Origin of the sequence: Aquirufa antheringensis, assembly GCF_004307425.1 — a bacterium.
Classification (GTDB): domain Bacteria; phylum Bacteroidota; class Bacteroidia; order Cytophagales; family Spirosomataceae; genus Aquirufa; species Aquirufa antheringensis.
The window spans coordinates 59333-117003 of sequence record NZ_SEWZ01000001.1; the positions used below are offsets into that span (position 1 = coordinate 59333).

55 protein-coding genes and 1 riboswitch (2 of these 56 running past the window's edge) are annotated in these 57671 nt (G+C 42.9%); of the genes, 24 read left to right on the forward strand and 31 right to left on the reverse strand.

What is annotated here, in order from left to right; genetic code table 11:
* On the reverse strand, nt 1-832 hold the 5' end (the start) of the coding sequence (fusA, locus tag EWU21_RS00320; RefSeq protein ID WP_130894799.1) for an elongation factor G. Its footprint begins 1262 nt before the window's first position; only the first 832 of its 2094 coding nucleotides appear in the window; it begins with the start codon at nt 830-832; its stop codon lies off the left edge, out of view.
* 147 nt (nt 833-979) lie between these two features.
* On the opposite strand from fusA, the gene EWU21_RS00325 reads away from it, so the two are divergent.
* A complete protein-coding gene (locus tag EWU21_RS00325) occupies nt 980-1648 on the forward strand; it encodes a ComF family protein (protein ID WP_130894800.1) in 669 nt (222 codons plus the stop codon).
* A 9-nt stretch (nt 1649-1657) separates the two neighbouring features.
* Here EWU21_RS00325 and gldJ read toward each other — a convergent pair whose 3' ends face one another.
* Both gldJ and mfd read right to left on the reverse strand, forming a co-directional pair.
* The gene (gldJ, locus tag EWU21_RS00330; protein WP_130894801.1) at nt 1658-2857 is read right to left on the reverse strand and encodes a gliding motility lipoprotein GldJ; all 1200 of its coding nucleotides are present in this window, start codon (nt 2855-2857) and stop codon (nt 1658-1660) included.
* Nucleotides 2858-2898: 41 nt separating this feature from the next.
* Nucleotides 2899-6243, reverse strand: coding sequence for a transcription-repair coupling factor (mfd, locus tag EWU21_RS00335; RefSeq protein WP_130894802.1), 3345 nt, complete (start codon nt 6241-6243; stop codon nt 2899-2901).
* A gap of 67 nt (nt 6244-6310) precedes the next feature.
* Nucleotides 6311-6405, forward strand: a riboswitch (TPP riboswitch).
* Between the two features lie 95 nt (nt 6406-6500).
* Between mfd and EWU21_RS00340 the strand changes: the two genes are divergently transcribed.
* A complete protein-coding gene (locus EWU21_RS00340) occupies nt 6501-8870 on the forward strand; it encodes a TonB-dependent receptor (RefSeq protein ID WP_130894803.1) in 2370 nt (789 codons plus the stop codon).
* Nucleotides 8871-8915: 45 nt separating this feature from the next.
* On the opposite strand, the gene EWU21_RS00345 is transcribed toward EWU21_RS00340, so the two are convergent.
* Nucleotides 8916-9653: a glycosyltransferase family 2 protein gene (locus EWU21_RS00345; RefSeq protein ID WP_130894804.1), complete on the reverse strand. Its 738-nt coding sequence runs from the start codon at nt 9651-9653 to the stop codon at nt 8916-8918.
* Nucleotides 9654-9705: 52 nt separating this feature from the next.
* Between EWU21_RS00345 and EWU21_RS00350 the strand changes: the two genes are divergently transcribed.
* Nucleotides 9706-10761 carry a TerC/Alx family metal homeostasis membrane protein gene (locus tag EWU21_RS00350; RefSeq protein ID WP_130894805.1) on the forward strand — a complete coding sequence of 352 codons (1056 nt, stop codon included), beginning with the start codon at nt 9706-9708 and terminating at the stop codon, nt 10759-10761.
* Here EWU21_RS00350 and EWU21_RS00355 read toward each other — a convergent pair.
* Nucleotides 10758-11627, reverse strand: coding sequence for an AraC family transcriptional regulator (locus tag EWU21_RS00355; protein ID WP_130894806.1), 870 nt, complete (start codon nt 11625-11627; stop codon nt 10758-10760). The genes EWU21_RS00350 and EWU21_RS00355 overlap by 4 nt on opposite strands.
* A 114-nt stretch (nt 11628-11741) precedes the next feature.
* On the opposite strand from EWU21_RS00355, the gene EWU21_RS00360 reads away from it, so the two are divergent.
* Nucleotides 11742-12536: a phytanoyl-CoA dioxygenase family protein gene (locus tag EWU21_RS00360; protein WP_130894807.1), complete on the forward strand. Its 795-nt coding sequence runs from the start codon at nt 11742-11744 to the stop codon at nt 12534-12536.
* A 123-nt stretch (nt 12537-12659) separates the two neighbouring features.
* On the opposite strand, the gene EWU21_RS00365 is transcribed toward EWU21_RS00360, so the two are convergent.
* Nucleotides 12660-13496 carry a dienelactone hydrolase family protein gene (locus tag EWU21_RS00365; protein ID WP_130894808.1) on the reverse strand — a complete coding sequence of 279 codons (837 nt, stop codon included), beginning with the start codon at nt 13494-13496 and terminating at the stop codon, nt 12660-12662.
* Between the two features lie 85 nt (nt 13497-13581).
* On the opposite strand from EWU21_RS00365, the gene EWU21_RS00370 reads away from it, so the two are divergent.
* Nucleotides 13582-16950, forward strand: coding sequence for a ThuA domain-containing protein (locus EWU21_RS00370; protein ID WP_130894809.1), 3369 nt, complete (start codon nt 13582-13584; stop codon nt 16948-16950).
* Between the two features lie 88 nt (nt 16951-17038).
* Here the strand turns inward: EWU21_RS00370 and EWU21_RS00375 are convergent, their stop codons facing one another.
* From EWU21_RS00375 to glyA, 6 genes are all read right to left on the reverse strand, one after another.
* Complete coding sequence (locus EWU21_RS00375; RefSeq protein ID WP_130894810.1) at nt 17039-17578, reverse strand: DUF4199 family protein; 540 nt, start codon at nt 17576-17578, stop codon at nt 17039-17041.
* 1377 nt (nt 17579-18955) lie between these two features.
* Nucleotides 18956-19603 carry an ATP-binding cassette domain-containing protein gene (locus EWU21_RS00380; RefSeq protein ID WP_130894811.1) on the reverse strand — a complete coding sequence of 216 codons (648 nt, stop codon included), beginning with the start codon at nt 19601-19603 and terminating at the stop codon, nt 18956-18958.
* Nucleotide 19604: 1 nt separating this feature from the next.
* Entirely contained in the window at nt 19605-19838 is a 234-nt protein-coding gene (locus EWU21_RS00385) for a hypothetical protein (protein WP_130894812.1), read from the reverse strand.
* A 376-nt stretch (nt 19839-20214) separates the two neighbouring features.
* Nucleotides 20215-22080 carry an ABC-F family ATP-binding cassette domain-containing protein gene (locus EWU21_RS00390; protein WP_130894813.1) on the reverse strand — a complete coding sequence of 622 codons (1866 nt, stop codon included), beginning with the start codon at nt 22078-22080 and terminating at the stop codon, nt 20215-20217.
* A 22-nt stretch (nt 22081-22102) separates the two neighbouring features.
* Complete coding sequence (gene tatC, locus EWU21_RS00395) at nt 22103-22969, reverse strand: twin-arginine translocase subunit TatC (protein ID WP_130894814.1); 867 nt, start codon at nt 22967-22969, stop codon at nt 22103-22105.
* A 6-nt stretch (nt 22970-22975) separates the two neighbouring features.
* The gene (glyA, locus tag EWU21_RS00400; RefSeq protein WP_130894815.1) at nt 22976-24265 is read right to left on the reverse strand and encodes a serine hydroxymethyltransferase; all 1290 of its coding nucleotides are present in this window, start codon (nt 24263-24265) and stop codon (nt 22976-22978) included.
* A gap of 150 nt (nt 24266-24415) precedes the next feature.
* Between glyA and EWU21_RS00405 the strand changes: the two genes are divergently transcribed.
* The gene (locus tag EWU21_RS00405; protein WP_130894816.1) at nt 24416-26413 is read left to right on the forward strand and encodes a protein-disulfide reductase DsbD family protein; all 1998 of its coding nucleotides are present in this window, start codon (nt 24416-24418) and stop codon (nt 26411-26413) included.
* Nucleotides 26413-26859 (forward strand): hypothetical protein, encoded by a 447-nt coding sequence (locus tag EWU21_RS00410; RefSeq protein WP_130894817.1) that lies wholly within the window; start codon nt 26413-26415, stop codon nt 26857-26859. The genes EWU21_RS00405 and EWU21_RS00410 overlap by 1 nt, the downstream gene beginning before the upstream one ends.
* Before the next feature lie 73 nt (nt 26860-26932).
* Here the strand turns inward: EWU21_RS00410 and EWU21_RS00415 are convergent, their stop codons facing one another.
* Genes EWU21_RS00415 through EWU21_RS00435 form a run of 5 tightly spaced genes read right to left on the reverse strand, consistent with a single transcriptional unit; the run spans nt 26933 to nt 32211 of the window.
* The gene (locus tag EWU21_RS00415; protein WP_130894818.1) at nt 26933-27181 is read right to left on the reverse strand and encodes a hypothetical protein; all 249 of its coding nucleotides are present in this window, start codon (nt 27179-27181) and stop codon (nt 26933-26935) included.
* 51 nt (nt 27182-27232) lie between these two features.
* Nucleotides 27233-28936: a M3 family oligoendopeptidase gene (locus EWU21_RS00420; protein ID WP_130894819.1), complete on the reverse strand. Its 1704-nt coding sequence runs from the start codon at nt 28934-28936 to the stop codon at nt 27233-27235.
* A gap of 1 nt (nt 28937) precedes the next feature.
* Nucleotides 28938-30038 (reverse strand): ferredoxin--NADP reductase, encoded by a 1101-nt coding sequence (locus EWU21_RS00425; protein ID WP_236633154.1) that lies wholly within the window; start codon nt 30036-30038, stop codon nt 28938-28940.
* Nucleotides 29986-31479, reverse strand: a complete 1494-nt coding sequence (locus EWU21_RS00430; RefSeq protein WP_130894820.1) for a glycoside hydrolase family 10 protein — start codon at nt 31477-31479, stop codon at nt 29986-29988. Before EWU21_RS00430 ends, EWU21_RS00425 begins: the two co-directional genes overlap by 53 nt.
* A 30-nt stretch (nt 31480-31509) precedes the next feature.
* Nucleotides 31510-32211 carry a response regulator transcription factor gene (locus EWU21_RS00435; RefSeq protein WP_130894821.1) on the reverse strand — a complete coding sequence of 234 codons (702 nt, stop codon included), beginning with the start codon at nt 32209-32211 and terminating at the stop codon, nt 31510-31512.
* Nucleotides 32212-32278: 67 nt separating this feature from the next.
* On the opposite strand from EWU21_RS00435, the gene EWU21_RS00440 reads away from it, so the two are divergent.
* A complete protein-coding gene (locus EWU21_RS00440) occupies nt 32279-33361 on the forward strand; it encodes an AI-2E family transporter (RefSeq protein WP_130894822.1) in 1083 nt (360 codons plus the stop codon).
* Here the strand turns inward: EWU21_RS00440 and EWU21_RS00445 are convergent.
* The 3 genes from EWU21_RS00445 to EWU21_RS00455 are packed head-to-tail and all read right to left on the reverse strand — an operon-like array spanning nt 33339 to nt 35786.
* Nucleotides 33339-34076 (reverse strand): LytR/AlgR family response regulator transcription factor, encoded by a 738-nt coding sequence (locus EWU21_RS00445; protein WP_130894823.1) that lies wholly within the window; start codon nt 34074-34076, stop codon nt 33339-33341. The genes EWU21_RS00440 and EWU21_RS00445 overlap by 23 nt on opposite strands.
* Before the next feature lie 7 nt (nt 34077-34083).
* A complete protein-coding gene (locus tag EWU21_RS00450; protein ID WP_130894824.1) occupies nt 34084-35133 on the reverse strand; it encodes a sensor histidine kinase in 1050 nt (349 codons plus the stop codon).
* Nucleotides 35133-35786 (reverse strand): histidine phosphatase family protein, encoded by a 654-nt coding sequence (locus EWU21_RS00455; RefSeq protein WP_130894825.1) that lies wholly within the window; start codon nt 35784-35786, stop codon nt 35133-35135. Before EWU21_RS00455 ends, EWU21_RS00450 begins: the two co-directional genes overlap by 1 nt.
* Nucleotides 35787-35831: 45 nt before the next feature.
* Here EWU21_RS00455 and EWU21_RS00460 point away from each other — a divergent pair, with 45 nt between their 5' ends.
* Nucleotides 35832-36251, forward strand: a complete 420-nt coding sequence (locus EWU21_RS00460; RefSeq protein WP_130894826.1) for a hotdog fold thioesterase — start codon at nt 35832-35834, stop codon at nt 36249-36251.
* A complete protein-coding gene (locus tag EWU21_RS00465) occupies nt 36251-37339 on the forward strand; it encodes a chorismate-binding protein (protein ID WP_130894827.1) in 1089 nt (362 codons plus the stop codon). Before EWU21_RS00460 ends, EWU21_RS00465 begins: the two co-directional genes overlap by 1 nt.
* On the opposite strand, the gene EWU21_RS00470 is transcribed toward EWU21_RS00465, so the two are convergent.
* The 7 genes from EWU21_RS00470 to EWU21_RS00500 are packed head-to-tail and all read right to left on the reverse strand — an operon-like array spanning nt 37328 to nt 43369.
* A complete protein-coding gene (locus tag EWU21_RS00470; RefSeq protein WP_130894828.1) occupies nt 37328-38647 on the reverse strand; it encodes a hemolysin family protein in 1320 nt (439 codons plus the stop codon). The genes EWU21_RS00465 and EWU21_RS00470 overlap by 12 nt on opposite strands.
* Nucleotides 38634-38852 carry a hypothetical protein gene (locus EWU21_RS00475; RefSeq protein ID WP_130894829.1) on the reverse strand — a complete coding sequence of 73 codons (219 nt, stop codon included), beginning with the start codon at nt 38850-38852 and terminating at the stop codon, nt 38634-38636. Before EWU21_RS00475 ends, EWU21_RS00470 begins: the two co-directional genes overlap by 14 nt.
* 1 nt (nt 38853) lies before the next feature.
* Nucleotides 38854-41403, reverse strand: coding sequence for a cytochrome c biogenesis protein CcsA (gene ccsA / locus EWU21_RS00480; RefSeq protein WP_130894830.1), 2550 nt, complete (start codon nt 41401-41403; stop codon nt 38854-38856).
* Nucleotide 41404: 1 nt separating this feature from the next.
* Nucleotides 41405-41848 carry a cytochrome c maturation protein CcmE domain-containing protein gene (locus EWU21_RS00485; RefSeq protein WP_130894831.1) on the reverse strand — a complete coding sequence of 148 codons (444 nt, stop codon included), beginning with the start codon at nt 41846-41848 and terminating at the stop codon, nt 41405-41407.
* Nucleotides 41845-42045: a CcmD family protein gene (locus EWU21_RS00490; RefSeq protein WP_130894832.1), complete on the reverse strand. Its 201-nt coding sequence runs from the start codon at nt 42043-42045 to the stop codon at nt 41845-41847. Before EWU21_RS00490 ends, EWU21_RS00485 begins: the two co-directional genes overlap by 4 nt.
* Nucleotides 42045-42713, reverse strand: coding sequence for a cytochrome c biogenesis protein (ccsA, locus tag EWU21_RS00495; RefSeq protein ID WP_130894833.1), 669 nt, complete (start codon nt 42711-42713; stop codon nt 42045-42047). The genes EWU21_RS00490 and ccsA (EWU21_RS00495) overlap by 1 nt, the downstream gene beginning before the upstream one ends.
* Nucleotides 42701-43369, reverse strand: a complete 669-nt coding sequence (locus EWU21_RS00500; protein ID WP_130894834.1) for a heme exporter protein CcmB — start codon at nt 43367-43369, stop codon at nt 42701-42703. The genes ccsA (EWU21_RS00495) and EWU21_RS00500 overlap by 13 nt, the downstream gene beginning before the upstream one ends.
* 101 nt (nt 43370-43470) lie before the next feature.
* On the opposite strand from EWU21_RS00500, the gene EWU21_RS00505 reads away from it, so the two are divergent.
* Nucleotides 43471-43698: a FeoA family protein gene (locus tag EWU21_RS00505; protein WP_130894835.1), complete on the forward strand. Its 228-nt coding sequence runs from the start codon at nt 43471-43473 to the stop codon at nt 43696-43698.
* 3 nt (nt 43699-43701) lie between these two features.
* Nucleotides 43702-45828 carry a ferrous iron transport protein B gene (gene feoB, locus EWU21_RS00510; RefSeq protein ID WP_130894836.1) on the forward strand — a complete coding sequence of 709 codons (2127 nt, stop codon included), beginning with the start codon at nt 43702-43704 and terminating at the stop codon, nt 45826-45828.
* Here the strand turns inward: feoB and EWU21_RS00515 are convergent.
* Nucleotides 45825-46274 carry a PaaI family thioesterase gene (locus tag EWU21_RS00515; protein ID WP_130894837.1) on the reverse strand — a complete coding sequence of 150 codons (450 nt, stop codon included), beginning with the start codon at nt 46272-46274 and terminating at the stop codon, nt 45825-45827. The genes feoB and EWU21_RS00515 overlap by 4 nt on opposite strands.
* Nucleotides 46275-46293: 19 nt before the next feature.
* Nucleotides 46294-46713 (reverse strand): DUF2147 domain-containing protein, encoded by a 420-nt coding sequence (locus tag EWU21_RS00520; RefSeq protein WP_130894838.1) that lies wholly within the window; start codon nt 46711-46713, stop codon nt 46294-46296.
* A gap of 180 nt (nt 46714-46893) precedes the next feature.
* Between EWU21_RS00520 and EWU21_RS00525 the strand changes: the two genes are divergently transcribed.
* Genes EWU21_RS00525 through EWU21_RS00535 form a run of 3 tightly spaced genes read left to right on the forward strand, consistent with a single transcriptional unit; the run spans nt 46894 to nt 49050 of the window.
* Nucleotides 46894-47655, forward strand: a complete 762-nt coding sequence (locus EWU21_RS00525; protein ID WP_130894839.1) for a phosphosulfolactate synthase — start codon at nt 46894-46896, stop codon at nt 47653-47655.
* A gap of 5 nt (nt 47656-47660) precedes the next feature.
* The gene (locus tag EWU21_RS00530) at nt 47661-48290 is read left to right on the forward strand and encodes a VTT domain-containing protein (protein ID WP_130894840.1); all 630 of its coding nucleotides are present in this window, start codon (nt 47661-47663) and stop codon (nt 48288-48290) included.
* A 1-nt stretch (nt 48291) separates the two neighbouring features.
* Nucleotides 48292-49050 (forward strand): shikimate dehydrogenase family protein, encoded by a 759-nt coding sequence (locus EWU21_RS00535; protein WP_130894841.1) that lies wholly within the window; start codon nt 48292-48294, stop codon nt 49048-49050.
* On the opposite strand, the gene EWU21_RS00540 is transcribed toward EWU21_RS00535, so the two are convergent.
* Nucleotides 49047-49550, reverse strand: a complete 504-nt coding sequence (locus tag EWU21_RS00540; RefSeq protein ID WP_130894842.1) for a phosphoribosyltransferase family protein — start codon at nt 49548-49550, stop codon at nt 49047-49049. The two genes, EWU21_RS00535 and EWU21_RS00540, sit on opposite strands and share 4 nt — an antisense overlap.
* A 97-nt stretch (nt 49551-49647) precedes the next feature.
* Between EWU21_RS00540 and EWU21_RS00545 the strand changes: the two genes are divergently transcribed.
* On the forward strand, nt 49648-50196 hold the full coding sequence (locus tag EWU21_RS00545) for a YcxB family protein (protein ID WP_236633155.1): 549 nt from the start codon (nt 49648-49650) through the stop codon (nt 50194-50196).
* 1 nt (nt 50197) lies between these two features.
* Entirely contained in the window at nt 50198-50611 is a 414-nt protein-coding gene (gene ruvX / locus EWU21_RS00550; RefSeq protein WP_130894843.1) for a Holliday junction resolvase RuvX, read from the forward strand.
* A gap of 33 nt (nt 50612-50644) precedes the next feature.
* On the opposite strand, the gene EWU21_RS00555 is transcribed toward ruvX, so the two are convergent.
* Nucleotides 50645-51472, reverse strand: coding sequence for a phytanoyl-CoA dioxygenase family protein (locus tag EWU21_RS00555; protein WP_130894844.1), 828 nt, complete (start codon nt 51470-51472; stop codon nt 50645-50647).
* A gap of 151 nt (nt 51473-51623) precedes the next feature.
* Here EWU21_RS00555 and EWU21_RS00560 point away from each other — a divergent pair, with 151 nt between their 5' ends.
* The 7 genes from EWU21_RS00560 to EWU21_RS00590 form a co-directional block, all read left to right on the forward strand.
* The gene (locus EWU21_RS00560; RefSeq protein WP_130894845.1) at nt 51624-52469 is read left to right on the forward strand and encodes a hypothetical protein; all 846 of its coding nucleotides are present in this window, start codon (nt 51624-51626) and stop codon (nt 52467-52469) included.
* Between the two features lie 36 nt (nt 52470-52505).
* Entirely contained in the window at nt 52506-53252 is a 747-nt protein-coding gene (locus EWU21_RS00565; protein ID WP_130894846.1) for a transporter, read from the forward strand.
* A gap of 36 nt (nt 53253-53288) precedes the next feature.
* Entirely contained in the window at nt 53289-54662 is a 1374-nt protein-coding gene (locus EWU21_RS00570) for a BatD family protein (protein WP_130894847.1), read from the forward strand.
* A gap of 4 nt (nt 54663-54666) precedes the next feature.
* On the forward strand, nt 54667-55758 hold the full coding sequence (aroC, locus tag EWU21_RS00575) for a chorismate synthase (RefSeq protein ID WP_130894848.1): 1092 nt from the start codon (nt 54667-54669) through the stop codon (nt 55756-55758).
* Nucleotides 55755-56195 (forward strand): nucleoside deaminase, encoded by a 441-nt coding sequence (locus EWU21_RS00580; RefSeq protein WP_130894849.1) that lies wholly within the window; start codon nt 55755-55757, stop codon nt 56193-56195. Before aroC ends, EWU21_RS00580 begins: the two co-directional genes overlap by 4 nt.
* A 349-nt stretch (nt 56196-56544) precedes the next feature.
* The gene (locus EWU21_RS00585; protein WP_130894850.1) at nt 56545-56775 is read left to right on the forward strand and encodes a helix-turn-helix transcriptional regulator; all 231 of its coding nucleotides are present in this window, start codon (nt 56545-56547) and stop codon (nt 56773-56775) included.
* 418 nt (nt 56776-57193) lie between these two features.
* On the forward strand, nt 57194-57671 hold the 5' portion of the coding sequence (locus tag EWU21_RS00590) for a GLPGLI family protein (RefSeq protein ID WP_130894851.1). 254 nt of this gene lie beyond the right edge of the window; the window shows 478 of its 732 coding nt (coding positions 1-478); its start codon is at nt 57194-57196; its stop codon lies off the right edge, out of view.

Sequence of the window (57671 nt, forward strand, 5' to 3'; positions counted from 1 at the left end):
CATAATCCAACATTGTTTGAACACCTTTGTTTTTGAAAGATGAACCACAAAGCATTGGAACGATTTTCATAGAGATCGTAGCTGCGCGTAAAGCGGCTAAAATTTCATCTTCTGAGATAGATGCTGGATCTTCGAAGTATTTCTCCATCAAAGATTCATCAAATTCAGCTACTGCTTCTAATAATTTCTCACGGTATTCAGTCGCCTCTTCTAACATATCATCTGGGATAGGTACCTCAGTGAATGTCATTCCTTTATCTGCCTCGTTCCATTTGATACCACGGAAGTTAACTAAGTCAACTACCCCTTCGAATCCTTCTTCAGCTCCGATAGGCAATTGCAAAGGCACTGCGTAGCTACCTAACATTTCTTTCACTTGCTTACACACGTTTAAGAAATCAGCACCTGAACGGTCCATTTTGTTAACGAAACCGATACGTGCTACGTTGTAGTTATTCGCTAAACGCCAGTTAGTCTCTGATTGAGGCTCAACACCGTCTACCGCAGAGAATAAAAATACTAGACCATCTAATACACGTAATGAACGGTTTACCTCTACTGTAAAGTCAACGTGACCTGGAGTATCGATAATGTTGATGTGGTAATCTTGATCGCGGTATTTCCAACCTACTGTTGTTGCAGCCGAAGTGATCGTGATACCACGCTCTTGCTCTTGCTCCATCCAGTCCATTGTTGCCGCACCATCGTGTACCTCACCAATTTTGTGGGAAACCCCTGCATAATACAGGATACGTTCCGTAGTGGTGGTTTTACCCGCATCAATGTGCGCAGCAATACCGATGTTTCTAGTGAATTTTAAATCGCGTGCCATTTTAAAAGGTTAATTATGAAATGATTTTTTTAATCCGTTTTTGAATCGTTTGCTAATTATCAAGTACTTGGACAACATTCTCGTTCGAGTACTTGTTTAGGGGTGCAAAATTACTGAAACTTAGTTAAATACAAAAGTTTTTTCCAAATGATTAATGCCTTTTTACAATTACTTTATCCCAAATGTTGTTTTGCTTGCGATCAGGTGCTTATTCGATCTGAAAATTGGATCTGTACCCGCTGTCGATTCGAACTACCTAGCCCCGGATTATTCCTAGAACAGCCTAATTGGATCTCTCACAAGCTCGACGGGTTGATTGAGTATGATCGCGTGCACGCCTATTATGTGTTTTCGGAGGGCGGGAAGGTGCAACATTTGTTACACCAGATAAAGTACAAAGGGCAGGAAAGATTAGGCGAATATTTGGGGAGTTGTGTGGGGCGGTCCTTTTCGGTTAAAGAGTATGATTTGCTCATCCCAATGCCACTACATCCTTCTCGGCTAAAAGAACGAGGTTATAATCAAGCTGCTTGTGTGGCAAAGGGGATTGCGCGGGCATCTGGCATTCCCATGTCTGAAACGCATTTACTAAGGACGAAACAGGTTTCTTCCTTGATCGGGTTGAATCGCGCGGAACGCTATAAAACCTTAGAGGAAGTATTTGAAGTGCTGCGACCGGGCGAACTGGACGGACTGAGAATTTTGCTAGTGGATGATACGCTGACGACGGGCGCGACTTTTTTAGCGGCAGGGGCTAAAATAAAAGCAGCCAGCACGGGGAAATTGTCTTTCCTGGCGCTGGCTGCTTTAAAGTGAGTTGTTAACCTATCGCTTCGTTGGTTTTCCGGGAGCGAACATCGCGCAACGGAAACCGATCGTAGACGAAGAGGCGTCCTTATCTAAATAACGACGCGTACCTGGAGACAACCAATAAGGTCCATCTGCCCAAGAGCCGCCTTTGTAGACTTTGGCATTATCATTAATCAAGGAATTACCCTTGTCATATAATTTCGCTGGATCTTGTGCTTCACTACGACGCGCTGGATTCAAATCATTTACATCGTCTAGCGTTAAGGGGCGGTAGGTGTCCATCGTCCACTCGTTCACGTTTCCGGCCATGTTATAAAGTCCAAAATCATTCGCCGGGTAAGAGTAAACTTCGGCTGTAATCATGGCACCGTCATTTGAACGACCTGCAAGACCTGAATAATCACCCCGTCCACGTTTGTAATTGGCTAACATTTGGCCTCGTGTTCTGCCAAAAGGCTGTCGCATCGAAGGTCCATCCCAAGGGTAAATACGTTGATTTTCTTGATTTTCATCCTCTTGCTGTGTCCCGATCATCGCTTTCGCCGCATATTCCCATTCTGCTTCAGTAGGTAGACGGTATTCTGGCAAGATTAACCCAGACTCCATGTTCGCAATCGGATTCTTCCGGTTTCTAGGTTTTCCCTTAGGGAAAGCCACATTTTTATTAACGACGGCAGTTCTCCATGCGGCATAGTCATTCGATTGCTTCCACGTTACACCTACTACCGGGTACATACGGAAACCTGGGTGACGAAGATAATGCGTTACATAGGGATCGTTGAAGGCTAATTCATCTAACCAAACCGTCGTATCCGGCAAGGCTGCGGTGTACGCATTTAGGGTTGAATCACGCTTGATTGCGTCTAAATACTCTAAATAGTGTAGGTTCGAGATCTCCGTTTCATCCATGTAGAAGGATTGAATCGTGACTGTGCGCTGGCGGTTGTCATTGCGCTTCATCACGTCTTCCTCGCCACCACCTAGGGTAACGCGACCTCCTTCGATGAAGACCAAATTAGGCCCTACAATAGGTCCTTTATAGGATTTGTTGACTTGGAATCCGCCTTTTTTGTTGTTGTAGGCCAAACCCGTTACAGTGGATTTCTTACCCACCTTCAGGCTGTTCGGATTACCGTTCTTTAGTCCGCTAGGGCAAGAAGTGAGTAAAAACACACAGCTAAGCACTCCTAGGATCAATCTTAATTTCGTACTCATTTATATTCCTTTAATATAGAATCAATTAACAAAGGTATTAATTACCCTAAAATATCCACTAAAATAGTATTTAATTCTTGAATACTACTCACCTTGTCGATTTGGAGAATCATTTTTCCTGCTTTTTCTCTTAATTGACATTGCCCCTTTTTGTTATTGACAAACGAAATAACCTTTACAATGAGGCTTTGGTCGAGCGGTCGAGCGGACTCTGATGAAACGAAATGGAACTTTAGGTTATTGTTTTTTAAGAGGATTTTTTCAATTCCCAAAACCTGAGCCTTCCAACGACACTTCACCAGTTCAATCATATCCTGAACTTCGTTTGGTAAATCACCAAAACGGTCTTTGATTTCCTTAATAAAGGCGGCGAGCGTTTCTTCGTCTTCGATTTCGTCTAGACGTGTGTAGAGGGCGAGGCGTTCGGAGATGCTTTGGACATATTCTTCTGGAATCAATACGCGCAAATCCGTTTCGATCGTGCAATCCACTTTGAGCATTTCTGCCACCTGTTCTAAATCGACTTCGAACAGTTTTCTGAACTCATTTTCCTTTAACTCTTGCACCGCCTCATCCAGGATTTTGTGGTACATGTCGTATCCCAAATCATTGATAAAGCCACTCTGTTCTGCGCCTAGTAGGTTTCCCGCACCGCGAATATCCAAGTCGCGCATGGCCACTTTGATGCCATCGCCCAGATCCGAGAATTCCTCTAAGGCACTCAAACGCTTACGCGCATCGCTGGTTAAATTCGCTAAGGATGGCGTGGCTAAATAACAATAGGCCTTTTTGTTGGATCTGCCTACGCGACCCCGCATTTGGTGCAGGTCTGAAAGCCCAAAGTTATTGGCATTTAAAATGAAGATCGTATTCGCATTCGGAATGTCAAGTCCGGATTCGATGATGTTTGTCGCAACAAGTACGTCGTAGTGGCCCTCGATGAAGCCCATCATGATTTTTTCGAGCTGGTCGCCCTCCATTTGGCCGTGTGCGACGGCGATTTTAGCATCTGGAACTAAACGCAAAATGCGGTTCGCAATGCTTTCCAATTCTCCAATTCGGTTGTAGACCACGAAGACTTGACCTCCACGACTAATTTCTTCTCTTACCCCATCGCGTAAAATTTCATCAGACAAGACAACTAATTTCGTTTCAACCGGCTGGCGGTTGGGCGGAGGCGTGGCAATAATACTCAAATCACGCGCTCCCATTAGAGAGAAATGGAGCGTTCTAGGAATAGGAGTGGCTGTCAACGTCAACACATCCACATCTACCCGCATTTCTTTCAAACGGTCTTTTACTTTCACCCCGAACTTCTGTTCCTCATCGATAATCATCAAGCCCAATTGCTTGAAATGCACGTCCTTGTTTACGAGACGGTGTGTTCCGATCAAAATATCGGTTTCGCCACTCGCCACGCGGGCTAGGGTTTCGTTGATTTGTTTGGTTGATTTGAATCGGTTTACGTATTCCACTTTGCAGGGGAACGCGGCTAAACGGTCGTGGAAGGTGCGGTAATGTTGCATCGCTAATACCGTTGTGGGCACGAGGACGGCCACTTGTTTCGAATCTGCTACGGCCTTGAAGGCGGCGCGAATCGCAATTTCCGTTTTTCCAAATCCCACATCTCCACACACCAACCGATCCATCGGATGCGGTTTCTCCATATCCGCTTTCACGTCAATGGTCGCTTTCGCTTGATCCGGCGTATCCTCATATAAGAACGAGGATTCTAGCTCGGCTTGTAAATACGTGTCTGGGGAGAAGGCAAAGCCTGGCGCGTTTTTGCGTTTGGCATAAAGGGAAATGAGCTCTTTGGCAATATCCTTTACCTGCTTCTTCACCCGAGATTTTTTGTTATCCCAATCCGGTGAACCTAGTTTCGACATCGAAGGAGGCGCTCCTTCTTTGCCGGAATATTTCGAAATTTTATGCAGGGAATGAATCGAAACGGATAAAACGTCGTCATCGCGGTAAATCAAGCGAATCACTTCCTGCTCTCCGTTCGCAGTTTCGACTAGATTCAACCCGGCAAATCGACCAATTCCGTAATCGATGTGCGTGACAAAATCACCCACTTGTAAAGACCTCAGTTCCTTTAGGGTTAAGGCCTTGTTCTTCGAGAACTTATTCTTTTCCTTATAGCGGTGGTAGCGCTCAAACAGCTGGTGGTCCGGGTAAAAGGCCACTTTGGTTTGCTCGTCCACAAAACCTTCGCGAAGCGAAATCTGCAAGGGCTTGAACTGAATACTCGTGTTGATTTCGTTAAAAATCACCTCGAGGCGTTCTAATTGCCGCGGGGATTCTGAACTGATGATATTGTGAAAACCGTGGGTTTGGTTGTCTAATAAAGTCGTAGCAAGTCGCTCAAAATCCTTTTGAAAGGCCCCAGGATTCTTCGAAGGAAAGAGTATTGTTTCTGAATTTTTCAGATGAGAACGTTTGCCAAATTCGATGCAAGCAAACCCCTGAAGCGATTTTTTAATCGTCTTTGCGGTCTCCCAACGTTCCTCTGGTTTGTTTAATAGATTGATGTCAGACGAGGAATTAACCTCGTAGACCATTGTCCCTTTTTCAAAATTCTCTGTCAATACATCGCTCAATATGCTCAGGTCTTTGATCCAGATTTTTGTGTTTTCTGGTAAGAACGTGAAGAAGGATTCCCTCGTCTCCTGGATCAGTTTAGTTTGCACATCCGGGATGAGGTGCATCGCAGAAACGGATTGAATGGAAAGCTGGGTTTCTGGGTGGAACGTACGAATACTGTCTACTTCATCTCCGAAGAAATCGAGGCGGTAAGGATATTCCGCCGCGTACGAGAAGACGTCTAAAATACCTCCGCGAACGGAATATTGTCCCGCTTCGTAGACGAAATCCGTTCGTTCGAAATCATATTCGTTCAGCGTTTCGGCTACGAAATTGCGATCTATTTTATCTCCTACCCGGATGGATAAGGTGTTTTTGACCAAAGACTTTCGGTTAATCACCTTCTCAGTCATCGCCGCCGGATAGGAAACGATGGCGAGACTTTGGCCCGAATAATTACTTAAAATATTGAGTACTTCTGCCCGTAATAACACATTCGCATTGTCCACTTCCTCCCATTCGTAGGGTTTCTTGTGGGACATCGGAAACAAGATGACAGCCGTGTCGCCTATGAGGGCCTGCAGGTCATTGTAGACGTATTGTGCCTCTTCCTTTTCTTCACAGATGATGAGGAAAGGTTGCTTCTCTTTTAGAAAGGCAGACATCAAAACGGTGTCGAGGGAGCCGCAAAGGCCTTTTAGGTGGATGGATTCGCCCGGTTTGGACGTAGTTATCTTGTCAGAAATGCTTTGGACAATTCCGTCGCTCTGGTAGATACTGAGAAATTCTTTGACGATCATACGTGCAAAAATTCCCTACAAATTTTACGTAGGGCTTGCAAAGGTAGGAAATTTTGTATCTTTGTGCATCTACAAAAAGGGGTGCCCGTAAAAAAGGCTGAGATTATACCCATTGAACCTGATGCGGGTAGTGCCGTCGAAGGGATTTTGTCGAGTTTTTAGCGCTGAAAACTCAGAAAAAATCGTCAATGTAAGGGTTAAAAAGTTAAATCATAACAGGATTTGGCTCCTTTACCTGTTGCTAAAATTCAAAAAAAATGAAAAAGGCAACAACGCTTATTATTACGCTTATTTTGTGTGTGCAAAGTGTATTTGCACAAAAAGTACAGGGAACCGTTTTTGATCAGGATACCAAAGCTCCTTTATGGGGTGCTTCTGTGACTTTGAAAGGAAGTCAGAAAGGAAACGTGACGGATGCGAAAGGGCATTTTAATTTAACCGTCTCTTCCCAGGCCGTTTTAGTCGTGCGTTTTGTGGGCTATGATCCACTAGAAATCGCTGCCGATAAAGCCAGCCAAATCGCGCTGAAAAAATCCAATTTCTTACAAGATGAAGTCGTGGTTCGAGCGACTCGGGCGGATGAAAATTCAGCGATGGCCTATTCGAATTTCTCGGCTTCAGAATTAGGCAAAAGTAATCTAGGGCAAGACATGCCTCAATTACTCAATTTCACGCCGTCGGTTGTTACCACGTCAGATGCAGGAGCTAGTGTGGGTTACACGGGAATCCGTATTCGTGGTTCCGATGCGACAAGGGTGAACGTGACGGTGAATGGAATTCCAATCAACGATTCGGAATCTCAAGGGACCTTCTGGGTGAATATGCCGGATTTTGCTAGTTCGGTGAATTCAGTCCAAATCCAGCGCGGCGTGGGAACTTCTACTAATGGGGCTGGGGCCTTTGGGGGTTCGGTGAATATGCAGACAAATACGTTTGAGCCTAAGGCTTATGGCGAAGTGAATGCGTCTGGCGGATCTTTTGGAACACTGAAAACGACACTCAAAGCCGGTTCTGGTCTATTAGGAGGAAAATTCACCATCGATGGCCGTTTGTCTCGTATTGTTTCGGATGGTTTTATCGACAGGTCTTCCTCTAATTTATTGTCGGCTTATTTTTCTGCGGGCTATTTCGGTGCTAAAAGTTTCATTCGATTGAACTACTTCACCGGGAAAGAAAAGACCTACCAATCTTGGTATGGGACTCCAGAAAGTAGGATTAATGGATCTGTTTCTGAGATGCAGGCCTACATCGATCGAAATTATCTAACTGCTGCGGAGGCTGATAATTTAGTGAATAGTGGCCGTACCTATAATTATTATACCTATGACAATCAGACGGATAATTATGCGCAGGATCACTACCAATTGATCACGAATCACCGGTTGTCGGAGGTTTGGAACATAGACCTTAATGGACATTATACCTATGGAAGAGGGTATTATGAGGAGTTTAAGCCCGATGCGGCAATGTTGAATTATGGAGTGACTTCTATTGTAGCAGCAGATGTTATTCGCCGCAAATGGCTAGACAATGACTTTTATGGTTCGACTTTTGCCTTACATTATACGGGTTCTCAAAAGTTCAAGTTTACTTTTGGTGGAGCATGGAATCGCTATGTTGGGCGTCATTTTGGAGTGTTAGTTGATCCATTGCCAGGAGTAGAGTGGTACAGAAGTCGCTCGCAAAAAACGGATATAAACCTGTATGCAAAGACGAATGTGGTTTTATCAGATCACTGGAATGCCTACTTAGATTTGCAATACCGCACGGTGGGTTACCGGATGAAGGGAACGGCTGATAAGTTTTTGGCCCTAGATGCGGACAATACCTATGACTTTTTTAATCCCAAATTTGGCCTAACACATCAAATTTCAGAACAAGCTAAAGTGTATGCCTCTGTTTCTGCTGGAAGTAAAGAGCCGAGTCGTCAGGATTTTGTGGACAACCCTTTAACAGCACCTCGTCCAGAATACGTGCAGGATTATGAACTAGGTTACCAGCGTAGCGGTGCGAAATACGGTTTTCAATTGAATGGCTATTTCATGGATTACCAAGATCAACTCGTTTTAACGGGCGCGGTAAATGCGGTGGGTGAGGCGATTCGCACAAATGCGGCGTCGAGTTACCGTTTGGGTGTCGAGGCGGTGTTGAATTACCAGCTTTCGAAGCGCTTATTTTGGAATGGCAATTTGATGTTAAGCCAAAACCGTATCCGCAATTTCCAAGAGAAAATGACTGACTACGATACCTATGATCAGGTGGTGATTAATCACGGAAATACCGATATCGCCTATTCTCCGTCCGTTATCGCAGGAAATACGCTGACCTATTCCGTGGGTGCTTTCGAAACGAGTTTGTTGAGCAAGTATGTGGGGAAACAGTATTTGGACAACACCTCTGACGAGGCACGTTCGATCAAGGCCTATGCGACCCAAGATATTCGCTTGAAATACACGATGAAGAAAGGTCCTGCCTTTACATTATTGCTGAATAATGTGTTGAACGAACTGTATTCGTCGAATGGCTATACCTATTCGTACCGATACGGGGGCGCGACGACTACGGAGAACTTCTATTATCCGCAAGCTGGATTTAATTTCTTGCTGGGAGCTAGTATTCGATTTTAGTACCTACAAAAAAGCCTCAGACCGTAAAATCTGAGGCTTTTTTATTTAGTTCATTAAATCCCATTTCCATCCCCATTTCGCGAGGCGGTATCGGACAGAGTACCAAAGTACGCCCAATCCATAGATGGAACTCCGTTTGAAATTAATCGAAGAGGCTTCGTCAAAATACTTCGTAGGGCAAGTCACTTCACCCACCTCGAAACCTTTCCAGAAAAGTTGCAAGACCATTTGGTTATCGAAAATGAAATCATCGTCACATTTAGTAAATTTCACGGCTTCCAAGGCTTCTTTCGAAAATGCGCGGTATCCCGTGTGGTATTCGGAAAGCTTTTGGTCTATCATGATGTTTTGAAACAAGGTCAGCAAGCGATTCGCGATGTATTTGTACATCGGCATGCCGCCCTTTAAGGCCCCTTTTCCTAGGATGCGCGAAGCGAAAACCACCGGATATAAGCCATTTCCAATGATCGAAATCATCGCTTTTAATAGCATGGGAGTGTATTGGTAATCCGGGTGCAGCATGATAACGATGTCACCACCTAACTCGAGAGCCTTCGTGTAACAAGTCTTTTGATTCCCTCCATAACCCAAGTTTTTATCGTGTCGAATCACGTGCTTAATGCCTACCGCTTTCGCCACTTCTACCGTATTATCAGGGCTATGGTCATCGACTAAAATCACCTCGTCCACCCAATCGTGCGGGATTTCATGGTATGTTTTTTCCAGGGTTAGCGCTGCCTTGTAAGCGGGCATAACGACAATGACCTTTTTACCTTCGTACATATTTTTTCTAAGCTATTTTTGCGACCTTTGTGCGGCCAAAGTGTAAAATTAAATATTTATGAGCGAAACGCTATTTTTTCTTCTTTTTTCAGTGGGTGTGATGGCCGTGATGTTGATTGACTTAGGAGTATTCAAAAAGGATACAGCGGAGGAAGTGACTTTTAAGGAGGCGGGTTTTTGGACCGGCATGTGGGTTTTATTAGCGATTATCTTTTACTTTTTCTTAGGGTATAACGGGGCGATGGTTCACGGGATTACCGATATGGCCAGTTTGAAAGCCGTGCAGCAGGCTTACGCTAGTCACATTCATTTAGGGACGGGTTCGTACGCGGAGGCTTTAACGATTTTTCAGGATAACTTGTCGTTGGAATTTATTACGGGGTATTTAGTCGAATACTCTTTATCTGCTGACAATGTGTTCGTGTTCATTTTGATCTTTAATTCCTTTGGGGTTCAAAAGCGGTATTACAAGAAAATCCTGGTGTGGGGTATTTTGGGAGCTATTATTTTGCGCTTGATTTTTATCTTCTTGGGCGCGGCTTTATTGCAGAAATTCGATTGGATTATTTACGTTTTTGGGGCGTTTTTAGTGTATACAGGGGTGAAAATTCTTTTCTCTTCTGGAGAGGAAGAGCACATCGAACCGGGTGAACATCCGGTTGTAAAGATCTTGTCGAAGTATTTTAATGTGTATAAGCGTAATGTGATTGGGCGATTCTTTGTGCGCATGAAGACAGGGAAATTATTTATGACTCCCATTTTTGTGATCGTGGTTGTCATTGCCTTTACCGATATTTTATTCGCAGTGGATTCTATTCCAGCGATTTTCTCGATCTCGAAAGATCCCTATATCGTCTTCTTTTCTAACGTTTTTGCCGTGATGGGACTTCGTTCCCTTTTCTTTTTCCTCTCTAGTTTGATGGGCTTGTTCCGTTTCTTGCCTATGGGTTTGGGCGTTTTATTGAGCTTCGTGGGAGGCAAAATGTTAGCGCATTCGAAGCTGGAAGAATGGGGTTTTGGGACACTATCTTCCTTAGGGGTGATCATCGGAATCTTGACGATCAGTATCCTGTTGAGCGTTTTATTTCCTGCGAAAAAGGAGGCTTAATGCCATTCGTTCACCATTTTACGGTATTGCAGTGGAGGCGTATTCATCCATGCTTTGAACTGCTTATTAAAATGGGAAATGTTGCCAAAACCGCTCTCAAAGCACACCTCAATCATGGGTTTATTCGTTGTGCGCAATAGGGTGCAAGCGTGTTTCACCCGAAATTCCGTCACTAATTCAACAAAGGTTTTGTTCGTCACTTTTTTGAAATAACGGCAAAAAGCCGTTTCCGTCATGTTCGCTAAATGGGCCACTTCGTCTAAATGCACTTCTTGGGTATAATTTGCGATGACATACGCATAAACTCGATTGATCCGCTCAAGATCCCCTTCCGCGATGGCATAATTTCCTTCTGTTGTATCGATGGCCTGCACATCCGCGGTGGAAATTCCGATGGTATGAAGGATTTGTAAGAAGGCCAAAAGTCGTGGAAACGGCGCCATCTCTGCTAGAGCCAGCATGTTTCGCGCAATCTTATCTTGCGTAGGTCCCACGATGGAGAATCCCGTTTTCGCTTTTTCGAACAAATTTTTCAAGCCGGCACAGGCTTCATGGCTGAGAAATTCCTCTCCCAGAAAATCTTTCCTAAAGTGGATAACCAAAGCCTGCGCCTCTTCCGGATCGGGATCTGCTAAAAGCCAATCTTTCTGGTGGTTCTGCCAGCAATGGGGTAGGTTTTCGCCTAGTAAAACGAGATCGCCCGGTCTAAAATCCGTAATCTGGTTTCCAATGAAACGCTTGCCTTCGCCTGCGATAATGAGTGTTAATTCTAATTCAGGGTGGAAATGGTAGGGTGCGTCAAAACGGGCCTGTTTCACATGTTTGATTTGAAATCCAGAGGTGAGGTGTTCGCGCTGTGCTTTCATTTAATTTTAGCCTTTCGGAGTGTGGGGATTCGTAAAAAGGTAAAATTGCATCTTTTTTGGCCAAAATAAAGGTAGCCCGCTAAAATATTTTCTGAAATCTTTGCCAGAAAAAAGATGCTAAACCAACCCTTTCCCGTTTCGACAGAGCAAAAAGCCTATTTTGCCACAAATGGACACGCCTACATTCCTGGATTAATCTCTGCCGCTGAATTACAGCCCTATCGTCAGGCGATTTTGGACTGGGCAGCTGATTTTAGGGCGCAGCAAAAACCGATGGAGGAGCGAGATACCTATGGCAAGGCGTTTCTGCAGATGATGAATTTGTGGGAGAGTTCTGAAACAGTGAAGGAGTTCACGCTGGCAAAACGTTTCGCCTCGGCGGCTGCCCAATTATTAGGGGTTCAACAGGTTCGCTTGTACCACGATCAAGCCTTGTTCAAAGAACCTGGCGGAGGTCATACCCCTTGGCACCAGGATCAATATTATTGGCCACTGGATACGCCTAAAACAGTGACGATGTGGATGCCTTTGGTGGATATCGAAGAAGGAATGGGTATGCTTACATTTGCCTCGAAATCCTCCGATGCAGATTTACCTAAGCTGGAGATTTCCGATGCATCTGAAGCTTTAATCGGGGATTACGTGGCTAAACAGGGCTATGAAATTGTGGCCCAAAAATCCATGAAAGCGGGTGATGCCACCTTTCATTTAGGCTGGACATTGCACAATGCGCCCGGAAATCAATCGAGTAAAATGCGAGAAGTGATGACCATTATCTATATGGATGCGGAGGCTCGGGTAATGGAGCCACAAAATCCGAACCAAGAGGCAGATCGCCAGCGCTGGTTGCAAGGTTTAGCCCCCGGATCGCCCGCAGCTTCTGCCCTAAATCCCCTTATCGGAGATTAGGACAGTCGCAGGCATTTTTCTTAAATAAGGACCATTTTTTCTTGTAAGGCTTCGCTTGGTAGCGATGGCTCGCACACGAGCTAGCTAACATGGAAACACACAAAAGAAGAAGTATATAGCGCATTATTTTAATCGAGCTTTGAAGTAATTGATCGCCATTCCCCAAGCCTCTTCAGTAGCGGCTTTATCAAATGCCGGGTTAGAAGGATTTGCAAAGGCGTGTTGGGCGTCGAAGATTTTCGTTTGAATGCCTTTGCCAGCCGTCTTCATATTGGCCTCAAATTCCTTCACTACCGTCGGGTTAATGAATTGTTCCTTACCCGCAAAAAGACCTAAGACGTCTGTTTGTAATAATTTTAACTGCTCTACTTCCTTCACTGGCATACCGTAGTACATTACGCAAGCAGCTGCTTGTTTGCCCGCTAAGATGGAAGCTTTCAACGATAAAGATCCGCCAAAACACCAGCCCACCGTCGCAATCTTCGCTTTCGGTCCAGCGAAAGCAATGGCACCTTTGATGATGGCTTCCAGACGAGCTGGATTCGCACCGCCCATATATTTAGCGGCATCTTCCCGAGTGGTTGCGACTTTTCCGTCATACATATCCACCGCTAAGACATTTACGTTGCCTAAAGTGCTGTAGAAATGCTCGGCTTCTCTTTTAATGTGGTCGTTTAGGCCCCACCATTCTTGGAAAACAAGGAGTGTATATTCGGTCGGTTTGTCAGCGGGAATGTAGAAACCTTTGGCCATCTGATCATCCGGCGTCTTGAATTCGACCATCACGCCACCTGCTTTACTCACGTGGTGATATGGCTTAGGTAGTGCGTGAGATTTAATAAAGGTCTTATTAGAGGCCAAAAGCTGCATCCCATCCTTCTTTACGAAGCAGCAAGAGACCTGAGAATAGGCGAAAAACGAGGCGAAAACGAGCGCCAAGGTTGCGATATATTTTTTCATTGCTTGATTTGATAAATTTTTTCTTAAATGTAGCCGAAAATTTCTGTTTTGCCCTAACTTTGTCCCAAACCTATTTATTTTAAACATGAAAAATTCCTCGTTCGGGATCCTCCGAATCACTCTCATTTTTGCCTTATTGGTTTCTACGCTTTCTGTATTTGCACAGGCGGCTAATCCGTTAGCAGGCAAGAAAATCTTAGTTTTTTCTTCTACGAAAGGCTTCCGCCACTCCTCTATTAAACCAGGTCAAGTTGCCTTGTTTAAGATGGCCAAAGAAAAAGGCTTTTCAGTTGATACAACAGAAAATGCAGCGAACTTCACAGAGAAAAATTTGAAACAATACCGCGTGGTGGTGTTCTTAAACACGACCTCTAACGTATTAAACGATGTGCAGCAAATCGCTTTTGAGCGCTACATTCAAGCAGGTGGAGCCTATTTAGGTATTCACGCGGCAACAGATACGGAATACGATTGGGCTTGGTATACAAAATTAGCCGGTGGCCAATTTGCTTCACACCCAGGTCGTCCGAATGTACAAAAAGGAAAATTTACCGCAGTAGATCGCACACACATTTCGACGGCGCACATGCCTGAAACGTTTGATCGTACGGATGAATTTTATGACACAAAGAACTTTAACAAAGACGTTAAAGTGTTAATTACCTTAGATGAGAAATCATATACTGATGGTAAAATGGGTGATTTCCACCCAATGGCTTGGTACCACGAATTCGACGGTGGCCGTGCGTTCTATACGAACTGGGGACACACACACGAGTCATTTGAAGAGCCCATTGTAGTACAACATTTGTGGGGTGCTTTGCAATGGTTAGCCTCAGGTCCAGCTCAGGATTATACGAAGAAACTACGTTCAGAATTGCCTCCAGAGGAGAATCGTTTCACGAAAGTGGTTTTAGATCGCAATTTGGACGAGCCTACTGAATTAGCCGTAACTGACGGAGGAAAAATCTTTTTCGGAGAGCGCAAGGGTAAATTAAAGATGTATGACCCTAAAAAGGGAAAGACGAAAGTCGTAGCTGATTTGGACGTATTCTCTAAATTTGAGTACGGTTTAATGGGGGTGAATATCGACCCTGATTACAACAAGAATCACTGGTTGTATTTGTTCTATTCTCCTCAAACAGGCAAAGCAGATACGGCACAACACTTGTCTCGTTTTACCTATGATGACGTAAAAGACACCTTGATTATGAGTTCTGAAAAAGTACTTTTAAAGGTGCCTGTTAAACGTGACGGATGTTGCCATACAGGCGGTTCGATCGCTTGGGACAAATCAGGTAATTTATTCCTTTCTACAGGAGATGACACAAATCCATTTGATTCAAATGGGTTTGGACCCATGGATAACCGTCCAGGTCGTGCGGGCTGGGATGCACGTGCTACTTCTTCTAACACGAATGATTTAAGAGGAAAGATTTTACGTATTAAACCCACTCCAGAAGGAGGTTATACGATTCCAGAGGGTAATTTATTCCCGTCGGGTATTTACCATGCAAAACCAGAAATCTATGTAATGGGTAACCGTAATCCTTACCGTATTTCGGTGGATAAGCGTACCGGTTTCTTGTATTGGGGTGAAGTAGGTCCGGATGCGGGTGAAGATTCGAAGAAATATGGTCCACGTGGACACGATGAAGTGAATCAAGCACGTCAGGCGGGCTATTTCGGTTGGCCATTATTTGTAGCGGATAACCGTCCTTACAACCAGCGTGATTTTGCGAAGGATAGCACTTGGGCTACGTATAATCCCAAAGCGCCTATTAACAACTCTCCTCACAACACAGGATTCTCACACTTGCCAGCGGCTCAAAAAGCGTTCATCTACTACCCTTATGTAGATTCACCAGAATTTGGCCCGGTTATTTCCAAAGGTTCTCGTAACGCGATGGCTGGTCCAATCTATTACCGTGAAGATTTCCCATCCACATCGAAGACGAAATTCCCGGCTTATTATGACGGTAAATTCTTCGCCTACGATTGGTCACGTGATATGATCTATACGGTTTCGATGAATGCGAAAGGTGATTTCGTTCAAATGGAACGCTTCTTGCCTAACACGACTTTCTCTCATCCAATGGATTTAGAGTTTGACAAAAACGGTACGATGTACGGTTTAGAGTATGGACCTAACTGGTTTGCGGCTAGCGAAGAGGCAGCTCTTTACAAGATAGAATACAACGCAGGAAACAGAACGCCTAAAGTGAAGGTGGCTGTGGACAAAGCGGTAGGTGCTTTACCTTTGAAAGCGAAGTTCTCTTCAGCAGGAACGGTAGATTTTGATGGTGATGCCATTAAATATGCTTGGAATTTTGGTGATGGTGGTACGAGTACAGCGGCGAATCCACTACACGTTTTCGCGAAAGCAGGTGTATACAATGTGAAATTAACCGTCAAAGATGCAGCAGGCAATTCAAATTCTGAGGTGATTAAAATTACAGCGGGTAATGAAGTGCCAGCGGTAGACGTAGCGATTGAAGGTAACAAATCATTCTATTGGAATGACAAGCCGGTAACTTACAAGGTTTCGGTACAGGATAAAGAGGATGGAAGCTTAGCGAATAAGAAAATTGCGGAAGACGATGTCATTATGCAAATTGATTATTTAGAAGGATTTGACAAGACGGTTATTGCACAAGGTCACCAAGCGAATACCTCCTTCTCTGCTGGCAAGCGTTTGATCGATTTATCGGATTGCAAGACGTGTCACGCGATCGATAAGAAGTCAGTAGGACCTTCTTATACAGACGTAAGTAAGAAATACCGTGCGAGCTCACAAAACATTGATGAGTTATCGAAGAAGATCATCTCTGGTGGTGGTGGAGTTTGGGGAGAGAATGCGATGGCAGCTCACCCACAAGTTTCAGTTGCGGATGCACGTGAGATGGTGAAATACATCTTAGGTTTAGCAGACAAGAAAAAAGCATCTAAGCCAGTGGCTGGACAATATGTCCCACAAGACAAAGGAAAGCCAGGAACGTTTATCTTCCGTGCGATGTACACAGACAAAGGAGCGGGTAAAATTGCGCCGGTAACAGGTTCTAAAGTCGTGACTTTACGTGATGCGAAGTTCCCTGCAGTAAGCGCAGATGCAACAGCTAAAACGATGAAGTTCAAAGTAGATGGAATCGGCGAAATCTTAGTGGCTACCGCTTCGGGTGGATATGCTCGTTACGATGCCATTGACTTAACGGGTATCAAGAACCTTTCAGTAATGGCTACCTATATGGCTGGTCAAACGGTAGGAGGTCAATTAGAGCTCAGAACAGGTAGCGTAACAGGTCCATTGTTGGGTTCTGTTGAAGTAAACGCAACTAAAGCATACAATTTCCCTCTGAACACTTCAGGTGTTCACGATATCTATTTGGTATTTGTGAATGACAAAGTGAAAGAAGGAGCGTTATATGCGTTGATGAATTTGAACTTCCAGAATTAGTCCATTGCAATAATCAGAATTTTAAAAAGTGAGGGCTTAGGTCTTCACTTTTTTTATTCACGGTAAAAAAGTCATCACTAGATGTTACTTACTCTTCTTTTGATGAATTTTTATAGAACGCGCTTAATGCTAAGGCTAGGAAAAGATTGATTGCTACCGTTTTTGCGTAATCTTTAGTCATTTTTGCGCTTTCAAAACTTTTTGTTATTTCCTCCTGTCTTTTCTGTAAAGAGGAGTCCTTATTCTCAATTGTTAAGCTATTCTTTGCTTCTACTTCTTCTATTCTATCCCTCGAGTTTTGAGTTTTTTTCTCAGCGTAAATTACTTTATACTCCGGGAAGAAGTAATTGTAAAAAGCTAGATTGAAGGCAAATATCAGTGAGTGAGCAGTTAGAAAAATAAGTAAGTAATTGATAAAGCGATTTTTGTAATAGCTTGAATAAGAGTCTAAGATCTTTTTTAATAAATAGATTGGGATAGCGATAAAAGCAATTAAAAAACAAATTCTCAGAATAGTGATGATACCTGTACTATCACTGAAAGTGTCTGCTAAAATTAGGATGATTCCAATCAGACCCAAAATAAGTCCTAATTGAATAGTTGACTGAAGTATTTTACTTGTTTTCATTTTGGAATTTTCTATTTAAAAACAGAACCAACAGGGTAGAAAATATAAAATATAAATAAAAGTATTTGATAGGGTGGTTTTCATAAAATGAAAGGATGATGTTTTGCTTGGTATAAATATTGTATGATAAAATCAATTTGCCCCAACTAGTAGGAAGCCAAAAGAAAGAATCAAAATAGCTTAAAATGGAAAAGAAAAAGTGTATTAGGTATAAGTAGGTTGTGTTTTTAAAGTAGTAAAAAAAGGAAGTTATTATATAAATATAGGGAATAGAAAAAAGGAGGTAGGTAATCAGATTTTGAATAATAAACGATCTTGAATCTATGGGCGAATTAGGTAATTTCAACTCCATGAAGAAAATGTACACGATTGAAAAAATACTCTCAATCAGTAAGAATAGTATGATTTTTGAGTGTATTTGAGAAAGTTTGCTAGGAGGAATTATTTCAATTCTGTTTCGGAAATCATTTTCCAGATCTACTTGTAAATAGGATATAAATACAAAAGGGTAGATAATTAATAAACAAAAATTTAAAACTTTAAAGCTGAAAGAAACTTCTTGTAAATACAATTGATTAATAAGGCTTCCTTCTGAAGTGATATTAAAATTAAGGAGCAGTAAAATGAAGGAAAATAGAATACCACCCGTTGCTAACAGAAGCTTTTTGCTTTTGAAATAGAGATAGAGATTATATTTTAAAAGATTTTGCATCTATTTGTAGGTAACAGTTTTTAATAATTTAACATTTTCACTGCCAATTGCATGGTTTGTGGAATTCAAAAGAAGTAATAGAATTGATCCAATTAATAGGATAATGGTCTTGTTCAGTTTGTAACAATAATTCGCAACAAAAACGACAAGAGGTAGCACTACTAGTGCTTCTATTGTCATTTGGTAGAAATAGTTTGTTTTAGTAATAGGGCTATTCTCCCAATAGTGAATCGGAATATAAGAGTCGAATTCTTTGTTTAACAATATGCTAAGGACTAACGTGAATAATGATAATAGCAGCGTGTTAACTAGTAGGTTTCCAATAAGCTCATTCCTCTTGTTTATTGGTAAAAGTTTCAGGTTTTTACTATTAACGTTTTGAGATAAAAACAGATCAAAATAAAAGACAGCTATTAAAAGCAAGACAACATTTTTATGTATGACACTTAATTTATAAAAACAGTAAGTCGTATAGCTGCAGTTCGGTTTGTCTACATATTCAAAAAGTAGCACAGAGTTTGATTTAAAATGTAAAAAGGCAGCCAGCTGAATCAATAGGACTAGGAGCATGGCAATGATTGCGTTTCTTTTGAACGAGGACTTTATTAGTTCGAATTTGATATAAGTTAGGACCGTCAAATTTATTCCTGTTTAGGTAATATTTTCTAGTTTACTAGTATTTCCCCGTTCGTAATTTGGACGACTTTTGTGTCGAAAAGGGCAATTTCCTTCTCGTTATTCGAAGCAATGATAAATTGCATGTTTTTATACTGAGAATAATCTCGAATAATAGAATGAATTAATGCGGCATTCTCAGAATCTAAATTCGATGTGGGTTCATCTAAAAGAACAAGTTGGGGCTTATGTTGCATAGCCAAAAATAGGTCAAGTCGCTTTCTTTGACCGACCGATAGTTCATTCGCTTTTTTAGTAGAAATCTCAGCTAAATTCAAGGAATTAAATAATGAACTACGATAATCATGGGGGGCTAATGGATATAAATAACTGATAAGGCGTTTGTTTTCTTCAACGCTTAGATGGTTGTAAGAAAGGCCGTTATGAAGACAAACGCCTATCTTACTTAGCCAATTTGTTCTCGTTTTTTCGTTTAGCTCATTTTGATCAATCAGCACTTGGCCCTCGATCGTACGAATACCATTATAAAATACTTTTAAAAATGAAGTTTTACCTGAACCATTACTCCCTTTAATGAATACAACTTTGTCTTCATGAGTTAATTCTAGATGAGGGATTTTAATAGCTGGTTCACCTTTAATGTAACCAGCTATTAAATGACTTATAGAAATATTCATTTTAGTTTGGCCAAAAATTATCTACCGCTTGACGAAAACCGTTATTGCACTCAATAACAGACACTTGATAGGTAAATGTAATAATTTTTAAATCTATTTCAACTGTATAATAGGACAGCTTACAAATAATTGAAACATCAGGTAGTTCACCCCTATCAATGGTAGTTTGTGCTCGAGAATTAATCGGCGATATAATTGTAGCTAACATCGCTATACTAAAGATTAACTTTTTCATAAAAATTGAGTTTTTTTTCATCCCTACTCTTGATTGGTTTTTCGGGTTTCACCAACACACTTGATTTCGATGGAAACGTAGTCTTTATTATCCTATTCTGATAAGTTATTTCACAGGTAATTCCTTGGCTTTGGTACCGAAATAATCAGTATACAAGGCCCTAATCATCTACAGCAAGTATGATTAAAACAAATTATTAAGGGGGAGAACAGGATTATTGAAGCAGAAAAGAGTCAATAATACAAAGGGATATAAGTGGTCGGAGAATTCGATTTCATCTAAACCACGATTTAAATGTAGCGTATTAAAACGAATAAACAATTTAAAAAAAAAGACCGAAGAATAACTTTCTTCGGTCTTTGTAAATTCAGCTAGCTTATCTATCCGATAACTCGAGCCACCTCAGCTCCTTCTCTTCCAGCTTATTCTTGATGTCCTCGATAGCTTTCGCCCAATCGGTTAACAATTGAAAGTCTTCCGAGCCCTGGTTGAGTTTTTCGACGAAGGAATCTTTTTCGATTTCTAAAGCCGCCATTTCTTTTTCAAGTTCCTCGAACTCTTTTTGTTCCTTGAAGCTAAGCTTAGGTCCTTTAGGTGCTGCCGCTACGGGAGCCGATGTCGATGGAGCTTTTACGGGACTTTGCTTGGCAGCCGGCTCATCTTCCTTGTTTTCTAAAGCCGTGCGGTAATCCGTGTAGTTTCCATTAAAGAAGTTCACTTCGCCTTCACCTTCTACTAGAATTAACTGGTCTACTAGATTGTCCATGAAATAGCGATCATGGGAAACTAATAAAAGACACCCTTGGAACTCACTTAAAAAGTCTTCTAGTAACTGTAAGGTGTCTAAGTCCAAATCATTCGTCGGCTCATCGAGAATCAAGAAATTTGGATTCTTTACCAGCACCCGCATTAATTGTAGACGCTTCTTTTCGCCACCTGACAGCTTTTCCACCGGAGTATATTGCTGAGCAGTAGGGAAGAGGAATTTGCTCAAAAACTGGCTTGGGCTGAGTGATTCGTTCTTTCCGTAAGGGATGACTTCAGCGATTTCGGTGATGGTGTCGATGACGCGTTGTTCTGGGCGGAAATCGAAGGGAATTTGGGTATAATAGCCCACCACTAGCGTTTCGCCGGGATCGATGGTGCCTGAATCCGGTTGTTCTAAACCAGTTAAGAGTTGTAAGAACGTCGTTTTGCCGGCGCCGTTTTTGCCTACGATACCGATGCGGTCCTTCTTCTTAAACGTATACGTAAAATCGTTGATGATCTTCTTGTCTCCCCATGCCTTTTTCAGGTGGTTGATTTCGATGATCTTGTTACCTAGACGGGACATTTGGATGTTGAGTTCCAGTTTGCTGTCGTCTAGTTTTTTGTTCGCTTTTTCTTCGGTTTCGTAGAAGGCATCGATGCGGGATTGGGACTTAGTTCCACGCGCTTTGGGTTGCTTGCGCATCCACTCGAGTTCTTTCCGGTAGAGGTTTTTTGCCTTCGACACGCTGCTGGCATCCGATGCTTCGCGCTCGGCTTTTTTCTCTAAGAAGTAGGCGTAATTTCCTTCGTAAGTATAGATGGAGCCGTCGGCTAATTCCATCATCTTATTGCAGACCTTGTCTAGGAAATAACGGTCGTGGGACACGACAAGAACGGTGACGTTAGGGCCGGACATGATTCCTTCCAGCCATTCGATGGTTTCGATGTCCAAATGGTTAGTCGGCTCATCCAGAATCATAATATCTGGACTCTCGATAAGTAGTTTAGCGAGGGAAAGACGTTTCTTTTGGCCCCCAGATAAAGTAGAAACCTTTTGGTCGCCATCTGGAATGCCTAAGCGGCTGATAATTTGTTTCGCACGTGCCTCGTAATCCCATGCGTTGTGGGCTTCCATTAAGGCGAAGGCGTCTTCTAATTCTTTCGAATCGCCAGACAGCATCGCTTTCTCGTAGGATTTGATGGCAACTGCGCTAGGTAAATCGTCCGAGAACAGGTAATTAAGGACTTGTTCGTTTTCAGCGAAAATCGGATTCTGAGGTAGGTAACCTACGCGAATTCCTTTGCGGATGGAGATTTTTCCCTCGTCTGGCGTTTGCATCCCCATGAGAGATTCCATTAAGGTGGTTTTACCTGTGCCGTTTTTTCCGATGAGGGCTACTTTTTCGCCTTTTTGGAGGCCAAAAAATAAACCTTTAAACACCCATCTTTCGCCTAGGTTGCGTGATATGTTCTCCGCCGATAAATAATTCATTCGTTTGTTGTTGAGAATTCGATTAAGAATTCGATTCCATCTCTTCTTCTCTTATTTTACGCTTCAAGACGCGGCCTGAAACGCCAATACTGATTTCATATAAGCCTAAAAGTGGGAACGCCACTAAAAGCTGTGAAATCACATCTGGAGAAGGGGTGATGATCGCCGCCACGATAAAAATGACAATAAGGGCATGTCTGCGATATTCCCGCATGAAGGACGGGGTTAAAATGCCTACTTGAGATAGCACAAAGGCTATCATCGGTAATTGGAAGGTGATTCCGCAAGCTAACGTTAACATCGATAACAAGGAAATGTAATCGTTGATGTCAAATTGGTTTTGGATGCTCGGATCTAATTTAAAGTTCGCAAGGAAATTAATGGCCATAGGTGCCACCACAAAATACCCGAAAGCAACCCCACTAAAAAACAATACAGAAACCCAAAATACCGCCCCACGCGCTGCTTTCAATTCCTTGCTTTTTAAGCCTGGTTTGATGAAGCGCCACAATTCGTGGAACATGTAAGGGAACGCAAATAAAAGACCTACGATGATCGACTGTGTTAGGGCCATCATGAATTGACCTGAAACCTCTCTACTTTGAAGTATAAAATCAGCCTTCTGCATGCACAAACTAGGCATGTTGAAGAGGTCAGCGGCTTGACACAGGATTTGGTTCGTATAAAAATCCGTTTTCGTGGGACCTAAAATGATCGAACTGAAAATGAATTCACGGAAGAACCAAGCGGCCACTGCGAAAATAAAAAAGGAAGCAACAGATCGCAGAATATGCCATCTTAATTCTTCTAAATGACCTAGGAAGGACATCTCTGTGCCATCCGATGCGTCATCGTCGTCGAAATCGTCAAAATCTTGATCTGTTGCCATGTGTTATTATAGGTATAATGGGAATTGCTTCACCCACTCATTTACTTCTCCTTTGATAGATTTCAATACCGCCTCATTATCGTGGTTCATCAAGGCCTTGTCGACCATCTCCACGATTTGAGCCATATCCGTTTCTTTCAAACCACGTGTCGTCATCGCCGCCGTTCCCACACGCATACCTGAAGTAACGAATGGAGACTTGTCGTCGAATGGAACCATGTTTTTGTTGATTGTAATATCGGCTTGAATCAACGTATTCTCTGCTAATTTACCACTCAATCCTTTCGGACGTAAGTCAATTAACATCAAGTGATTATCTGTGCCGCCTGAGATGATATCGTATCCTTTCGCTAAAAAGGCCTTCGCCATCGCTTGCGCATTCGTCCGCACCTGCTTCGCATATGCCTCGAATGTAGGAGTTAATGCCTCGCCAAAAGCAATCGCTTTCGCCGCAATCACGTGCTCTAAAGGACCACCCTGCGTTCCTGGGAACACGGCGCCATCTAAACACGCAGACATCATTTTCAATTCTCCTTTTAAGGTTTTAAAGCCAAATGGATTCTCAAAATCATTCCCCATCATAATCAAACCACCACGTGGTCCACGAAGCGTTTTGTGCGTCGTAGTCGTGATAATATGGCAATGTTGAACCGGGTTATTTAATAAACCCTTCGCGATTAACGCAGATGGGTGTGAAATATCAGCTAATAAAATCGCTCCTACTTGGTCAGCGATCGCGCGTAGACGGGCATAATCCCAATCACGAGAATAAGCAGACGCACCACAAATGATCAATCTTGGTTTTTCTTTAAGGGCAGTTGCTTCTACTTTGTCCCAATCGATCAATCCCGTTTCTTTCTCTACACCGTAGAAGAACGCTTGGAAATATTTACCCGAGAAATTCACTGGAGAACCGTGTGAAAGGTGACCACCGTGAGACAAATCAAATCCTAAGATTTTATCGCCTGGGTTTAAGAATGATAAGAATACCGCCGCATTCGCTTGCGCACCAGAGTGAGGTTGAACGTTTGCCCAAGTCGCACCGAATAATTGTTTCGCACGCTCAATCGCTAAGGTCTCTACTTCATCCACTACTTCGCAACCACCATAATAACGCTTTCCTGGAAGACCTTCCGCGTATTTGTTGGTTAAAACACTTCCCTGTGCTTCCATCACCTGAGGAGAGGTGAAGTTTTCAGAGGCGATTAATTCAATGCCAAATTCTTGGCGATGTGCCTCCTGGTTAATCAGGTCAAAAATTTCTTTGTCTCGTTGTGTAGGGAAAGTGGATGCCATAAAAAGAAATGGGTTCTGGATTACAATTTGAAAGGTCAAAAATACGTTTTTTTCTCCAAATTGAAAAACGAAAAGAGCCTATAATAAGACAAATATCACGCACGTTTCTGCGCTTTTTTCTTAATTTTGACATTGCATTTTGAGACAAACATGAAATTAAAATATATCGCCTTTCTTTTGTTCGCTTTCTTGGCCATTCCGGCCATTGCCCAAAAGATTACCCCCGCTAAATGGTCTTGGTCTATCAAGCCTGCAAACCCGAAAGTAGGGGAGCAAGCAGAGGTCATTTTTAAAGTCGCCATTGAAAAAGATTGGTACCTTTACTCGTCTGATTTTGACAAGGATTTAGGTCCTGTTGTGACAACGGTTACCTTTAAACCAGGAGTTGGTTTTCAAACAGTGGGCGGCTTACAAGCCATCAATCCCCATTCGAAAACGGATACCGAGATTTGGAATGGAACCTATACCTATTTCACTGGGCAAGCAGAATTCCGTCAAAAAATCAAAATCACCGCCTCGGCTTACACGATTGAGGGTTCCTACGATTCCCAATCTTGCTCGAACGTTTCTGGACTTTGTGTGCCTATTAGAGGCGTTTTCGCTTTAAGTGGAATGGCGGAGAAGGTAGTTTCCGCTGACACGGCTGCCGTTCCCGTTATCGAGCCGGTGACTGTGGACTCCGTAGTGGCAAAACCTACCGTTGCGACCACACCGACTGAAGCACCCGCAGATGACTCCCTTTTCGCTTTCTTTTGGATCGCCTTAGGCGCCGGATTCTTAGCTTTATTGACACCATGTGTTTATCCCTTAATCCCGATGACCGTGAGTTTCTTTACGAAGCAAAAGGGCGGGAAAGGCTTAGCTTTCTTATACGGTGGATTTATTGTGTTGATTTATGTGTTTTTCGGAACCCTACTAGCCTTCTTTGCGGGTGCAAGTTTCGCGAACTTCCTAAGCACGCACTGGATCCCGAATATGCTCTTCTTTACGATATTTATCCTATTCGGTATTTCGTTCTTAGGTGCGTTTGAAATTGTATTGCCATCGAATCTAGTGAACACGGTGGATGCGAAGTCGGATAAAGGCGGCTTCATAGGGGTGTTCTTTATGGCTTTCACGCTTGTCTTAGTTTCCTTTTCTTGCACAGGACCACTTGCTGGGTCCATCTTGATCGCAGCTTCTCAAGGTGCTTTCTTGAAACCAATCATCGGGATGTTAGGTTTCTCCTTAGCCTTTGCGATTCCGTTTACCTTGTTCGCGATTTTCCCTGGTTTCATGCAGAAACTGCCTAAGTCAGGCAATTGGATGAATGAGGTGAAAGTCGTTTTGGGCTTCTTAGAAATTGCGCTTGCGTTTAAATTCTTAAGCGTGGCGGATCAGGTTTACCACTGGCATCTATTGGATCGCGAGATCTTCCTAGCGATTTGGATTGCGATCTTTACGGCCTTGACCTTGTATTTATTCGGTAAGATTTCCTTGCCACACGATGGTCCTGCGAAGAATCTGTCAGTTCCACGTACCCTGTTTGCGACGGCGGTTTTAGCCTTTGTCATTTACTTGGTTCCGGGGATGTTCGGAGCGCCGTTGAAAGGGCTTTCTGGCTGGTTGCCGCCGATGAATTCGCAGGATTTCAAAGGTTCGCAAGCGGCTGAGCCTGTTGCGCAAAAAAGCGACGCATTATATAGCGATTTCTTAGAACTGCCTTTAGGCCTGGATGGTTATTTTGATTTCGAGCAGGCGAAAGCGGCTGCCTTGAAGGCAAACAAACCCTTGTTTATCGACTTCACAGGACATGGTTGTGTGAATTGTCGGAAGATGGAGGAATATGTATGGTCTGATCCTTCCGTTTTACAGCGACTAAAAAACGATTATGTGGTGGTGGCCTTGTATTGCGACGACAAAACGGAATTGCCGGCAGACAAGTGGTATACTTCGAAAGTAGACGGGCAGGAGAAGAAGACTTTAGGGGACCAAAACCTCGACTTTCAAATTTCTCGCTTCAACTCAAACGCGCAACCGCATTACGTTTTATTAGATCCTCGTAAGGATGATAAGCCTATGGTTCAACCGGTCGCTTTCGACGCCAATGTCTCTCACTTTGTTAGCTTCTTAGACGAAGGTAAATCCATCTATCAATCTGCGAAATAATGTCTTGGGGAGCCTATTCTGGTGTAATGATCGCCACGGGATTGAAGTTTATCGCTGGGCCCATCACGGGTTTTAGCCTCGGTTTAACTTGGTATGAGACGGTTTTTTTTACCTGGCTAGGGGCGATGTTAATGGTAACCTTTATTATTACATCGGGAAAAGCCATTTTAGGATTAGTCTCTAAATACCGGACCACGAAACCTAAATTATTCTCTAAACGTGTTCGCTATGCGGTAGACATTTGGCAGCGATTCGGAATTAAAGGTATTGCAGCTCTTATGCCTTTGATTTTCACACCTATAGGAGGAAGTTTACTAGCGCTTTCGTTCAAAGTACCTACTGCGCGCATCTTGTTTTTTATGGGAATCTCCTCGCTGATTTGGGCACTCATCTATGTGGCTGGAATTTACCAATTGACTTTTTTAAGGGATATGCTGGTGCATTAATCGCACGACTCTCGCGAAAGAGCATAAAAAAAGCCGGATAAACCGGCTTCTTTAAAATCTATGTGATCAGGAACTAGTTTCCTTGATTGATCGCTTTTCCTTTGAATAATTTCTCGCGGATGGCATTCGCTTTCACTTCTAGTTCAGGTTTTGCATCGTAGGTTAATTTCGATTGAACCGCTGCACTGTCTGGGTGAACACCGTACACATACTCATCGCCTTTGCGCACGTCTTTTTGTTTAATTGTGTTGTTTTTTTGGTAATCACAAGAAGTCGCTACCGCTAAAATGGCTACTAAAGAAAGTAAATTCGTTAATTTCATAAGGCTGTGTCAATAATTATTTGCAAAAATAAGGAATAGGTCATCGTTCGCCTAACTTTCGGCAATTTTTTTAAGTTGATCCGCTAAAAAGTCCATTAATTCCTGGATATACGGCTTACTGAAATTGAATTCGATACCGGCAGTGGCATAAATCGTTTTCATCGGTTGAGTATATCCCAGTGAAAGCGCGGCGATGTATTGCTCGAGGGCTTTTTTCGGATTTTGGCAATAATTACGCCAAACCGCCAGCGCTCCTAATTGCGCAATCGCATACTCAATGTAATAGAAAGGCACTTCGAACAGGTGCAATTGTTTTTGCCAAATATTCGACCGCACCTCCGCTAATCCCGTCCAATCTGTCACCGTATCCGAGAATTTCGAAACGATTTCATTCCACTTCTCTTCGCGTTGTGCCACAGAATGTGTTGGGTTCTCATACACCCAATGCTGGAAAGCATCGATGGTCGCCACCCAGGGAAGTGTCTCTAAGATGTCTTCTAGGTGCTTGATTTTGGCACGTTTCGCCTCTTCGGGATTCGTAAAATAATGTCCCCAAAGGTCCATTGTCATCAATTCCATACTCATCGAAGCCAGCTCAGCCACTTCAGATGGGAAATTACGGAAGGAATTTAAGGCTAGGTCTTTGGTCAAAATACTGTGCACCGCATGCCCGCCTTCGTGTAACAAAGTCACCACATCACGCACGGTTCCTGCCGCGTTCATAAAGATGAACGGATAGCCCGTCTCCTCTAATGGATAGTTATAACCGCCAGGATTCTTGCCCTTGCGCGAGTCTAAATCGAAACGATCAAGCGTCACCATTTCTTTTAGGCAATTGCCTAAGAACGGATCCATCTCGTCGAAAACGCCGATTGTTTTGGTCAATAATTCTTCTCCTGTCTCAAAAGGTTTCAAAGGTCCACGACCTAATGGATCCACCGCCTTGTCAAAGGGCTTTAAGGAATCCAAGCCCATTTCTTCTTTGCGCTTCGCCGCCGCATCGTTCAATAATGGAACAACAGTTTCTGCGACTGCCTCGTGGAATTCAAAACATTCTGCCGGACCGTAATCAAAACGACCTAAGCTCGCGAAGGCATAATCGCGGTAGTTTTCAAAACCTGCATTCAAAGCCACTTGATGGCGTTTTTCAATAAGCGAAGTATACAAATCGTTTAACTCATTTTTGATTGTCAAACGCTTTTGAACCATCGTTTGGTAGACTTCTTCGCGTTCCGCGCGATCAGTGGATTCCAACAATGCCCCCGCCTGTTGCAAGGTTTTTTCTTCGCCTTTTATCGCCACCATCAAGGCGCCAGTTAAAGCCCCGTAATTGGTTTCTAGATTTTGTAATTCTGTGAACAAGGGGATATTTTCCTCGCGGAAGATTTCGATCGCCTTCTTCATCCCGCGCAACATCACTGGGAATCCCGTTTCCGTTAGCTCGTTCACGAACGGACTTTCGATCACTTTCTTATTCCACGCATCGTCAAAAACAGAGGCATTGGGCATGATTTCGTTCACAAACTGCGCGTAGCTCGTTTGCAAAGTCTCGTTTTGGTTATCGCAAGACATTTTGATGTAGCGCCACGCAAAGTTTTCCGATAAGTAGGATTCTAATTCGGAGCGATTCGCACAAAAATCCCGTAAATCTGCAATGCTGGAGATTTCCGTCGCACTCAATTGCTCAAAATAAGGCAATACCGATTCCCAGGTACTTAATTGAAAATCTGCCGGTAAAAATGTTCTCTGTTTCATATTAATCTAAGTCAATCACTACGCCAGTGCTCAATGGATGTGCCACGCAAGTTAAAATATAGCCCTTCGCGATCTCGCCTGGGGTTAAGCCGTCTTCCTCGTCCATCCCCACTTTTCCGCTCGAACATAGACCCATACAAGCCGTACACATGCCTGCTTGGCAAGAATAGGGGATGTCTAAGTCAGCCTCTAAAGCCGCCTCTAAAATGGTTTCGCTCGGTTGAACGGTAATTTTATGTTCTTTTCCTTCGTAAATCAGGGTCACTTCTTGCGTTTGCAACGTGCCATCCTCTTCGGCTTGCTCCATCTCTTCGCTGGCCACCACTCCGAAAGATTCCTGGTGAATTTGACCTGCCGGCACATCAAACATCGCTAAAGACGATTGCACTTCCGTCATCATTCCTTGCGGACCGCACAAATAATAATGGGCAGATGCGATGTCTAGGCCTAGTTCTTGTTTTAAATAATACACAATCGAAGCCTGGTTGATTCGGCCTTTCAATCCTGGCCAATTCGCAGCGGGTTGAGAGATAACGTGCAATACTTTGAAGCGATTGGAGTGCGAGGACTCTAATGCATCCAAGATCTTTTTGAAGATAATTTGATCCTCGTGACGAGAACCGTAGATTAAGTGAATTTTAGACAAGGGTTCGCCATGTAAGATCGTTTTGATCATCGATAACAAAGGCGTGATTCCTGAACCTGCGCCCACGAATACATAATTTTTCGAAGCAGACGCCTCCGCTTCCAGGGTAAAATTCCCCATCGGTTCCAGCACCTCTAAGCTATCGCCCTCTTTCAAGGTGTCGCAAAGAAAGTTAGAAACTAGGCCACCCTCAATACGTTTTACGGTGATTGCAGGGGACATATCGGTCTTCGAAGAAGACGACAAACTATAACTTCTACGGACTTTTTTACCCTCGATTTCGGGGATAACGGTTAAAAATTGACCCGATAGATAATGCAAGGCATTGTGAATGGGTTGCCAAAAATGGATCGTCTTCGTATCGATCGTCTCTTCCGTAATTTCTTTAATTTTTAAATGCATATTAATCGCTGCTAACGGGTTTAATCCAGGCGATAGCGCTCGGCCTGCTTTCATTGTGCAGACGATCGAGGGCGGTCACCGTAAATCCATAACCCGGTTTAAGGTCATCTTGTTCCAAAAATACTTCCGTTGCCTTCCCTTTGTAGATAATGTTGCTTGGATCTTCCAAGTACTTTTTGTCCTGTTTCGGGATTCGGTACACCACATAATAGGCTACCGGATCTTTATCATCCGATTCCTCGCCGGCTTGCCATGTAAGCTTTTTATTGGCTAAAAATACCTGAGTAGGCGCATGCGGCGCGATACTATCGAGCCACGGCGTCGTAGGGACTAAAGCCGGATGCACAAAATAATGAGCACGCAACGTATCCCTAAAGCCCTTCGTATTTTTCGACAAAGAAGTCGAACTATAAAAAATCAATCCTTTGCCTTGAGACATACTTCGGCTAATTTCCACCTGCTTTTTCATTTCCTTATTCGTCCACACATCCCCTAAATGATACGAAGCCATCCCAAAATACACCGGTTTTCCATAGGAATGCGCGTTCCACCACTCGGCTAATGGCTTAAAAGGCGCCACTCGGTGTGCCGTATCCCAATACAATTGCGGCGCGATATAATCTAACCAGCCTTGTTTCAACCAATAATCTGTATCCGCATATAAATCGTCATAAGATTGCAAACCTTTCACCGTAGGCGATCCGTTCACGGGATCAGATGTTTTATGTCGCCAAATCCCAAATGGACTAATCCCAAACTTTATTTTCGGATTGGTTTTGCGAATGGTCTCGGAGATTTCCTGAATTAACGCACTCGTATTACGACGCCTCCAGTCTGCCCTAGACTCACCCGAAAGTCGGTATTTTAGATAGGTATCCTCGTCATTTAATTTTGATTTCGGATCTGGATACGGATAAAAATAATCGTCAAAGTGGATTCCATCCACATCATAATTCAAAATGATATTACGTACGAGTCCTGCGATGTAATGGCGTACAGCAGGAATACCAAAATCAAACAGCAACTGTCCCCCATAAGACAAAAGCCATTCTGGGTGTTTTCTAGCGACGTGTTCTGAACTTAATAGCGCTCTCGATGACATGGAAGCACGGTTCAGGTTTAACCAGGCGTGAAATTCCATCCCACGGGCGTGTGTCTGATCGATCATAAATTCCAAAGGATCATAATAGGGGCTAGGCGCCTGCCCCTGTTTCCCAGAAAGGTAGGTCGTCCAAGGTTCAGCACTTTTCGCATAAAGCGCATCAGAGGCGGTTCGAATTTGGACAAAAAGGGCATTGATTCCCGTTTTCTGATGGGAATTTAATAGATCAATAAATTCGGATTTTTGTTTCGCGCCGTCGTAATTGTGCGGGCTGGGCCAGTCTATGTTTTGGACTGTCGCCACCCAAACTCCCCTCAACTCACGCTTAGGTCCCTGCGCTAGTACACAGGTAAATAAAAGACAAAAAATAAGGGTTGAAATTAGGCGCATCATTCGGGATGCAATTTACCTAAAAATGGGCAATTAGGCTTTGTCGATTGAAAATAAATAGCCTACCCCCTTCAATGTTTTGATGTAATATTCTGGGATTTTTTCGCGCAATTTACGGATATGTACATCCACCGTGCGTTCCACTACGAATACATCTGATCCCCACACCTTTTCTAATAATTCATCACGGTTAAATACCTTATTCGGGTTCTTGGCTAAGAAAGAAAGCAATTCAAATTCCTTTTTAGGTAAAATCAAGGCTCTTCCTTGGAATGTCGCTGCATATTGCACGCGGTCAATGACTAAATCTCCGATGGAAATAACGTCGTTTTTCGACTCAGGAACAGCTACTTCACGTGTTAGTAAGGCGTTGATTCGGCTAATTAAGGCACGTAATTTGATCGGTTTTACGACATAATCTGTGGCTCCACTTTCAAAAGCAGCGATTTCGGTGTACTCTTCACCACGTGCCGTAAGGAACAGGATGAGTGTATTTTTGAATTCGGGATTTGATTTGATTTGGCGTGCTGCTTCGATGCCATCCATTTCTGGCATCATGACATCCATGATGATTAAATGCGGTTGGAACGTTTTCGCGGCAGCGATGGCCTCTTTTCCATTTGTTGCTTTTGCTAAAAGAAAGTTTTCTTTTAGTAAATTGTATTCCAATAACTCCAAAATGTCTGCATCATCATCTACGAGTAGAATTTTGTATGCGGGTGAAGCTTGTGCCATAGGTTGTGAACGGATTACGACACAAATATAGGAAGTCGTATGTTATGTAATTGTTAATTTATTAGATATGTCAAACAACACCGCTTATTCGTCCCGTTTATCTAACGCCCTCTTATCGATGGCTTTGATTATTGCTGCGGCTTATCTACTTCAGGACTTGTTGATTTTACTTTCTTTTGCGCTCGTTCTCTCCCTTTTGTTATTGCCTGCGAGTAAATGGATGGAGGCCAAAGGTTTTCCCCGCGCCCTGTCCATCTTCATCGCCATCTTGCTGACCTTTGCTCTGATTTCCTCTTTGCTTTTTGTCGCAGGAATACAAATCATGGAATTCTCCTCTGAGTTTCCTCTCTTCGCAAAAAAAGCCGAAAAGTGGATCTCCAGCTTGCAGTCCTTTATTTCAGCTAATTTCAATATCTCGCGTCGGAAGCAAATGTTAGAGCTGAGTAATGAGTTGATGGCCTTGTTGAAAAACTCTGGAGTGATTATTAGCACCACATTTTCGACCGCTTTGCATACGGTAACGGCCCTCATTTTAGTGCCGGTTTTCACCTTTTTCTTTTTGTTTTACCGCGATTTTTTTGAAAGCTTTTTGCAGAAAGTGTTTCCTAAGACGGAAGCACAAGTCTTAACGAAAGTGATGGAAAAAACGGGATCCGTGGTGCAAGGTTATTTAGTCGGATTGCTGGTTGTTATGTTAATTGTAGGCGTGTTGAATTCGGTCGGATTTTGGTGGATTGGAGTGGAATATCCGGTGTTTTTCGGATTTTTGACAGGAATACTTTTATTGATTCCATATATAGGCATTTGGATGGGTGCTTTGCTTCCTATCTTATTGAGCTTGGTGACTTTGAGTCCATCGCATGCGTTAGCCGTGGTGGCGTGGGTAGCGGCGGCTCAGTTTATTGAAGCGAATTTTATCACGCCTCTTGTGGTGGGATCGAAAGTGAGTATGAACCCGATGGTGGCGATGCTGGCCTTGTTATGTGGAGAATTACTATGGGGAATTCCAGGATTGATTTTAGCACTTCCACTCACGGCTGTGATGAAAGTGATTTTTGATTCCATCCCTAATCTAGCACCCTATGGATTCTTGTTAGGGGAAGCTCCAGCGAGAACCACTAAAAGTTCTAAAGAGACAAAAGCTCCTTAAAGCGGATCGATTGCCGGCGGGAAATTTCTATTTTCTCTGCTTTTTCGCCTTTTAAGGTTACTTGTAGTCCACCGGAAAACCAAGGTTCAATCTTCTCAATGAAGTTCAGGTTCACGATGTGTTTACGGTTGCAACGGAAGAATAATTTCGGATCTAAACGCTCCTCTAAAGAGTTGAGGGATTTGAGGACGAGAGGTTTTTGGTCGTCAAAAAACAAACGAACATAATTCCCCATCGATTCACACAAGCGCACGCGATCCAAGCGCACAAACCAACATTTCTCCCCGTCTTTCACAAAAATCTGGTCATTACCGCCTAATACGTGATTGGCTGTAACCGATTTTTCTGTGGAAGCTGGACGCTGAAAACGGGATTCTAATTTTTGAATACTTTCACTTAATCGCGCTAACTCGATCGGTTTTAAGACATAATCCAAAGCGTTCACTTCGAATGCCTTCAGCGCATATTCATCAAAAGCGGTTGTGAAAATAATTTCAGGCAGAAAACCATCCCATTCTTCTAGCCATTCAAAACCCGTTTTGCCAGGCATTTGGATGTCTAAAAAGACCACATCAGGTTGTAATTCTTCGATGAGTTGACTCGCCTCGTCCGTATTCGCCGCTTCACCGATTACCTCGATGGACGGAAAATTCTCTAATAAACGTTTCAGTTCATTTCTGGCAAGGCGCTCGTCGTCTACAATGATGGCTTTCATAGGGGATTTAGGCTATTGTTTCAGCAAGATACGGAATCGTGACGGAAGCGAGGACGCGAATTTTGTCCAAAGGTTTTAAGTCAATATGAGCGGTCTCACCGAACAATAAAGTGAGTCTGTTTTGGGAGTTTATTAAACCGATGCCCGTGGATTCCCCACGAATTTTCAAATGTCCCGGATTAATCACTTGTAATTGAATTTGATCACCAATCACCTCACCCTTAATTTCGATTAATCCTTCCTTTGAAGAATGAGCAATCCCGTGTTTGATCGCATTCTCCACCAAAGTCTGCAATAACATAGGCGGAATCTGGGCTTGATTTATTTCCTTCGCGACGTCTAATTTCCAAGTCAGGCGCTCCTCATAGCGAATCTTTTCTAGGTTCAAATAGTCGATAATCGTGTCTAATTCTTCTGCGATGGAGATGGTCTTTTTACGCTCAGTGAGCAGGGAGCTGCGGAGTAGTTTGGAGAGTTGGTTGATCCCTTTTTTGGCCTTAGCCGGATCCTCTGTGATTAAGGCACGAATGCTATTGAGAGCATTGAATACGAAATGGGGATTCATCTGCGCGCGCAAGACCTTGCCCTCGGTTTCTTGAATGGCGCGTTCGAGTTGATTATTTTCTCGCTCCATCACGAGTTGCTTTTTCGAATATTGGAAGAAGAAATAGATCAACATCCAAATCGCGAGCGGCTTCATAAAGTTAAAGAGGTACTGCGTGATGATGAAGGGGCTCATTTGGACTTCAAAATTCTCTCCTAATAAGTATTGATCGATGGGCAAATTCAACGCAACCAGGCAAGTCGCCATCACACAAAGGGCGATGAAATGATTACGCAACATGGCAAAAAGAGGCAAATCCTGCCAAGCAAACTGCTTTGTTATTCGCTTGTATTGATGGGTAAGCAAGATGGCTAGGGAGATGTTTGCTAGAGACGCATACAACCACGCCCAGTGCCAGCCGTATTGATTCGTGTATAACACCGCTTCATTGAGCATCCAAGCGAACCACCCGCCGGATTGCAACGCCCAATACATTCGTTGTCTTAACATCATTACATTGATTGCGGTAAATCCTCTAGGTGAATGACGCAGTTACCTTTTAATAGCCTAAATTCCTGCGCAGTATAATCGTATTGCAGGTGGTAGAGGCACAGGTTTTGGTGCGCATACTGATCCATATGGTGGAGTGGCGCGTTAAATAAATGGGTTAATAAAACCCGCATCGCACGACCGTGCATCGCGATTAAAATAGCTTTTTCTTCCGGTCTAGACAGGAGAAGGTCGACCACTGGCTTTTGGCGTTCTAAAACTTCCACTGGACTTTCCCCCTCTTCGGATTGAACGTGGACATTGCCCTCGCGCCAGGTCTTCGTTAGGTTTTTATAGTATAAATCATCCTCCGTATTAGGTGATTTACCTTCCTTATTTCCCCAAGAAATTTCGTTTAAGCCTGCGTGTTGCTCCCATGGCAAACCTTTGTCGATAAACCCTTTCACCGATTGATGCGTTCTGCGCAAAGCTGAAGTATAGATTTTATCAATCGGGAGATCTTTGTAGTGCGCAAAAAAAGCGGCAGCCTGTTTTTGGCCTAACTCATTTAAATCTGCATCAATCCCACTGCCCTGCACGACCCCCTTCCGATTGTATTCTGTTTCGCCGTGGCGAATCAGGTAAATATCTTTCACTAAATCAGGCCGAGCTTGCATATTAATCGTATTTTATTCCGAATTTTAGCCAAAATTACGAAATATATGTTTAATACTTCCATCTCCCTAGACACATTGAATTCGATGTCGAAGGGAAATATGATCGAGCATTTGGGTATTGAGTTTACGGAAATTCAGCCTGGATTTATTAAGGCCAAAATGCCGGTCGATCACCGAACAAAACAGCCACTCGGTTTGTTACATGGGGGAGCTTCCGTGGTATTAGCGGAAACTTTGGGAAGCGTGGCGGTCGTTTTGGCCGTTAAAGATCCGAAGGCGGAAACAGGAGTGGGAGTGGAGATCAATGCGAACCATTTGAAGTCTGCGCGGGGTGGTTATGTGATTGGGACATGTATTCCATTGCGTATCGGTCGTAAGATTCATGTGTATGAGATTAAGATTCACGACGAGGAAGAAAATTTGATTTGTGCTAGCCGTTTGACGGTGGCGATTATACCCTTATAATGAAAGATGGATTCGCTTGGGAGGAAGGAATAGCTAAAGGGGCAGCGATGGCTGCTTGGCGCTTGCCGCATTGCGCGGAGGCCTTTTTAGTACAAGATTTTTCAGGAGGAACACGACTACAGGAGGGCTGGAATCTCGACGAGTTGTCCTCTGGCTTCTTAGCTGCACCTTTCATTGGTTTACCTTATTTTTTACGTGCGGATTCTTTAAGCTCTTTTACGCTTCAAGCAAGAGAACTTCCTACACCTTACGTAGCACCCCCAGAAAATCAGTCCAAGAAAACGGAATTTATGGGCTGGGTAGCAGAGGCTATTCAGGCGATTAAAAAGGGACCCTTGCAGAAAGTCGTTTTATCTAGAACGGACGAGCAAGAATTACCAGCCTCCTTCGATGTGATGACGGCGCTTGAAGAATTAGGTGCGGCCTATCCCACGGCCTTTGTTTGCGCCTTGTCTATTCCGGCTTTAGGGGGAGTTTGGATGTGTGCGACCCCAGAGATTTTAGTAGAACAAAATGCGGAGGGAATTTTCCGTACGATTTCATTAGCAGGGACACAATCTGGAGTAGATGCGGATGGGTTTGCGATAGCCCCTTCCCAGGCGCGTTGGTCTACAAAAGAGATCGAAGAACAGGCTTTCGTTAGTCGCTATATCATTGATTGCTTTAAGAAGATTCGACTAAGAGAATATACGGAAATAGGCCCTAAGACGATTTCTACCGGAAACTTATTGCACCTGAAAACGGAGTATATGGTTGATACGAAGGCGATGGATTTTCCACAGTTGCCCGGTTTGATGCTGGGTTTATTGCATCCGACTTCCGCGGTTTGTGGAACGCCTAAACAGGAGGCCGTTGATTTTATCTCCAAGACCGAAAGTCACAATCGTTCGATGTATTCTGGGTATTTAGGGCCAGTGAACCTTGGAAAAGCGACGCATTTATTCGTGAATTTGCGCACGGTAGAGATCAAAGAAAACCACGCGGTGTTCTATGCCGGATGTGGGATCACGGAAGATTCTAATCCAGCGAAAGAATGGCAGGAAACACAAATGAAATGCCAGACCTTGCAGCGGGTATTAATGCAATAATTCCGAAGAAGGCGCTTGAGTGATCTTTCCCGTAATCATGACTTTCACCGTATCGATGCGCGCGTCTGTGGTCGTTAAGATTTGGAATTGGAACGGCGCTAAGGTAATCAACTCATTGACTTGTGGAATATCCTCATATAAGCTAATTAGCATCCCTCCTAAGGTTTCGTAATCCCCTTCAGGTAGATTCCACTCGTATTTTTCGTTCAAATAGTCGATTTCGTGACGGCCTGAGAGAACGAAAGTCGTCTCATCGATTTGCTTTTCGATCCAGTCCTCCGAGTCATCGTATTCATCTTGAATCTCCCCAAAAATCTGTTCCATCACATCTTCCATACTCACTAAACCGCTCGTCGAACCGAATTCATCCACCACTAAAGCCAGCGATTTACGCTCTTTCGAGAACTTGATCATTAAATCATTCGCCGGCATCGCCTCTGGGACGATCGGAATGCTAGTTAGGATGGATTGAAGGTCTTTGGGTTTTTTAAATAGGGCCAAAGAATGGCAATAGCCCAACACTTCTTCTAAAGTTTCTTTGAATACTAAAACTTTCGAGTGACCACTTTCTAAGAATACTTCTTTTAACTTCTCGATGCCATCCTCTACATCAATGGCTGTAATCTCCGTTCTCGGAATCATACAATCCCGCACTTTTACCTGCTTAAACTCGAGGGCATTGTGGAAGATTTTGTGGTCCACCTCGGCTTCCTGTTCGGTGGAGACTTTGCGGTTTAGGTTTTGGAGGTAATGGTTTAAATCCGTCAAACCAAAGGCCGGTTTCTCCTCCGAATAACTTAATCGAAGAACTTTCGTGATGAACCATTTAGAAAGACCCACGGTCACCCAAACTAAGGGAAACATCAAGGTGTAAATCACCCAAATAGGTACAGCTAAAAATTCTAAAATGGCATCAGGATTAATTAAGAAGACACTTTTAGGGGTAAATTCTGAAGTCATCAAAATGAGGATGGTCGCCACGATGGTCGCAATCAAACGCGCCAAAATTTCATTTAACGACAGAAAATGCAAGACAACATGGTGTAAAAACTCCTCCATAAAAATACCGTAGGCCACGAGTGACAAGGTATTTCCGATGAGCATGGTACCGATAAAACGGGAGGGCTGCTGGTTGAAATTAGCAATGATTTTAGCACTTAAAATATCCTGCTTCGCCTTGAGTTCGAAATACAATTTGTTCGAAGATACGAAGGCCATCTCGACGCCAGAAAAGAAGGCAGAAAAGACCATGGAAGCGATGATGCCGATGATTTGAGCATTATCCAAACTGATATTACTTGTTTCCATCTTTCTCTTTTTTGATCCGTTCGTTCTTTGCGAATTGGTAATAGAACAAGCAGCCTACGCCATACATTAACCAGCCATAGTGGTAGAAAATCTCTCCCCAGAACTGTCCCTTTACTTCCGCGGGTGTAGGACTATTTAAATCGATGATCCAAATTAGGATGAATCCAACAGCGGCAGCTAAACTTAAGATTTCTTTCTTTCCCATATTAAGCCGCGGTCGCGGGTTTTAAACGGCGATACGTCGCAATAAATAAACCGATGAAAATCAAGATAGATCCGATCCACACTAAATTAATGTAGGGTTTCTCTAAGGCTTTCACGACGATTAATTCCTGTTGGGTGGTATTCCAAGCAAAACCAAACTCCTGCGCTTGCGGGTTAATACCTGTGAATTTAATCTTAATGCCTGTTTCCTCACTTTCGAAGGCGGGCATCGCGACCATTCCCCCTTTAATCACGAAGATAGGGCTTAAGGTAAATTGCTGTGAGTTTTTGCCTAATACTTGGAAGTTCGCTTGAACCGCCGCATCGTTCTCCGCTAATTCTACGCCATCCACATTCGTTACACGCGTTACATCCTTTAGGATCGCCACGAAGTCATTGATGAAAAGCGTGTCGCCAGTTGTGACCGTTTGAGCTTCTGTCTGAGACCATTGTTTTTCAGAACCTGCCTCTGCCGCTAAGCGTGGATCAAGTGAAACGTAGGTATAAATATCGTGGTTCCAGGCGTGTTTCACGTCTGGGGAAATGGCTGTGCCCATTTTCGGATTTACTTGCCATCTCGGGAAGAGCGAAACTGCTTTTCCTTCCTCGTTCTTGAATTCTAATTCGTAATAGGTATTCTCTGGTTCTACCGTTACCGTGTCGCCTTTAGTCGCGATTTTTACGCCATCACGTTCGATGTTTTTCAAAGCTACAGCATGGAAATCGCCTTCGATAATCTCAAAATCATTCTTGTTAAAGTATCCCTTGTGTCCGCGCACCTCGATGCGGCGTCCTTTGTAGGTTACTAGGTAGTCCTGCATTTGGGCTCCTTGACCTAACCAAAGCGGCAAGTTCTCCTTGTTTTCCTTATTGTTATCCTTCGTGAATTCTTCCACTTTCGTGCTGATCGCGAAACCCGAGCGGTTGAGCGATACGACTTTAGAATAACCCGCGGAGAATAAAATTCCGATTAACATAATCGCTAATCCTACGTGCGCCAGCGCTCCGCCCACTAAGGAGAATTTCTCGCGAATCAAGAACCACAAGATTTTGAAGTTCGCCAAAACCGCGAATAAACTGCTCCATAACAAGGCGATGTACGAAAACGTATAAATCTTACCAATGTTAATGAAGACCACGCTCAATAAAGTCGCCGCTAACGCTGGACTTACCAAGGGTTTGAAAGTGGTGCTCTGCTTGATTTTCCCCCACCATACATATTGTCCGATGCCACTTAAGATGGCCACCGCTAAGAAAATCCAAATTTGGATCTTGCTATAGTGTTCCGCTTGATCTGCCGGTAAGGCGATGTTTGAAAGAACGCCAAAGGCCTCGGCAATCTTATTATAAACGGGAATCGAAGTCGTGAACGTTAATTGGAAAGCAGACAATCCTAAAACCGCTGCTCCTACGAAAACCCAAAACTCGCGGTTATACGTCCCCAGTTCTTTTTGGTCCTTAGGTATATCCTTCCAACGGTAAATCGACATGCCGATCGCCACTAAAAGGAAGGTTCCCATGTACAATAACAGTTGTCCAGAAAGCCCTAAATCCGTAAAGGAGTGTACAGAGGCATTTCCTAAGATTCCAGAACGATTTAAGAAGGTCGAATACAAGACCAAAATGAAGGTCGCAATCACTAAAATGATCGACGTCTTTAACGCTGAGCTAGACGTCTTGTGGGCAATCATCGTGTGGATAGCCCCTAATAAGACTAGCCAAGGTACGAACGACGCATTTTCTACCGGATCCCAGTTCCAATAGCCCCCAAAGTTCAAAGTCTCATAGGCCCAATACGCACCCATCATAATCCCTATCCCTAGAACACCGGCGCTAAATAAAGCCCAAGGCAAAGCGGGCATCACCCATTCCGTTAATTTCTTCTTCCACAATCCTGCGATCAAATACGCGAACGGAACCAAGGTTAACGCAAATCCTAAGAACAAGGTAGGCGGGTGAATCACCATCCAATAGTTTTGAAGTAAAGGATTCAGACCGCGTCCGTCTTTAGGGATAAAATTCGGTTGCATACTCCAAACCGGAAGATCGGGCTGCGCCTCGCGCAACAACAAGAACGGTGAGGAGCCTATTTTTAAATCAATCCAAGGAATAATGACCCCTAAAATCATCGAAGTCAAGAACGTCTGCACTAGTGCGAAAACGGTCATGACAGGAGACTCCCACTTTGGATTTTTGATCATCAATAACAGTCCTAAAACCGCTTGCCAAAAAATCCACAGCAAAAACGAACCCTCTTGTCCCTCCCAATAACAGGAAATCATGAACATGGTAGGCAATTGCAAGGAGGAGTGCGTAAAGGCGTAATGGTATTCGAAATAATGGTTATAAATGATGACGAAAAGACTTGCCGCCACCACAATCACCGAGATGAAATGCAGCCCGAATAAAACGCGCGCCGTGTTCTTCCAATCATTCTCTAATTCATTCGCTGATTGAGTCGATTTAAAGTACGCAAAAGTCGCTAACAGCGCTGTTACGAAGGAAATAATAACAAATAAATGTCCGACCGAACCGATGGTTTCGTGTATCATATTAATTTTTTGCTGCTACTGAGGCGCTTGAGTCTGCTGAAATTTTACCTTCTTGGTACTTAGAAGGGCATTTTAATAGAATTTTATCGCAATAGAAAACCTTGTCAGAATGCATGCTGCCTACGAGTACAATCTTCTCAGATTTCTCAAAATCCTGCGGCTTAGGAGCGGCATAAATCACTTGATTTTCCCGGCCTAAACTGTCTTGCACTAAAAACTCTAAACGATTCGCATCTAAGGCAGGGTTGTAATTTAAGCCCACGATTTGACCTGCTGCATCTTTTCTTAAGGTTCCCACCACGTGAACTTTCTGGTTCGGATCCTGCTGAGAAATGCGTTCCGCTTCGTCAAAACCTACATAAGTACTTGCGTCGCCTGTCGTGATCAAAATGATGCCGATAGCAACCGCAATTAAAATTAATCCGATGATGTGTGTCTTTTTCATTTGCTGCGTTTTTCTAAATCAGTAACTTTTCTCTCTAAACGAAATAAATAGGCAAATAAGCCCATCAATACGACGCTAACCACCGCGATCACTACGTAGATTTTTCCATCTGCACGGAATTGATCTGCCATCTCGATATCGCTCGCTTGAGCGCTGGCCGTGAAACTTAATAATAAGAGTAAAAGGAAAGCTTTCATTATAACTCGTTTTGTTGTTCTATGTTTTTAATACGGATACGCAATTGCGCGATCCAAAAACCCAATAAAGTCCAGCCAATAATCGCTGGATAAAAAACCATCCGCATGCGGTTATCTAAGTCCATTTTAGAAAAAGCCGGGTTTCCGCCATTTCCTGGATGCAAGGAATCGGTCATGCGTGGCAAAATCCAAATCAACACCATAAAGATGACGAACGCAAAGATGTTGTACACCGACGAAATGCGAGCTTTCTGCATCTCATCTGGCATCGAAGAACGTACCAGCGAATAAGCTAGGTAGATTAATAATCCGATCGCGACGGAATTTAATTTTGGGTCGTTTGTCCACCAATCTCCCCACGTAAACTTCGCCCAAACACTTCCCGTAATCAAGCCTAAAATGGCGAAAACCATTCCCACCTCCACATATGCACTCGAAATCAGATCAGATTTCAAATCTGATTTGCGCAAATATTGAATCGAATGATACACAGATGTTCCTAGCAGGAAAATCATCGTGAACCACATCGTCACGTGAAAATACAGGTTTCGGATCGTCTCGTTTAAGATCGGTTGGCGCGGCACTTGTCCGTTAAAACCGGCATAGACGGTGTAGATCAATAAAATGATCGACAAAATCTTCCAATATTGGCGTTTTACTGTTTCCATATATACGGGAAAAGGATCCCAGAAAATACAATAACGATGATATCTAAAGCGCCTAAAATGGCGATCTCATCCCAGTTTTCTGAGAGTGAAATGCCGTCAAGGGCGCTTTTAGACAATTTTAATAATAACAAAAGCAACGGAATGATCAGCGGAAAGCTCATCACCGCCATCAAAGTGGCTGAATTTTCTCCCTGTGCCGCGATTCCAGCCACTAAAGAAAGAGTAGATGCAAACCCAATCGCACCTAAAAGTAGGGAAACAAGATACAATGGCATATTTCTCACCGGATTCCCCATGACCCAAGAATAAAAGAAAATGCCGATTAAGGATACGCCCAGCATCACTAACGTATTGTAGATGATTTTACTGAAAATAACTGATTCAGGCTTCGCAAACGTATAATAGAAGATGTTTCGGTTCGCGGATTCTTGGGTAAAACTCTTGCCCACCGCATTCACGGCGGAGAACAAAAGGATGATCCAAAACAACGTATTCCACATGATCGGATGGATAGACTGTTGTTTGGCTTTAAAGGATAAATAGCAGATGAAAATGGTCGCCGCTAAATACAGCACTAGCCCGTGGATCGCATATTTGTTGCGCCACTCTAATTGCATTTCTTTGCGAATCAACACGAAAATTTCTGTTAATGCCATGAACCTGCAATTTACGACAGAAAAAACTATTTGTATCATTTTTTAGCTCAGAAATACTTAGTACATTTGTGTCTAATTTTGAATTATTCTAAATAGTGAGAATGGTAAACTTGGCCGACTTGAAGATTGGAGAAAAGGGGGAGATAGTGGGCTTCACGGACGAGTCACTTTCGTTAAAGCTATTAGAAATGGGATGTTTGCCGGGAACGGAGGTTGTATTGACCCATCTGGCACCTTTCGGCGATCCGATCGCTATACGTGTTTCTGGTTCCTACACGCTGTCTATGCGGCGGGAGGAGGCGGAAACGATGCTGATTAAACGAACATAAATTTTGGCAAAAACACCTAAAATAGCACTGATTGGAAATCCCAATGCAGGAAAATCCTCTCTATTCAATTCCTTAACAGGATTGAATCAGAAGACGGGTAATTTTCCGGGGGTGACCATGGAAAAGTTGACGGGAATTTGGGAATTAGAGCCTAAGCGACCGGTAGAAATTTTAGATTTGCCAGGTATCTACAGTATTTATCCGAAGTCAATCGACGAGGAATTAGTGATCAATATCTTAGGGGATCCCACCCATCCAGATTTTCCGGATATGGCCATCGTGGTGGCGGATGCCTCTAATTTAAAACGTAATTTATTGCTGTTTTCGCAGGTACGAGACCTAGGTATACCTACGGTTTTGGCCTTAAACATGATTGATGTCGCGGAAAATGAGGGCTACGTCATTAACTCGATCAAGCTGGCACGTGAACTAAATGTGGAGGTGGCAGAGGTGAATGCTAAACGAGGGATTGGTTTAAATGGCCTGAAACTAGCCGTCGTAAAGTCGCTTGCAAATCGCTATGCTTCGAACGATGCGCTTCCATTACCGGTCGCAGAGGAGCTCATTCAAGAGGTGCAGGCAAAGTTTGGGGACGGGGAGACTTATCGTTCGCTTTTGTGGTTAATGGAACATGATCGGATGAAAATGTTCTCTAAACAGCAGCGAGAATCGTTCGATGCTATTCAAAACAAGCACCATTTTTCGTCAAAGAAATACCAATCGGAAGAGACGGTCAAGCGTTACGAGCAAATTACGGAGGTGGTAGATCGTTGTGTGATTAATTTAAATCGCCAATGGGATGCCGCACCTGTTCGGACCTGGACGGATCGATTGGATAAATTCTTTTTACATCCGGTGGGAGGTTATGTATTCTTTTTAGCTATTCTTTTCGTGATGTTCCAGGCCATTTTTACGTGGGCTACCTATCCGATGGACGCCATCGACGGGGGAGTGGCTGCGTTGAATGATTGGTTGAAAGGCGTGTTGCCTGATTCTGCTTTGACCGCCTTATTAACGGATGGTTTGATAGCGGGTATCGGTGGCGTTTTAATCTTCATTCCGCAAATCGCCTTTTTGTTTTTGTTCATTTCCCTCTTAGAGGAGACGGGGTATATGTCACGGGTAATGTTCATTATGGACAAGTTGATGCGTCGATTTGGGTTGAATGGAAAGTCCGTAGTGCCCTTGATTTCTGGGGTAGCTTGTGCGGTGCCGGCGATTATGAGTACGCGATCGATCGGTTCTTGGAAGGATCGTTTGATCACTATTTTAGTGACTCCTTTGATGTCATGCTCGGCACGTCTACCTATTTATACGGTATTGATTGCCCTAGTCGTGCCGGAGAAAAATACGCTATTTGGCTTATTTAATTTGCAAGGCTTGGCTTTATTTGGGCTGTACCTGTTGGGCTTCTTCATGGCATTGGTTTCTGCTTGGGTGATGAAGGTTATTTTAAAGGCCAAAGAAAAGAGCTATTTCATCATGGAATTGCCCACCTACAAGGGGCCTCGATTCAAGCACGTGGCGATGACCATTTTTAATTCGGTCAATGCTTTTGTGTTCGAAGCGGGTAAGATTATTGTGGCCATCTCGATTGTGCTTTGGGTATTAGCGAGTTATGGTCCTGGTGATAAAATAGCGGAGGCTGAGGCTCGGGTTCGCCAGGAAAATCCAACTTTGCAAGGAGTTAAGCTGCAAAATAAAATCTCAGCAGAGAAATTAGAGAACTCGTATGCGGGGCATTTTGGTCATTTTGTGGAGCCTGTGATTCGTCCTTTAGGCTATGACTGGAAGATCGGGATTGCGTTAATCACTTCTTTTGCTGCCCGCGAAGTCTTCGTGGGAACCATGTCTACCATCTACAGTATGGGAGGGGAAGTGGATGATGAAAATGCAACGATTAAAAACCGGATGCGCGCAGAAATTAATCCGGCGACAGGCAAGCCCATGTACGATGCGGCCTTAGGTTTCTCCTTGTTGATTTTCTACGCTTTTGCGATGCAATGTATGAGTACGCTTGCCACGACTTACCGCGAGACGAAGTCGTGGAAGTATCCTTTGATTCAGTTTGGCTATATGACGGCTTTGGCCTACTTATCAGCCTTCGCCGTCTACCAATTATTGTCTTAGAAAGAGAAAGGAATCGAAGTCGCCGCTAAGTTACTTACTCCTTTTGCGAGCAGTTTGCCTTGGGCATTATGCAATTTAGCTTCTACATTAGCAATCTTCTTACCCACGCGGTGAATCTCGGTGGTGACAGTAATAACCTCGTTCGCCTTTGCACCGTATAAAAAGTCGATGTACAAATTAATCGTCACATAGAGGTGGTCGATCTTCGCGGTAATCAGTGTCATTCCCATCATCTCATCTAACATGGCAGAAATCACACCGCCATGGATTACTCCTGCATGGTTTAATTGATCTGGTCTAACCACAAATTCAGCGGTTAATTTACCTGCTTCGGCTTTCACTAAGGTCCCGTCTAACCATTTTCCAATGGGAGCCGGATTTCCGTCAGCGATTTTTTTGTGTAAATTTTGATTCAGGTAGGCTAAAACTTGTTCGTTTGGTTCCATGTTAGGCGGGATGATTAGATTAAGAGCGTGTCCAGGTAGAAGTTCTACCAAACATCGAGATACCCACAAAACCGCGAATATCTAATGTTTTGTTCCCGTCTTTTATTTTTAGGATGCAATCGTAGGTCTTTCCAGAGTTAGGATCGTAAATCGTCCCGTTTTCCCAGGCAGAACCGGTGAATTTGAAGTTCTTTAAAATCACGGCACCTAGTAGTTCTCTACTACGTAATTTTTCGTCTGGATTTTTACCATCTCTTCTTCCGGGTGTCTTGCCCCAGGAAATTTTTCCATGGTATTGATCTCCTTGTTTGTAAATAATGATTTTTCCGTCTTTATCTTGGGAAATCCATTCGCCTAGAATGGCATCAGAAGCCGTATTAGCGAAAATAGAAACAGATACGAATAACAGTGTAAGGAAAGTTAAGCTAAACTTTTTCATTCGTTTGTATTTTTTGTGATGGTGAAGAGCACTAATTTAAGATCAAAAATACTAAACAAATCGTGACCCCAAAAGTTTATTTTTTAAGGTAGAAATCGAGGGAAAATTGTGGCTCTCGTTTGGAATGCTTATTTTTGTGGATATTTGGCACAAAACCGTACCAATCCATTAATAAACTATATGAATTATCATTTAAATCAAATTCCAGATCGCACGGCTAAACCTCGTCAGAAAGGCTTAACCATGGTCATGGATAAAGGACTAAGTCTACGTCAAGTGGAGGATTTCTTAGAAACTGGCGCAGATTATACAGATATCGTCAAATTAGGTTGGGCTACTTCCTATGTGACCCCTAATTTGAAGGAAAAGTTAGCTTTATATAAGTCCGCTGGAATTCCAGTGTATTTTGGAGGAACCTTATTTGAGGCGTTTTATATTCGCGGGCAATTTGATGATTACCGTCGCGTATTAGACGAATATGGGATGGAATATGCCGAAGTTTCGGACGGTTCAATCGAAATGGAGTCTGATATCAAATGTGAATTAATTCGCACCTTAGCCACGCAAGTAACCGTTCTTTCTGAAGTGGGTTCGAAGGATGAAGCTAAAATTATTCCTCCCTACAAGTGGATCAAATTGATGCGCATGGAATTAGAGGCGGGTGCCTGGAAGGTGATCGGAGAGGCGCGTGAGGGTGGTAATGTGGGTTTGTTCCGTTCGTCTGGAGAAGTGCGTCAAGGCTTAGTAGAAGAAATTTTAACGGAGATTCCAGAGGAGAAAATCATCTGGGAAGCACCGCAGAAGTCGCAACAAGTTTGGTTCGTGAAACTGGTAGGAGCGAACGTGAACGTAGGAAATATTGCACCGCAAGAAGTAGTTTCACTTGAAACGATTCGTTTAGGATTACGTGGCGATACATTTGACCACTTCTTAACGAAATAGTTCGGATGCTACAGCTTTTGTTAGATCTCTTAAAGGATCCTTTGACGTTTTTATCAGAATTCATTGCCGCTCATGGCGCATTGACTTATGGTCTCCTGTTTCTGATTGTTTTTGTGGAAACGGGGCTCGTGGTGATGCCTTTTTTGCCGGGCGATTCCTTGTTGTTCTCGGTGGGTTTATTAGCTGCGGCTAGTGGAGAATTATCTCTTGGAACGGTGATTCCCTTGTTAATCGGGGCGGCGCTTTTAGGGGATCAAGTCAATTATTTTATCGGTAAATATTTCAGTAATATCATTCGGGAGCGCGAACAGGTCTTGTTTTTGAAGCGCAAGCACATAGAAGAGACAGAAGCATTTTATGCCAAATATGGTCCCAAAACCGTAATCCTGGCCCGATTCATCCCGATCGTTCGTACCGTAGCGCCCTTTGTGGCAGGAGCGGGTCGAATGTCTTATCCGGTCTATTTGTTATACGGCTTTTTAGGGGCGACCCTCTGGGTAAGCAGTATTTCTGCGGCGGGTTATTTCTTAGGAGATAACGAATTTGTGAAAGCAAATTTTGAGAAAGTCGTTTTAGGAATTGTGGGAGTATCTGTTCTGCCCATTCTTTGGGGATTGATTTCAAAACGCAAATAAGATGGCTATCTCACACTTATATGGTCTGATTGGTTATCCTTTAGGTCATTCTTTTTCCAAAGCGTATTTCACGGAAAAATTTGAAAAGCTGGGTCTCTCAGAAACCCATGCTTATGAGCAATTCCCCATCCCTAGTATTGACGAGTTTAAAGCCATTTTAGTGGCGAATCCCAATCTAAAAGGGTTGAATGTAACGATTCCTTACAAGCAATTGGTGATGCCTTTGCTCGATGAGATCGATTTAGCTGCGGCGCAAATAGGCGCTGTTAATACGATTAAAATCGCCTCTGATGGCTATACCCGTGGTTATAATACCGATTATTGGGGGTTTCGTACCACGGTGGAGTTTTGGGATAAATTCAAAAATTTCGGATCTCTGAAGGCCTGTGTATTAGGTCAAGGTGGCGCTGCGAAAGCGATCATTGTGGCTTTAGAAGATATGGGATTCGAGGTGATTAAGGTTTCCCGTCAAGCCTCAGATGAAACGGTGACCTATGAACAAATGCCTGAGTTGATGGAGGAAATTGGTTTGATTGTAAATACGACACCGCTGGGTATGTTTCCTAAGGTAGATGACAAACCGCCTATCCCTTACGACTTATTGAACAAGCAGCATTATTTATACGACATCGTCTATAACCCATTGGAAACTGCTTTCTTGAAGGTGGGTCTAGAACACAAGGTGGGAGGCATCTATGCCGGATTGGAGATGTTGCAAGGCCAAGCCGATAAGGCTTGGGAAATTTGGCAGAAAAACTAGGCTAAATAAACTCCTCTTTTTGCGGGATCTGATAAGATCACTTGTACATGCTCTGAAAGCGTGGTAGAAAGCTCGTATCCTTTGTAATCTGCTGAAATAGGGAAACGCTTGTAGTTGCGATCCACAATAACTGCCACCTGAATCCGCTTAACGTGCATGCTCAAGAAGGGAGCCAAACTATAGGAGAAGGTGCGGCCAGTATTCAACACGTCGTCTACCACGATGATAACCTTGTTTTCCAGGGCATCCGTCCCTCCTTCGAATTTCACTGGATGATCGTATGGTTGCGCTTTATTTAAATCAATCTTCACCGGAATCGCCTTGATTTTAGAGATACTTTTGATCTCTTCGCACAATAGTTCGGCAAAAGCGAATCCCTCGCCTACGATCCCTGCGATAACAATTTCGGACTCTTCGAAGTTATTCTCATAGATTTGAAAGGCAATTCGTCGGATTTTTTGGAGGAGGGCAGGGCCATCAAGAACTTGTTTGGCAGACATAGGTATTGCTTTAATTCAAATAGTGCGATTTAAAATTACCAAAATTATCCAATTTTCGTACCTTTACGCCTTAATTAGCGTTTAAAAATCATTCCATATGTCTAAAATGTACGGTGCTCAACAGCGCCAAATGCAAGCACCTTCGAATCCCTTAGCGATCAAAACGAAGAAATTCGCCTTAGAAAAAAACAAGTTTGTCGGTTTATGCATGCGTCAACTTTTCTCTAACCAGTGGAAGTTTGCGTTCATTCCTTTGGCACTCGTTTTAGGAAATGTGGCATTGAACCTGACAGGGGCCTACAAGAACTATTGGATCTATATTTTCATCGCCATTGCAGTGATAGCCTACATTCTTTTCTGGTTAATTCAGTTTACCGGAATCACGCAATTAGCGCAATACAAGCAACTTTTTGATAAATACCGCTACGAAATCGATAGCCGCCAAATCTTCATGAAGCTTTCTGATAAAGAAGGTGGAATGATCAAATGGGATATGATTTTAGGCGCTTACAAAGACAAGGACGCCTACGTTCTTGAGATGGGTAAATACCAATTCTTGCACTTGCCATTCAGCGTGTTTAATAACGATAATGACAAGAAATTACTCGATAAGATTTTGCGCGACAAAGGGTATTTAAATTCCTAAGATGGGGCGCATTCTAGCGATTGATTTTGGGTTAAAACGAACGGGTATCGCGGTCACGGATCCTTTGCAGATTATTGCAAACGGTTTAGATACCGTTCCCACCCATACCTTGTTGGTATTTTTACAAACCTACTTTGCGAAAGAGACGGTAGATCAAGTAGTGATCGGAATGCCTAAAAATTTAGATAATACCGATACGGATTCCACTGCCGGTGTTCGCATTTTTATCAAAAGCTTTCGCAAGAAGTTTCCTTTAATCCCGTTAGAAGAACATGACGAGCGTTTTACCTCTAAGCTTGCCATGCAAGCAATGATAGCAGGAGGGATGTCGAAGAAGGATCGAAGAGAAAAAGGGACTGTCGATCGGGTCTCGGCCACGATCATCTTACAATCTTATTTAGAATCTAAATCATAAAAAAAGCGGCCCTTCGAAAAGAGCCGCTTTTTTTTATTTCGTTACCACCTTTGCAAATCGGTGGTAGAATGGAGTCTTACTTTGATCTGTTTTCGGTTTGTATTTACCCGTAATAATCGGAACATACATCACGCGACGACGGGATTTTTCTCCCACATTCGGAGAAACCTCCACGCGGTGCCATAAGCGGCCATCGTGAATGGTTAAATCGCCACGTTCGATTTCGAATGCCGCTTCTCTTGGATCTGGTTTGTGGTCGATAAATTGCTTCTTCCCAAACAATAATTTCAACACCCCTTGTGTGTGTGTTCCCGGTAAAACACGAAGGCCACCATTCGAAGAAGGGCAGTTATCTAGGTGAATTCCTACGTTTAACATCGGAAGGATTTTTTGCCCTAAGAACAAATCACGCGGACTATCTGTGTGCCAGCCCATTTGGCTGAACTTCGAATTCGGTTGATTGATATAGTGATTAAAGACTAATCCATCTTTCTCATCTTCGCTAATACGTCCCTCGTAAGGAGCGAGCAATTCGATTAATAATTGCAAGCGAGGATCTTTGATTAATTCGGCTAAAACAGGGCTAAACTGATTCGTAAAGCACATGCGTTGAATCATCGGATTTCCTTCGTGGTCTTTGCCAAACTTTAAAGGAATCCCTTTTACCTTTTCAATGCCTTCTTCCAGCCATTGCTTCTCGATTTTCGCTAATTCCGAAATGAAAAGTTCCGCTGTTTCTGGCTCGATAAACTTCTTAAAGTGAATTACTCCATACTTCTTGAAGTATTCTTTCTGCTCTTCCGTCAGCTTTTCGCCTAACGTAAAGGTTTTGTATTCAAATTTCGCAGATGGTTTTTTCATAAGGTAATGGTAATGAATTCGGGATGCAATTTACGGCAATATGAATGAATTATAGTTATCGCCTTCTTGATTTCTGATGAAAATCAAGTTTTTGATATATAAAAGCGTCAAAAAATGCCGAACTTTGCAGCTTGAATTTAAGAATTGCCTTATGAAAAAAATCCTATTTATCGCGTTGCTTAGTTTAGTAAGTCTGTCTGCTTTTTCTCAACAAACGAATAAAAAGGGTTCCTATTACATCACCTGGGGGTATAATCGGTCTAGCTACGCAAATTCGGATATTCGTTTCGTGGGCCCAGGATATGATTTTACTTTGCTCAACGCGGAGGCGTTGGATGCTCCTACTCCTTTAAGCGAGTTTAAAACCTATGTGGATCCCGGTTTATTATCGATTCCGCAGTTTAATTTCCACGCGGGTTACTTCATTAGGGATAATCTTTCTATTAGTATTGGTTGGGATCATATGAAATATGTGGTGACTGACGGCCAAACCGTCAAAGTGAATGGCTATATTAATCCACAAACATCTGCTCCAGCCATTTCGGTGGACCCTGCTTATGTGGGGACCTTTAATCAAACACCTTTAGTTTTAAACCCAGAGAAATTCGTTCATTTAGAGCATACAGATGGCTATAATTATGCCTCTATTGAACTAGAGCACTATAATTCGGTTTATCAAAGTCCTAAAAGTCGTTTTGCTATTGATTGGATGCAAGGCGTCGGAATAGGAGCCTTAGTGCCACGTTCAGATGTACATGTTTTCGGAGTAGGCCAAAATAATTTCTGGAACCTAGCCGGCGGAGGAGCTTCCTTGAAGACGGGATTGAAGTTTAATTTAAGCAAACTTTTGTTTTTCGAAACGACCATAAAGACAGGAGCTACTAAATTATGGGATATTCGTACTACAGGACGCCCGGTAGATCATGCGGAACAGAGCATCTATTTTGCGGAGTTTTATGGGGCTTTAGGTTTTACAATTAAAGGTTCTTCTAAATAATTTTTTAGACTAGACTAAAAATTGCTATCTTCGTGTATGTTTACACGAGTGTTAATCCTATTCTTGATTTCTTTCGCTGCTTTTTCGCAAAGCGAGGGTCGTATCGAAACAGATCGCCCGGATCAAACAGAATGTCCCTTCATCGTGAAAAAAGGATATTTGCAGGCTGAACTAGGCTTTAATCGCTCAAGCCGAGAATATTTATTTCCCACTTCCTTAGTAAAATATGGACTAAGTAAGCGATTGGAATTGCGCTATGTTTCTGTTTTAGCGAAAGAGCCAGGGATGGAAACCCGTTTTCAGACCGAGGCTTTTGGATTTAAATGGGCTATATTTCAGCCTTCCGGAGTTCAGTCATCAGGTTGGATCCCCCGCACTTCGGTGATTGTTCATTATAACTGGGATCACCAAAATCGGGATTTCTCCGAGAAAAATTTGCGTGGACACTCGATAGGTGACGTGGTTTTTACGATGCAAAACGATTTCAATGAGCGTTCCGGAATTGGTTACAACATAGGAACAGAAATGCATTCGAATGGATCATTTGAAGGGATATATCGGGTAGCACCCAATGTGTTGATTGGTAAAAGGGGCTATGCCTATGTGGAGGTTTTTGGAAGATTTCCAGCCTCTGAATTTGCGGATCATTCCTATGATGCCGGTTTTGCCTATTATGTAAACGATGACTTGAAATTAGATATATCGGCAGGCCAAAGTTTTCTCCATCCCGAAGATCAGTATATAGCGATTGGCTTATCTTTTCGACTTCGAATTGCCCGATAATGCGGTCAATGAATCAGGATTTCTTAAATTGCAGTAATGAGACGGATTTTCATTTTCTTTTGGGTCTTTTTTCTCGCTTTCACCGAGTTGCGTGCACAAGCCACCTTACTTGTGGGGGAGAAAAGCATTACCCTAGAGGAGAATTTCGCTTTGTCCTTTGTTTTTAAATCGGCTAATGCAAGTGTGGAAACGCCTACTTATAAATTCCCAGAACTTCCAGGTCTGCGAAAACTAGGGGTTTCTCGTTCGAAAGCTACCGATATTCAAAACGGAGAATCGGTTTATTCCTTTACCTTTTCGCAATATTACCAAGCCTCTAATCCGGGGACCCTACTTATTCCTGCAGCCGAAATCATAGTGAATCAGCAGTCCTTAAAAATGGATGGTTTTGCGCTGCAAGTGAGTGCTTCAGAACAAAAAGAAGAGATTGTTGAAGAAACTAAAGCGCAAATTGAAGAACTTTTTAAGGGTCAAAACTCTGTTTTTTTGGCATTAACCTCCACTCAGTTACAGCCTTTCGTGGGCCAAGGGTTTACCCTTAAGTTCTCCCTATTTATTCCAGACGATAATTCGACACGCTATAGCTTTGATCGAAATGATATTCAAATTCCAGCCTTAATTCAGAAAATTCGCCCTAAAAACTGCTGGGAAGAGAGTTTTGGCTTGCAAGAAGTGAAGGTTTCGAAAGTGGTTTATAAGAATAAAAAATATACGGAGTACCGATTCTTTCAATCGACCTATTTCGCTTTAGACAATCAAAAAAGAGTGATTCCATCGGTGAGTTTGCAGCTGTTAAAAAATGCGGATAAGGTTGTTTTTAGCTCGAAGCCTATCGTTATTATGCCTAAAGAATTGCCTAACCATCCCTTAAAGGGAAAGGTGCCTGTGGGGGATTTTCGATTAATCGAAACCTTATCACGGGAGCAGGTTCAGACAGGAGACACGGTTGTTTATGTTTCGAGTGTGGTGGGTGATGGGAATAGTATTCTGTGGGATTCGAAGTTAATCGAGTCCGATTATTTCTTGAATTTCTTTCCCGTGGGGACTCAAAGTTCCGTTTATCCCTATGGCGATAAAATGTTAGGCAATAAAACAGAGAAAATACTGATTATTCCATCGCAACCGGGTAAATTTGCATTTAAATCCTATTTTAAATGGATCTATTTTAACACGCGGACGGCGAGCTATGATACCTTGCGCTCTGGCATTACGCTTGCGGTGAGTGGTCAACCTTCGGATCGCCTTTTAAATACACAATCGGAAACGATGTTGTTGTATAGGGGACTGGAGAAATTAGCGGCAGACAAAGTGATTGGCTATCGCTGGATTGATTGGAAACAGATTTTTAATGCTTTTTTAGGGCTGGTTTTACTCTGGCTTTTCATTTTGATAATTAAGGCCAAAAAATAATAGTATGGGCAGTATATACGGTAAGATATTTCAAATTAGTACGTTCGGCGAGTCGCACGGTGCTGCAGTAGGTGTTGTGGTTACGGGATGTCCGGCAGGAGTTGATTTCGATTTGGATTTTATTCAATCGGAATTAGATCGCCGCAAACCGGGTCAATCGCGCATCACAACGCAACGTAAAGAAGCGGATTCAGTGGAAGTAGTTTCCGGTGTATTCGAAGGAAAAACGACGGGTACGCCTATTGCGATGCTTGTTTGGAATGGAGACCAGCGCTCGAAAGATTATTCACACATTGCGGATCAATTCCGTCCTTCGCACGCCGATTTTACCTACCAAGAAAAATATGGTGTTCGCGATTACCGTGGAGGCGGCCGTAGCTCGGCGAGAGAAACGGTGGCGCGGGTGGCTGCTGGGGCTTTGGCAAAATTAGTATTAAACCAATTAGGGGTTAAAATTACCGCCTACGTTTCACAAGTAGGAACCTTAAAATTAGTAACGCCTGTAGAGCAACTGGATTTAGCGGTTGCAGAAACAAACGCCGTGCGTTGTCCTGACACCCAATTAGCCGAAGAAATGTTCACCTATATCGATGAAATCCGCAAGCAAGGGGATTCCGTGGGAGGTGTCGTTTCTGCCTACATCACGGGTTGCCCGGTGGGTTTAGGCGAACCTGTTTTCGATAAATTACACGCTGAATTAGGCAAGGCGATGTTAAGCATAAATGCCGTAAAAGGCTTTGAATACGGTTCTGGATTTGATGGAGTTGAACTCCGCGGATCTCAGCACAACGATATCATCGTCAAAGACGAAGCCGGAAAAGTAAGCACGGTTACCAACCATTCAGGCGGTATTCAAGGAGGGATTTCGAATGGCGAGCCCATCTATTTTCGCGTAGGATTCAAGCCGGTGGCTACGATTATGCAGGATCAGGATAGTTTGAACAATTCTGGAGAAAAGATTGTTGTATCAGGCAAAGGTCGTCACGATCCTTGTGTCGTGCCACGCGCCGTGCCTATTGTGGAGGCGATGTCTGCGATCGTATTATTAGATTTCTATTTACGTCATCGTTTGACAAAATTATCGGACGTTTTATGATTCCAAACGAGGATGAATATTATATGAGCCTTGCGCTGAAACAAGCGGAGCGGGCTTTAGAGGACGAAGAAATTCCGGTAGGAGCAGTGGTCGTTTGCCAAGGAAAAATTGTGGCAAAGGCCTATAACCAAACGGAAATTTTGACCGACGTAACGGCGCACGCAGAGATGATTGCGATCACCTCTGCCGCCCAAACAATCGGCGCTAAGTATTTGAAAGATTGCACGCTTTACGTGACCCTGGAACCTTGCCTCATGTGTGCAGGGGCCATTTATTGGTCGCAGTTAGGGCGATTAGTGTACGGTGCTTCAGAAGAGAAGCGCGGCTTTGAAAAACTAGGAACAGGCATTTTACACCCGAAGACAGAGATTGTTGGCGGGGTTTTGGCAAACGAATCAGAACAACTACTAAAGGAGTTCTTTTCGATGCGACGCTAATAAAATGGTAAATGGTGAATGGTTAATGGTAAATGAGGTGCCATTCATAAATGGTGAATGGTAAGTGGTAAATGGTGAATGAGGTGCCAGTCTAGTTGGACTTTTATAAATGCTGTTTTGGGAGATAAGCAAAAAGCTTTCTTTCGATTTCTAATGATTTTGCAGTTTCTCAATTCTTGAGTATAAATTTTATTAAAAACTCCTTACATTTTAGATTTTCTTAAATTGAATAATAAGATTAAAAATTGTATTATTCGTCGTTAAAATATAATTATATTTTTTGTTTTTAGGTTGCAAGTTCTTTGGATACTTGTATGTTTGTATCACTAACCCTAATTCAAAAAAATATATGACACAACACCTAACTCTACCTAATAATTTTGATTTTACTTCTCGAGAAGCTCAAGTTATTCAATTTTCTAAGGATAATTTTACATGCAAAGAAATTGCCGAACATTTATTTATTTCTGAAAATACGGTGCGTAAACATCGTCGAAATATCATGACTAAAATAGGTGTTTCAGGTAAAAAGGATTTCAGAAAATTTCTTCGGGACTATCCCTCCCTTCTTTTCAAATAATAAGAATTATTATACATTTTATTGTAACAATTTAATTTTATACTACAAAAATACTACATTAGGTAGTATTTGCCAGATAAAGGATTGCTAATACCTTTAAACCAAGTTTCGAAGCCTTGGTGAATCCCGAAAAACCACTAAGCAGTAGGGAAAAAATCTAATGTATTCATTATGAAAAAGTTACTCTCTTTAGTTGTCCTTGGGCTCGCGCCCTTTATCAGTAGTGCGGAATATTGTGAAACAGTCTACTGGACTTCATCCCACAATGTTGATTATGGTTACAAAGTATGTTCATCAAGTGGAAATGTAAACGCAGTTCAAAGTTACATAGCTATGCTAAAACGGACCTCATATTAATTTTTAAAGAGAATGGATTTGATTTTTAGATCCATTCTCTTTTTACTAAAACTATTTGACTATGAAAAAGTACGTTATTGTAATTCTTTTATCCTTATTGCCGCGTATGTTTTTAGCGCAAAATGGCATTATTGTCACGTATGAAGAAAATCAATTTGGGAATACCAATACAATGCGATTGACTAGTAATGGAGAAATGAGTATCTATAAAATGATGGCGAGAAAGGAGCGACAACAAAATCCAGCTCAAGTAATGAGAGCAATACAAGATATGGACAAAAACGCTATTTATCTTGTGAAACTTTTTAAGGATAATAAAATTTTGTATCCCGCGATTCGTGTTTTTGATCGAAAAAAAGAGATTATTTCCGATTCTTTAAATTCAATCAAATGGAAAATTATGTCTAATATTCCACCGACAAAGTACCTAGGTAGAAAAGTGAAAATAGCTAAATGTCGATTTCGGGAGAGAAACTATATCGCTTATTATTGTCCCGATATCCCTATTTCTGATGGGCCCTTTAAATTTAATGGGTTAC

What these genes read in the sequence shown, in the direction of transcription:
- EWU21_RS00325 (WP_130894800.1), top strand. Translation starts at nt 980, where the DNA reads ATGATTAATGCCTTTTTACAATTACTTTATCCCAAATGTTGTTTTGCT.
- gldJ (WP_130894801.1), bottom strand. Translation starts at nt 2,857, where the DNA reads ATGAGTACGAAATTAAGATTGATCCTAGGAGTGCTTAGCTGTGTGTTT.
- mfd (WP_130894802.1), bottom strand. Translation starts at nt 6,243, where the DNA reads ATGATCGTCAAAGAATTTCTCAGTATCTACCAGAGCGACGGAATTGTC.
- EWU21_RS00340 (WP_130894803.1), top strand. Translation starts at nt 6,501, where the DNA reads ATGAAAAAGGCAACAACGCTTATTATTACGCTTATTTTGTGTGTGCAA.
- EWU21_RS00345 (WP_130894804.1), bottom strand. Translation starts at nt 9,653, where the DNA reads ATGTACGAAGGTAAAAAGGTCATTGTCGTTATGCCCGCTTACAAGGCA.
- EWU21_RS00355 (WP_130894806.1), bottom strand. Translation starts at nt 11,627, where the DNA reads ATGAAAGCACAGCGCGAACACCTCACCTCTGGATTTCAAATCAAACAT.
- EWU21_RS00360 (WP_130894807.1), top strand. Translation starts at nt 11,742, where the DNA reads ATGCTAAACCAACCCTTTCCCGTTTCGACAGAGCAAAAAGCCTATTTT.
- EWU21_RS00365 (WP_130894808.1), bottom strand. Translation starts at nt 13,496, where the DNA reads ATGAAAAAATATATCGCAACCTTGGCGCTCGTTTTCGCCTCGTTTTTC.
- EWU21_RS00370 (WP_130894809.1), top strand. Translation starts at nt 13,582, where the DNA reads ATGAAAAATTCCTCGTTCGGGATCCTCCGAATCACTCTCATTTTTGCC.
- EWU21_RS00375 (WP_130894810.1), bottom strand. Translation starts at nt 17,578, where the DNA reads ATGAAAACAAGTAAAATACTTCAGTCAACTATTCAATTAGGACTTATT.
- EWU21_RS00380 (WP_130894811.1), bottom strand. Translation starts at nt 19,603, where the DNA reads ATGAATATTTCTATAAGTCATTTAATAGCTGGTTACATTAAAGGTGAA.
- EWU21_RS00385 (WP_130894812.1), bottom strand. Translation starts at nt 19,838, where the DNA reads ATGAAAAAGTTAATCTTTAGTATAGCGATGTTAGCTACAATTATATCG.
- EWU21_RS00390 (WP_130894813.1), bottom strand. Translation starts at nt 22,080, where the DNA reads ATGAATTATTTATCGGCGGAGAACATATCACGCAACCTAGGCGAAAGA.
- tatC (WP_130894814.1), bottom strand. Translation starts at nt 22,969, where the DNA reads ATGGCAACAGATCAAGATTTTGACGATTTCGACGACGATGACGCATCG.
- glyA (WP_130894815.1), bottom strand. Translation starts at nt 24,265, where the DNA reads ATGGCATCCACTTTCCCTACACAACGAGACAAAGAAATTTTTGACCTG.
- EWU21_RS00405 (WP_130894816.1), top strand. Translation starts at nt 24,416, where the DNA reads ATGAAATTAAAATATATCGCCTTTCTTTTGTTCGCTTTCTTGGCCATT.
- EWU21_RS00410 (WP_130894817.1), top strand. Translation starts at nt 26,413, where the DNA reads ATGTCTTGGGGAGCCTATTCTGGTGTAATGATCGCCACGGGATTGAAG.
- EWU21_RS00415 (WP_130894818.1), bottom strand. Translation starts at nt 27,181, where the DNA reads ATGAAATTAACGAATTTACTTTCTTTAGTAGCCATTTTAGCGGTAGCG.
- EWU21_RS00420 (WP_130894819.1), bottom strand. Translation starts at nt 28,936, where the DNA reads ATGAAACAGAGAACATTTTTACCGGCAGATTTTCAATTAAGTACCTGG.
- EWU21_RS00425 (WP_236633154.1), bottom strand. Translation starts at nt 30,038, where the DNA reads ATGAAAGCAGGCCGAGCGCTATCGCCTGGATTAAACCCGTTAGCAGCG.
- EWU21_RS00430 (WP_130894820.1), bottom strand. Translation starts at nt 31,479, where the DNA reads ATGATGCGCCTAATTTCAACCCTTATTTTTTGTCTTTTATTTACCTGT.
- EWU21_RS00435 (WP_130894821.1), bottom strand. Translation starts at nt 32,211, where the DNA reads ATGGCACAAGCTTCACCCGCATACAAAATTCTACTCGTAGATGATGAT.
- EWU21_RS00440 (WP_130894822.1), top strand. Translation starts at nt 32,279, where the DNA reads ATGTCAAACAACACCGCTTATTCGTCCCGTTTATCTAACGCCCTCTTA.
- EWU21_RS00445 (WP_130894823.1), bottom strand. Translation starts at nt 34,076, where the DNA reads ATGAAAGCCATCATTGTAGACGACGAGCGCCTTGCCAGAAATGAACTG.
- EWU21_RS00450 (WP_130894824.1), bottom strand. Translation starts at nt 35,133, where the DNA reads ATGATGTTAAGACAACGAATGTATTGGGCGTTGCAATCCGGCGGGTGG.
- EWU21_RS00455 (WP_130894825.1), bottom strand. Translation starts at nt 35,786, where the DNA reads ATGCAAGCTCGGCCTGATTTAGTGAAAGATATTTACCTGATTCGCCAC.
- EWU21_RS00460 (WP_130894826.1), top strand. Translation starts at nt 35,832, where the DNA reads ATGTTTAATACTTCCATCTCCCTAGACACATTGAATTCGATGTCGAAG.
- EWU21_RS00465 (WP_130894827.1), top strand. Translation starts at nt 36,251, where the DNA reads ATGAAAGATGGATTCGCTTGGGAGGAAGGAATAGCTAAAGGGGCAGCG.
- EWU21_RS00470 (WP_130894828.1), bottom strand. Translation starts at nt 38,647, where the DNA reads ATGGAAACAAGTAATATCAGTTTGGATAATGCTCAAATCATCGGCATC.
- EWU21_RS00475 (WP_130894829.1), bottom strand. Translation starts at nt 38,852, where the DNA reads ATGGGAAAGAAAGAAATCTTAAGTTTAGCTGCCGCTGTTGGATTCATC.
- ccsA (WP_130894830.1), bottom strand. Translation starts at nt 41,403, where the DNA reads ATGATACACGAAACCATCGGTTCGGTCGGACATTTATTTGTTATTATT.
- EWU21_RS00485 (WP_130894831.1), bottom strand. Translation starts at nt 41,848, where the DNA reads ATGAAAAAGACACACATCATCGGATTAATTTTAATTGCGGTTGCTATC.
- EWU21_RS00490 (WP_130894832.1), bottom strand. Translation starts at nt 42,045, where the DNA reads ATGAAAGCTTTCCTTTTACTCTTATTATTAAGTTTCACGGCCAGCGCT.
- ccsA (WP_130894833.1), bottom strand. Translation starts at nt 42,713, where the DNA reads ATGGAAACAGTAAAACGCCAATATTGGAAGATTTTGTCGATCATTTTA.
- EWU21_RS00500 (WP_130894834.1), bottom strand. Translation starts at nt 43,369, where the DNA reads ATGGCATTAACAGAAATTTTCGTGTTGATTCGCAAAGAAATGCAATTA.
- EWU21_RS00505 (WP_130894835.1), top strand. Translation starts at nt 43,471, where the DNA reads ATGGTAAACTTGGCCGACTTGAAGATTGGAGAAAAGGGGGAGATAGTG.
- EWU21_RS00515 (WP_130894837.1), bottom strand. Translation starts at nt 46,274, where the DNA reads ATGGAACCAAACGAACAAGTTTTAGCCTACCTGAATCAAAATTTACAC.
- EWU21_RS00520 (WP_130894838.1), bottom strand. Translation starts at nt 46,713, where the DNA reads ATGAAAAAGTTTAGCTTAACTTTCCTTACACTGTTATTCGTATCTGTT.
- EWU21_RS00525 (WP_130894839.1), top strand. Translation starts at nt 46,894, where the DNA reads ATGAATTATCATTTAAATCAAATTCCAGATCGCACGGCTAAACCTCGT.
- EWU21_RS00530 (WP_130894840.1), top strand. Translation starts at nt 47,661, where the DNA reads ATGCTACAGCTTTTGTTAGATCTCTTAAAGGATCCTTTGACGTTTTTA.
- EWU21_RS00535 (WP_130894841.1), top strand. Translation starts at nt 48,292, where the DNA reads ATGGCTATCTCACACTTATATGGTCTGATTGGTTATCCTTTAGGTCAT.
- EWU21_RS00540 (WP_130894842.1), bottom strand. Translation starts at nt 49,550, where the DNA reads ATGTCTGCCAAACAAGTTCTTGATGGCCCTGCCCTCCTCCAAAAAATC.
- EWU21_RS00545 (WP_236633155.1), top strand. Translation starts at nt 49,648, where the DNA reads ATGTCTAAAATGTACGGTGCTCAACAGCGCCAAATGCAAGCACCTTCG.
- ruvX (WP_130894843.1), top strand. Translation starts at nt 50,198, where the DNA reads ATGGGGCGCATTCTAGCGATTGATTTTGGGTTAAAACGAACGGGTATC.
- EWU21_RS00555 (WP_130894844.1), bottom strand. Translation starts at nt 51,472, where the DNA reads ATGAAAAAACCATCTGCGAAATTTGAATACAAAACCTTTACGTTAGGC.
- EWU21_RS00560 (WP_130894845.1), top strand. Translation starts at nt 51,624, where the DNA reads ATGAAAAAAATCCTATTTATCGCGTTGCTTAGTTTAGTAAGTCTGTCT.
- EWU21_RS00565 (WP_130894846.1), top strand. Translation starts at nt 52,506, where the DNA reads ATGTTTACACGAGTGTTAATCCTATTCTTGATTTCTTTCGCTGCTTTT.
- EWU21_RS00570 (WP_130894847.1), top strand. Translation starts at nt 53,289, where the DNA reads ATGAGACGGATTTTCATTTTCTTTTGGGTCTTTTTTCTCGCTTTCACC.
- aroC (WP_130894848.1), top strand. Translation starts at nt 54,667, where the DNA reads ATGGGCAGTATATACGGTAAGATATTTCAAATTAGTACGTTCGGCGAG.
- EWU21_RS00580 (WP_130894849.1), top strand. Translation starts at nt 55,755, where the DNA reads ATGATTCCAAACGAGGATGAATATTATATGAGCCTTGCGCTGAAACAA.
- EWU21_RS00585 (WP_130894850.1), top strand. Translation starts at nt 56,545, where the DNA reads ATGACACAACACCTAACTCTACCTAATAATTTTGATTTTACTTCTCGA.